The organism is Mycobacterium sp. 852013-50091_SCH5140682 (genome assembly GCF_001665685.1).
Classification (GTDB): Bacteria; Actinomycetota; Actinomycetes; order Mycobacteriales; family Mycobacteriaceae; genus Mycobacterium.
Genome location: NZ_LZTB01000129.1, coordinates 1 through 50,861, shown reverse-complemented (window position 1 = coordinate 50,861; position 50,861 = coordinate 1). Strand labels below are relative to the sequence as shown.

The following is a 50,861-nucleotide window of genomic DNA, read 5'->3' as shown; positions in this document are numbered from 1 at the left end:
TATGCGATCGTCGGCAGCGTCAGATGTGTATAAGAGACAGGGTGGGACGTGACCCGGAACTCAGCAGGCTGCGGGCCGAGGCGAAGGCCGCCGTCACGGGCATGCCCGGCGTCGCCGTCCTCGTCGGCGAACCCGGTGCCGGGAAGACCCGGCTACTGGTCGAGTTCGCGGAAGACGCTGCCGCACTGGGCTTCCGGATCGGCGTGGGGCGCTGCCGGGATGCCGACGAACCGCAACTGTGGCCACTGGCGCAGGCGCTGGCCGGGATCTCCGGTCGCCCGACGACGCTCGTCTACGAAGAGCTGACCTCCGGTTCGGAGGCCGCGCTGCGCGATCTGGCGGCCCGAATCGCGGCGGAGTCCGCGTCGACGGTGCCGACTGCTCTGGTCATCGAGGATCTGCACTGGGCTGGCCCGGTGACGGTCGGTGCGCTCACGGCGTTGGTCGAGCGGCTCACCGAGCAGCGGCTCCTGGTCATCGCCACCACCAGACCCGCCCCGGCGGACGGCTCCGACGTTCAGCGATTCCTGCGCGTCTGCGCCCGAGGGCAGGGCTGTCGGATCGAGTTGGGTCCGCTTCCGGTCGACACGGTGGCATCGCTGGCGAAAGTCGTCGCCGGCACCGGGATCGACGACGACCGGGCACACGCGCTGTGGAACCGGACCGGCGGGAACGCGCTGTACCTGGTGGAGTTGCTGCAGAGTGCAGGCACGCCCAGCGGCACCCTCGCCGAAGTGGTGCTGGATCGGGTCGAGGCCCTTCCCGCCGCGACGGTGGAGGCACTGCGTGCGGCCAGTGTGCTCGGCGCGGCGTTTCGACCCGCTGACCTCGCCGAGGTGACGAACACAGAACCGGGCCGCACAGCCGAACTCCTCGAGCCGGCGCGCCGGGCCGGGATCCTGGCTGACACCGGTACCGGCTTGCGGTTCGGGCACGCGATCGTGCAGGAGGTGATCCACCGATCACTCGCCGGCACTGTGCGCACGGACCTGCATCGACGCGCGGCGCAGGCCGCTGCCCAGGGAGATCTGACCCGGGCCGACGTGCGGGCGTCGGTGCAGCACCACCTGCGCTGCGCGGCGTCGGTGGACTCAGGGAGCGGCTGGCGCACCCTGGTCGAGACCGCGCAATACGCGCGGGCCGGTGCCCACTACGACGAGGAAGCCGCGCATCTGACGCTGGCACTGGACCTGCAACAGACCGATCGCTCGGCATCCGCACGGGAACGGTACGAGCTGCTCATGCTCACCACCGACGCGCACCGGTGGTCCGGTGATTGGCAGGGCGTCTCGGACTGCGTGGACGCCGCGACCCTGCTGGTGGAGCGGCTCGGAGATCCGGCCGACCGGAGTGCCACCGCGGAGCTGGCCGCCCGCACCCTGTCGGCGAACCTCGACGGTGCCCTGTGGCAGGTCAGGCCCTACGGCGAAGTGCACGCCCCCGTGGTGGACGCGCTCACCGAGGTTTTGCCGCACGTGCCGCCCCACCGGGCCGCGGTGCGCAGCCGGGCGCTGCTCACCCTGGCCATGGAGCTGTTCTACTCCGGGGACACCGCCCGGATCGACGCCCTGGTCACTGAGGCCCTCGCCGCAGCGCGCCCGATCGACGACCCGAGGGTCCGGGTGTCGGTGCAGCTCGGCGCGTATGTGGCGCGGTTCCGGCCGGACACCGCGGCAGACCGGGCCGAGTACCTGCGGCTCGCCCGCGCGGACGTCGACATCCTGGGTGATCCGCGGTTGGAGATGATGGTCGCGACGTTGGCCACCGGCCTCGCCAACGAGTCCGGCGACGCAGATGCGGTGCGATCCGGTATCCGGGCGCTGACCAGTCGGCTGCGCTCGGCCGGGCTCGGCACCGCAGAGGTGGTGCTGCACACCGTCGCCGCGCCCTGGCACGCGATGGCCGGCGACGACGCTGCCGCAGCCGCGTCGGTGCAACGGCTGCACGAACTCGCCGTCGAAGTGCGCACCCCCAACGTTCTCGAGGCTGCCCAGGCAGCGGCCGCGGTGGTGGCACTGCACTTCGGCCGGGCACCGGCGTTGCTGCCGGTGCTCGACGTGTTCCTCCGGGACAGCCGCATCCCGAGCGCATCGACGGTGGCACTGGTGCTGCTGCGCGCCGGCGAACGGGACCGGGCAGCGGTCTTCGTCGACTCCCATCCGCTGCCCACCGAGCGCCACACCTACCTCGGATCCGCATTCGCCGCGATGAGCTGCGAGATCGCGCTGGACCTCGACCGGCCGGATCTCGCCGTCGACGCCTATCGCTACCTGCGGGACTACTCGGGACGGATGGCGAGCGCAGGTACCGCATCGGCGATCGGCCCGGTGGACCTGTTCCTGGCCTGCGGCGCCGCCGTCACCGGGGATGCCGCGGCGGCAGCCGCATATGCGGACGCGGCGGCCGACCAAGCCCGCCGCTGGGGACTCGGCCGCGTCGAAGCACACCTCACCGGGCTCCGCACCCGGCATGGCTTTTGAACGGACCCGGATACCACCATCCGCTCAGCGCACCAAGGTCGTGCCCACGGTCGTGCCGGCCGGCACCGCGGCGAACGCGGCTTCGTCGAGTCGATGAAAACGGCGCCTACCCATCCGCAGCATCGCCCGCAGCGGCAACGGTGCCTCAGAGAGCAGTTCGGAGGCCAACGGCTCGGGAAGGTCCTTGAAGGCCCAGGGCAGCATCTGGGTGAGTTCGCGGGCACTCATGCCGCCCCGCAGCTGCGTGCGTTCGAGGTGGTCCCATTCCTCCCGCCTGATCCGCGCCTGCAGCACCGCGTTGGCGTCGCGCTCCTCGTGCGAGAGATGCCGGGTCAGGCAGGTGTATGCCTCGTCGAGGACCACAATCAGCCTCTCTCGGTCGGCTGTGGCGGTGCCGATCGTCATCGCCTCCAGGCCGGCGCGCACCCGGATCAGTAGTGGGTCGATCTGGTCATGTTCGGTGTCCATGGCGTCGAGAACCGCGAGTGCGTCGGCATCGTGATCGGCTTCGGCTCGTTCGCGCAGCAGTGGCCAGATGACCACGTCCTCCTTGCGATGATGATCGTGCAACACGGTGGACAGCAGGTCCCAGCGTGCCAGCAGCGCGCGCCAGGTGCGCCCGTCGGCGATCGGCGTGCGGCGGGCAGCGACACAGAAATGCGTCAGATCGCGCCGGAATCCGTAGTGCATCACGTACATCATCCGCAGGTCAGCGGGGCCCACAGGGGCGGCGGCCTGGCCCGGCAGCAACACGGTCACAACGACTCCTCTTCATCCGGGATGCCCGCTCGGGCGTCCTCGTCCCGAAAAGATGGCACAGCGCACTGGTAGTCCACTGGTGGCCGACTGGCGCAGCGGCAAGCCGCACAGGACCAGGCACAGGCCGCAGCCGACCAGACCAACAAGAAGCATTAGAACAGCGTCTCGGCGCAGCACTGTTTACAGCCACGGCGCCATGATGCGTTGCCAATTACGGCTTACTGCAACGTAATCAGCGCGTCGTCGACGGCTCTGATTGAGCCACATGAGCGGCACCGGCAAAGGGCTTGTCCGGCCCAAGCAGTCTGATAGCCCGACATCATGCTCGCCGTGGGGCGCATCGTAGTGCACGTGACCGGCAGGGCATACGGGATAGTCGACTCGACAAAATGGCGGGTACCGAGTTCTGCGAAATCACCGATCGCGGCTGTGACGGCACTGAGCGCCCACTGGAAGTATTGTGCGAGTAGCTGTTTCGATGTTTATCTCAGCGTCCGTTCAGCTGGCCGGTGCCACACTCTGATCCCCTGTGCGGCGTACTTGTCGCGCAGGCCGTGTTGTCGGGGTGAGAGCCAGGGAGACCATGACAGTCATCGTTCGGACCGTGTTCGCATTCGTCACCGCGATGGCGGCGATGCTCGTCGGGGCGGGTACCGCGCACGCTGGCCTGGACAATGAGCTGAGCCTGGTCGACGGCCAGGACCGCACCCTCACCGTCCAGCAGTGGGACACATTCCTCAACGGCGTGTTCCCCCTGGACCGCAACCGCCTGACCCGCGAGTGGTTCCACTCCGGTCGCGCCAAATACCACGTCGAAGGCCCCGGCGCCGCCGACTTCGCCGGCACCCTGGAACTCGGCTACCAGATCGGCTTCCCCTGGTCACTCGGTGTGGGCATCAACTTCAGCTACACCACCCCCAACATCCTGCTCGACGACACCAACATCAACCCGCTCTCGGCCGGCTTCAACCCGCTGGGCTCGGTCATCACCCCGAACCTGTTCCCCGGGGTGTCGATCTCGGCCGACCTGGGTAACGGCCCGGGCATCCAGGAAGTCGCCACCTTCTCCGTCGACGTCAAGGGCCCGGCCGGCGGCGTGGCCGTCTCCAACGCCCATGGCACCGTGACCGGCGCGGCCGGCGGCGTGCTGCTGCGTCCGTTCGCCCGCCTGATCGCCTCCACCGGTGACAGCGTCACCACCTACGGCGAACCCTGGAACATGAACTAGCAGGGACCGCAGGACGATTCGATGATGCTGCGAACCCGTCGACCACGGACCGACCGTGTCAGTAGCAGCCCGCGGTGACCGAAACTCAGTGTTCTCACGGTGCGCCCCTGTCACCGTGAACAAGTAGGAGCCGTGCACGCCACCGTGACGCGATAACCGGGAGCAGATGCCATGAAAGTCCTGATCGTCGAAGACGAACCGTTACTAGCGGGTTCGCTGGCCAAAGGGCTGGGCGCTGAAGGCTTTGCCGTGGCACTGGCGGCCACCGGCCCCAACGGGCTGCGCCAAGCCACCGCCAACTCGTTCGACGCGGTGATCCTCGACATCATGCTGCCAGGGCTCAGCGGCTACCAGGTGCTCGAACACCTTCGGGCGCATCAGGTGTGGACGCCTGCGGTGACGAGTTGGGACATGGGGGTTCCGAAGTGAAGCAGGACCAAATCGCCCTTGCCGCTGAGCTACTCGACATGGACCCGCAGGCTGCCGCTGACAACGCGTACGACATTCGAGACGACATCATGTGCACGTACAGCAATATCCGTGGCTTGGGGTCAGTGCTAGCCGGTAGCGACCTGTCAGTTCTCTTCTTCGCGTCCTATATATCTCCGGAGCAGGCGCGCGAGGTTTGGGACACTGGCCGCAGAACTCCTAAGGAGTCGTTCGCCGTATTGCACCAAACCAGGACATCGGCGGAATAGTCCTAGCCCAGCGGTGAGGCTCCCGATGTGTGCGACGGTCGGCAAGGCAATGTTCCGACGCCGCGCCGCCTTTCGTCGTAGCAATCTAAACCCGCAACCAACCTGCCAGGCGTCTGCTATGGCATCTCACCTACCACCGAACCCATGGGGCCTTGCAGCCGCAAGCGTCCGCTCTGCGCCCCACAGTTCGAATGTGTCAACGACAGTGAACCCCAACCGTTCAGCCAGGCCATCGACAAGAAGATCGCCAGCATTGGTCGTATACCCGCCCCGAAAACGTTGGACGATATTGAAGCTGGTGCCATCACCGATTTCGAGCTGCTGCTCCGCGAACAAGAAAAGCTCGCAGCCGAACGACGCACACGTCTGATCCAACTGGAACGGCAAAAAACCAAACTCATCGAAGCTTACATGGCCGACGCCTTGCCCGTTGAAGACCTGCAGTCCCACCAGTCAGGTGTTCACCATCAAGGGGCAACCCCACTTCATCCGTTTCCCTCCGTGTGGGCCGTCGCGGCGTAACGCCTCGAACGCGGCCGCCTCTATATCTACGTGTCCGGCACGGGATCTGTGCCGCACCGCGGTGAGTTCAGTCGCTGATCGTCAGCAGGGGTCGCCGGGCGGGGTGTAGTACGGAACCCCTTCGACGGTGTAGCAGGGGACTTCACCCCAGACGTAGGGGTGGTCGGCGGCCGCGATCGCCGCACCCGCTTCGACGCCGCGAGCGATCGGGGCGCCGCATCCCCCGACGCCGACGAAGCGACCATGCACGCCGGCGCAGATGTCCGCCGACGCGGTGGGCGCTGCAACGACCGGAGCGACGGCCAGCGGGGCGGCGACCAGCGCCGCGGCGGCCAGCAGTGTGGTGGTGCGTTTGTTCATGGGTTCTCCTCGATTGTCAGGGGTGGCCGGTGGTGTCGACGATTACCTCGGTCGCCGGGCTCTATCCGTTTCGGGGCAGCGGTTACTGGCGGGCCATCGCCACGCGCAGCGCATCCTCCGGGGAGACGACGTGCCCGGCGGCGTCGGCGGCGTCGGCGATGGCGAGCTGCACGCCTTTCACCCGGCCGTTGAACGCGTTGTTGCCGGGTGAGTAGTCCGGGGATACCGCAGCGCCGCCGTCGAGGCCGATATCGCAGCCGTCATCGGCGGAGAACACGATCGCCAGGGTGGCCTCCACCCGCCCCTGACCGACCCGCTCACCATCGACGTAGAGCGTGACGGTGCCGCCCTTGCCCATCCCGCCGCCGTCGTAGTCGAACTCCATCCGCACCTGATGAACACCCGCGGGCAGCCGGTCGGCGGACTCGACGAAGAAATGCGTGATGCCGCCCAGGTTGTAGCAGTACTTCAACTTGCCTTCGTGGGCGTACAAACTCCACCCGCCGATATTGGCGCCTTGGGCGATGATCACCCCGTCCGCCCCGGCCTCGGGCACCTCGATCTGCGCGGTCACCGCGTGCGACTTGTTCTTCATGTTCAGCACACAGTTCTCCGACAGATGCCCCATCCCTGGGAACAGCAGCTGCGTGTTGCCCTTGACCAGCACCGGACGGCCCGCCAGGTCGGAGTTCATCCGGCTGGCGGTGTCGTCGTCGAGCGGCAGCACGTTGTAGCGGGTGGCCTCGATCAACCACAACCGCTGCAACTCGTGCAGCTTCTCGGGCATCTCCTTGGCCAGGTCTTTGGCCTGAGTCCAATCGGTGCGGGTGTCATAGAGTTCCCACACGTCGTCGTCGAACGCGGGCTTTTCCTGTCCCACCAGCAGCCACGGTGTGCCGTGCTTGGTCACCGCGGTCCAACCCTTGTGATAGATGCCCCGGTTCCCCAGCATCTCGAAGTACTGGGTCTCGTGACGGTCCGGCGCCTGGCCATCGTTGAACGAATACAGCATGCTGACGCCCTCGATGGGGTGCTGCTGCACACCGTTGACGAACAACGGCTCCGGCAGCCCGGCCGCCTCCAAGATCGTCGGGGCCACATCGATGACATGGTGGAACTGCCAGCGCATCTCACCCTTGGCGGTGATCGAGCTGGGCCAGTGCACGATCGTGCCGTTGCGGGTGCCACCCCAGTGCGAGGCGACCTGCTTGGTCCACTGATACGGGGTGTCCATGGCGTGCGCCCACCCCACCGCGTAGTGGTTGTACGACTGCGGCCCGCCGAACTGGTCGAGCCGGTCGATCATGAACTGCGGCGTCTCCAGCGCCGCCATGCCGTTGAACGGCAGCATCTCGTTGAACGTGCCGTGCGGCGTGCCCTCGGCTGAGGCGCCGTTATCGCCGATGATGTAGTACACCAGGGTGTCATCGAGCACCCCGAGCCGTTGCAGGCTGTCCACCAGCCGGCCGACGTGGTGGTCGGTGTACTCCAGGAACCCGGCATAGACCTCCATCTGCCGGCGCAGCACCGGCTTGAGCTCCTCAGGCATCTCATCCCACGCCGGGATCTCGGCGTGCCGTGCGGTCAGCACCGCCTCCGGGGGGATCACCCCGAGGTCCTTCTGCCGGGCGAAGGTCTGCTCCCGCAGCGCATCCCAGCCCGCGTCGAAGGTGCCCTTGTACTTGTCGGCCCACTCCGCCGGCACGTGGTGCGGCGCATGGGTCGCCCCGGGGGCGAAGTACACGAAGAACGGCTTATCCGGAGCCAGCGCCTTCTGCTGGCCGATCCAGCCGATCGCCTTGTCGGTCATGTCCTCCATGAAGTGATAGCCCTGCTCGGGGGTGCGGGTCACCTCGATCGGGGTGGTGCCCTCGAACAGGGTCGGGTACCACTGGTTGGCCTCCCCGCCGAGGAAGCCGTAGAAGTACTCGAATCCCCCACCAGCGCTGGGCCAGGCGTCGAACGGACCCACCGGGCTGGTCTCCCAGACCGGCACCTCGTGACACTTGCCGAACTGGGCGGTGTTGTACCCGTTGAGCTTGAGCGTCCGCGCGATCGGCGACATGGTGTTGGGCAGCACCGAGCTGTAACCGGGTGCGCCGGTGGCGATCTCGGTGATGCCGCCCATCCCCGCCGAGTGGTGATTGCGCCCGGTCAGCAACGCCTGGCGGGTCGGTGAACACAGCGCCGTGGTGTGAAAACGGTTGTACTTCAACCCGTCTGTCGCCAGCCGCTCCGCGGTCGGGGTCGCACACGGTCCGCCGAACGCGCTGGAGGCGCCGAAACCCACATCGTCGAGCAGGATCAGCAGCACGTTCGGGGCGCCCGCGGGTGGCCGGACCTGCTCGATCGGCGGGTAGGACGTGTCGGGATCTTTCGCGTCATAGGTGATCAACCCGGTGCGCGGGGCACTCGGTATGGGCAGATGGGTTCGTGACTGTTGCATGGGGGCACCTTTCCTGGCACGAGCCGCCACCCCGGGCGGTCCTGTCGTAGACCTACTCTTCACCCGCACGAGTCAGCGGGCCAGCCAACATCACCGTCGGTCCCCCGACCCGGGCAACCACTCTGCAGCATCCGGCGTGCGCTCGTCTTGACTTTGCCGGACACGTTTTTGACCATTCTGGACATGCAGCTGATCCGTGGGTCGTGGGGTCGTGCTTGACAGGGTTCGACACGCTCACCACGTCCCACGGCGGTGATCCGCCGGTGCTGCTGGCCATGGCCGGACTCGATCCTGCCGATGTGGGTCGCCGGGACCGCTACATCCCGCTGCGCAGCGCGATCGCCGCCGTCGAAGGCACAGCCACAGTGCCGGGCGTCGACGACTTCGGCCGCCGGCTGGCCGTGCGGCCCACTTGCCTGGGAGTAGCGGGCCCGTCAGCCCACAACCCCTTCATGCACCGGACAGCCCCGGACTGGGTATGCGCCGCACTGCTGAATGTCAGTGCTGACGGGCTCCGGTTGTTTGGTAGATGACGCGGTCGGCGACCTCCACGGCATGATCGGCGAACCGTTCGTAATACCGGCTGAGCAGCGTCACATCGACCGCAGCGGCGGTGTCGTGGATCCACGCCGGGTCCATCACCGTGGTGAACAGCTGCTTGTGCAGCTCGTCCATCGTTTCGTCATCGGCGCGCAGCCTGTTCGGGATCACCGCAGAGCACGACGTGTTTCGTGTCTTCAGTGATGCGCACCGCGATGCGACCCATCTCCGAGAAATGGGCGACGACATCAACAGGCACGGCGACATGAGGGTGGCGCCGCCGCGCGATCCGCGCGATATGAGTCGCGAGCGCGCCCATGCGTTGCATGTCAGCGACATCCTTGAGGGCGCTGACCACCGCCCGCAGATCTCCGGCCACCGGGGCTTGGCGCGCCAGCAGCGTGAATGCCTCGGCTTCCAGCCGAGAGCATTCGTGGTTGATGTCGCCGTAGCGGTCGATGACCTCTTCGGCTAACTGCAGATTCGGTTGCAGCAAGGCAGCTGTGGCATCGGACATCGTCGCCCCGGTGCGCTCACACAGCCCAGCGATCCCGGCCCTCAGGTCGTCGAGTTGCTGATGAAACACCGTGCGCACAAACACTGAGCATAAGCCGCAACCCTGGTCACGCTAGGCGGTCCGTGCCAGGCCTACTCCTCTCCTCCGGGCGCGGCTTCCGTTTCTTCGTTGACGGCTTCGGGCGCAGGAGGGACCAGTCCACCGTCACCCCGCACCTCCTTCGTTGCGGGGTCCGGTTCGGGAGGCGGGACGCGGAAGACCAGCCAACCGTCCGTGCCCTTCGGATTCGGGCGGTATGCCCGAGCCACGCCGCGATGGTCGCCGTCGGTGCCCCGCGCAGGTGAAGAAGAGTTGCAGCCGTGTGCCTCGCCGGTTCCACCACGCGTTGAGCGCCCGCGGGCTGACAGGCCGACCGTGCGGATGCGCGATCACGTAGCCGTCGTCCGGCCCTCCCATAGGTCACCGACGGCCATGCGCATTGCCCGCTGCTCCCGTCGCACCCGCCGCAGGATCGGCAGCAGGTCTACCCAGCCAGTTCACCGCGGCGCAGAGCCAGCAGCGCGAGGTGCACGAAGGCTTCGCGCATCCGTGCGTGCTCGGTCTCGTGCACCGTCTTCCAGTCCGCGTCGGGCGCGGGGGCGGCCACCGCGTGGGCGTCGACCAGCTGCTCCACCTCGGCCTCGGACAGGACATCGTCCAGCTTGAGGTCCGGTGCACCGGACGGCCGTCATAACGGCTCCACCAAGTCGATGACGTTCCGCGGTAGAACCCCTTGAGCCTGAAGGTCTTTCACACGCTGCGCCATCGAGCGAGCATCGGGTTGATGGAGGTGCGCGCCCACACGCCGCGTGGTCTGGTGCCGCCACGCAGCTCCACCACGAGCTTCTCCACGTCGGCCTTGACGATCTTCTGCACCGGTCTGTCGCCATACTTCTCGATCACCGGAGCGAGCGCGGCGGAGTACGCGGCGTGTGTCGTGGGCTTGATCCGCTTGCCGGCGAGCCACTGCTCGCACGCGACCTTCATGGTGAGTTCGGAGGGTGCGGTAAACGTTCCGGCGGCGCGTTCCGCGGTGACGGTGGCGTGCGCGTCGACCGCCTCTTTCAGCGTGCGGAACCTGCGCCGCTGTTGCTGGCGCACCCCGTCGGGGCCGGTCACCTCGAGCCGCACCTCGTAACGCCGGCCCGACTCGAAGTCGCGCACAGTCACGTAACTCGGGATCTTCATGCGTCCTACCTCACCGTAGAAATTCGGTGAGACCAGCCGCGTCGAACGACACGCCGACACAGCTTCGGGACCGATACCCGAACTCATGTGTCACCTTGTGTCACATCGGTCGGGAGGTGATCCGCGGGCGGACCCGTGATCCAAGCGTCGGCGCTGGTAAGAGCGGTGGCGGAGGGATTTGAACCCCCGGTTGGGTTTAACCAACTCTCGCTTTCAAGGCGAGTGCATTAGGCCGCTCTGCCACGCCACCGCCGATAAGCGTAAAGGGTCTACACGCGGCCCAGTTTGGCGGGCGGTGCTCCGGACTGCAGAGCGACGCTGATGCGGCGGCAGTTCTCGCCCATCGCGGCGATCTGGGGCCGCGACAGCCTGCCGAGGAAGTGCGCACGGACGCACTGCCCGTAGGTGACCATCGCGCCCCGCACCGCCATCCGACCGTCGTCGGTGATGGTTGCGACCACGCCGCGGCCGTCGTCGGGGCTGGCACACCTCGTTACGAGGTTCTGCACCTCCAACCGACGGATCTGCCGCGTGACCCGGCTGGGCAGGGACATCAGGCGCTCGGCCAGGTCCCCCATCCGTGCCGATCCGGTGGCGGACTTATCGAGCATGTCGAGAAGCCGGACATCGTTGAGCGTGAGGTGATGCTCATCGACAAGCGACCGGTTCAGAGTCGCGTACAACCGCAAGGCCGAGTCGAGATAGTGCTGCCACGATCTCTGCTCGGCAATATCCAGGCCCGGCATATCGCCCGCCGTGCGCCCGGCAATCATGCCTGACATGGGCGCAATCGTAAGCGACGTCAGTATTGCTGGGTGGGTGAAACCGAAGGGTTGTAGCGTTCAAGAAATGCATGCAATTGTGGCCGCCACGGACGGCTCGCTGACCTGGGAAAACGTCGCTGACATCAGTCCCGGCAAAGGTGAGGTTTTGATCCGCGTTGGTGTCGCCGGCGTCAATCGCGCCGACTTGCTGCAAGCGGCCGGTAAATACCCACCGCCCCCGGGCGCCAGCGACACCATCGGACTGGAGGTCTCCGGCGTCGTCGCGGCCCTCGGCGACGGGGTCACCGACTGGGCTGTTGACCAGCCCGTGTGCGCGCTGTTGGCGGGCGGCGGGTACGCCGAATACGTCGCGGCACCCGCCGCACAGGTGATGCCGGTGCCCGACGGGACGACTCTCGACGAGGCTGCCGCCCTGCCCGAGGTGGCGTGCACGGTGTGGTCGAACCTGGTAAATACCGCGGGCTTGTCCGCGGGACATCTCGTGCTGCTGCACGGGGGTGCCAGCGGTATCGGAACCCACGCCATCCAGGTCGCCCATGCGCTCGGCGCCAGGGTCGCGGTGACCGCAGGCTCAGCCGAGAAGCTCGCCCTGTGCCGCAGCCTCGGAGCCGATATCACCATCAACTACCGCGATGAGGATTTCGTGGCGGTCGTGCAGGCTGAGGGCGGCGCTGACGTGATCCTCGACATCATGGGAGCGGCCTACCTGGACCGCAACGTCGATGCCTTGGCCGTCGGCGGCCGGATGGCCATCATCGGTATGCAGGGCGGCGTGAAAGGCGAGCTGAACATCGGCAAGCTCATCGCCAAGCGGGCCGGCGTGATCGGTACGTCACTGCGGCCACGGCCCGTGGACGGCCCGGGCGGCAAGGCCGAGATCGTCGCAGCCGTCGTCGACAACGTGTGGCCGATGGTCGCCGACGGGCGGGTGCGCCCGATCATCGGTGCTGAGTTGCCGATCCAGCAGGCGCAGCGGGCCCATCGGCTGCTGGCTTCCGGCGAAGTGGCTGGGAAAGTGCTGTTGCGGGTGTAGAAGGGTCAGCCCGCACACGCGAGGAGCCACAAATCAGCCCAGCGAGGCCAGCGCGCGGACCAGCTGGTCGACTTCGGCGATGGTCGAGTAGTGCGCGAGCCCCACCGTCACCGCGCCACCGATGTCGTTGACGCCGATCACGTCGAGCACGCGTGAGTTGACGTTGGAGACCGCCAGGATGCCGTTGTCGGCCAGCCGCTGCACCACCCGCTCGGCGGGCACGTCGCGCACTGCGAAGCTCAACACGGGAATGTGGGCTTCGGGCCTGCCGATCACCATCACCAAAGGCAGTGAGCGCAGCGACGACAGCAGATAGTCGAACAGCCGGCTCAGGTATGACGAGGCGGATTGCATTGACACGGCCAGTCTTTCGCGCCGGGTGCCCATCGCCGCCTCATCGAGGTTGGACAGGTACTCGATGCTGGCGACCACCCCGGCCAGCAGACCGTACTGATGCACGCCCATCTCCAGGCGCTCCGGCCCGGTCGCGTACGGGTTCAGCGACACCGAACCGAACGAATCGATGATGGACGGGTCACGGAAGACCAGTGCGCCGATCGGCGGCCCACCCCATTCGACGGCGTTGAGCGCGACGACGTCGGCGTCGGTCTCGTCGAGATCGAACAGCCGGTACGGCGCGGCGGCCGAATGGTCGACCACGACGAGCCCACCTACCTCGTGGGTCAGTTTGGTCACTTCACCGAGGTCGGTGATGGTTCCCAGGGTCGACGACGCCGATGCGATCGCCACGAGTCGAGTGGGCTTGTCGATCAACCCCTCCCACTGCCAGGACGGCAGCTCGCCGGTCTCGATGTCGACCTCGGCCCACTTCACCTTGGCGCCATAACGATTCGCGGCCCGCAGCCACGGCGCGATGTTCGCCTCGTCGTCGAGGCGCGTCACCACCACCTCGTAACCCAGCCCGACCCGGGCCGATGAGGCCTCGGCCAGCGCGGTCAGCAGGTGTGAGCGGTCGGGGCCGAGCACCACACCGCGGGGATCCCCGTTGACCAGATCTGCAACCGCTTGGCGAGCCGCGATGAGAACGGCCGCACTGCGGCGAGCCGAAGGGTGGGGTCCGACCGGTGTGGGCATGGATCCGCGGAATGCGGTCGAGACCGTCGTCGCCACCGCGTCCGGAACCAACATGCCGTTCTGGGTATCGAAGTGCACCCACCCATCGCCCAACGACGGATGCAGACCACGCACCCGGGCGACGTCGTATGCCATGCCAGCCACCTTAGAGCGTTCGCAAACAACACAAGCTGAGACGATCGGAGTGAGCGCCCGACCGCGAGTTTCTGCCACATAGGCCGCGCCGGACCAGGTCGCCCTGGGCAGCCATACTAGTCCAGTGGGCTTCGGGTTCGGAGTGCTAATCGCACTGTTGTTGCTAGTGATACCCGGGGCGCTGACCGCACGTGCGGGTGGCCTCACCCTGCCGGCGGCCGTGGCGATAGGCCCGGCCTTGACCTACGGCATCGTTGCGCTGTTCATCGTCCCGTTCGGCGCCATTGGCGTGCCCTGGAATGGGTGGACGGCACTGTTTGCTGTGGCCCTCACAACCGCGGTTGTGGCCGGGTTTCGGAGACTGCTGGGCCGGTATCGGGACCGCGATGCCGAACAGCTGACGCCTTCGCGGGGGCCCGTTCTGATCGTGGCTGCGGGGGTTGTGCTCGGTGCGCTGCTGATCATGTGGGCGGCGGTGGCCGGGCTGGTGCACTGGCAGTCCGCCCCCAGCACGTGGGACTCCGTGTGGCACGCCAACACCGTGCGGTTCATCCTCGAGACCGGTCAGGCGTCCCCCACCCACATGGGTGAGCTGCGCAATGTCGAGACCCATGCCATCCTGTACTACCCGTCGGCGTTCCACGCGCTGGCCGCGGTGTACAGCCAGATCACAGGGGCCGCGGCGACCACCGCGTACACGATCGGCACGGTCGCGGCATCGGTGTGGCTGTTCCCGCTCAGCGCCGCGATGCTGGCCTGGAAGATGGTGCGTCCGCTCACGTGCCCGACGCGCACCGCCATCGTCGCCGCGACGGCGGCCGCGCTGACGGCGTCCTTCACGGCAGTGCCCTACGTCGAGTTCGACGTGGCGGCCGTACCGAACCTGGTGGCCTACGGCCTGGCGGTGCCTGCGTTCGTACTCGTTGCCTCCACCCTGCGGCACCGCGACCGCATACCGCTGGCAATCCTGGCCCTGGTCGGGGTGTTCTCGGTGCACATCACCGGCGGTGTCGTGACTGCGCTGCTGGTGGGAGCGTGGTGGCTGCTGGAATGCTTGCGCAATCCGGTGCGCGGCCGGCTGCCCGACTTCGTGACGCTGCTCATAGTGGGGATACCTGCCCTGCTGGTCATGCTGCCCCAGTTCCTCAGTGTGGCCGACCAGGCCGACATCATCGCCGGGCACGCATTCGTCAACCATCTGGGCCGCAAGCGCTCGTTGTTCGCCGCGGTCGTGCAGCACACGCGGCACCTCAACGACTTTCCGATCCAGAACATCCTGATCGCGCTCGCCGCCATCGGCGGGCTGGTCATGTTGATCAAGAAGATCTGGTGGCCGTTGGGGGTCTGGGCCCTGATGATGGTGGCGATCGTGCATTCCGGCGCGCCGTTCGGCGGCCCTGTCGGGGTCATCACCGGCAAGTTCAGCGATCTGTTCTACAGCGACCCGCGTCGGTTGTCGGCCGTGGTCACCATGCTGTATGCGCCGATGGCGGCGATCGGGTTGTGCACCCTGGTACTGGGCCTGACGATGCTGCTGGCCCGCGTGACGCAGCGGCAGACGGTGATCAGGGCCACCGCAGGTGTCGTGCTGGTCGCCGTGACAGTCGGGCTGGCGTGGCACTACTTCCCCCGGCACCGCTTCCTGTTCGGCGACAAGTACGACAAGGTGATGGTCGCCGACCACAAGCTGCGCGCCTTCGCCTACCTGGCCGGCCTGCCCGACGCCCACACCACGGTGATCGGCGACGCCAACACCGACGGCAGTGCCTGGATGTACGCGGTCGCCGGGCTGCACCCGCTGTGGACCCACTACGACTACCCGGTGCAGCAGGGCCCTGGGTATAACCGGTTCATTTTCTGGGCATACGCCGACGATGCCGACACCGATCCGCGGGTTGCCGAGGCCGTCAAGGCCCTCAACATCAAGTACGTACTGACCAGCACACCGGTGGTGCGCGGGTTCACCATGCCCGACGGGCTAGTGTCGCTAGACAAGTCGAAGTCGTGGGAGAAGATCTACGACGACGGTAAAGACCGCATCTACCGCTGGCGCGGAGACCAACAGACGACGGGAAGGTCATGAGCATCAACCCCGATGACGACAACATCGAGATCCTGCCGGGCGACGTCGATCAGGACGCAGACGCCGAAGCCGACGGCAAATCGCTGACCGACCTCGTCGAGCAGCCGGCCAAGGTGATGCGCATCGGCACGATGATCAAGCAGCTGCTCGAGGAGGTACGCGCCGCTCCGCTCGACGACGCCAGCCGCAACCGGCTGCGCGACATCCACCGGACCAGCATCCGCGAGCTCGAGGACGGGCTGGCCCCCGAGTTGCGCGAGGAGCTGGAGCGGCTGACGCTGCCGTTCACCGAGGACTCCATCCCGTCGGATGCCGAGCTGCGGATCGCCCAGGCTCAGCTGGTCGGCTGGTTGGAGGGGCTCTTCCACGGTATTCAGACCGCGCTGTTCGCCCAGCAGATGGCCGCACGCGCCCAGCTCGAGCAGATGCGTCAGGGCGCACTGCCGCCCGGCATGGCCGGGCCCGCCGGACCCCGCGGCGGAGCGGCGCACCCGGGCACCGGACAGTACCTGTAGGTTCCGCTGTTGTCTGATCCACACATTTCCACGCGCGAGGCGTGGGTCGAGTTCCCCATCTTCGACGCGAAGACGCGTTCGCTGAAGAAGGCGTTCCTCGGTAAAGCCGGCGGCGCCATCGGGCGCAACCAGTCCAACGTAGTCGTCATCGAAGCGCTGCGCGACATCACGATGTCGCTGGAGATGGGCGACCGGGTGGGGCTGGTCGGGCACAACGGCGCCGGGAAATCGACCCTGCTGCGCCTGCTCTCGGGCATCTACGAGCCGACCCGCGGTTCGGCCACGGTCCGCGGCCGGGTGGCACCGGTCTTCGACCTCGGCGTCGGCATGGACCCGGAGATCTCCGGATACGAGAACATCATCATCCGCGGACTGTTCCTGGGCCAGACCCGCAAGCAGATGCTGGCCAAGGTCGACGAGATCGCCGAGTTCACCGAGCTGGGCGAATACCTGTCGATGCCGCTGCGCACGTACTCGACCGGTATGCGGGTCCGGCTGGCGATGGGCGTCGTGACGAGCATCGACCCGGAGATCCTGCTGCTCGACGAGGGCATCGGCGCGGTCGACGCGGACTTCTTGAAGAAGGCCCAATCACGGCTGCAGAGCCTGGTCGAGCGCTCCGGAATCCTGGTGTTCGCAAGCCATTCCAACGAGTTCCTGGCCCGGTTGTGCAAGACCGCGATGTGGATCGACCACGGCACCATCAAGATGACCGGCGGTATCGAAGAGGTCGTCCGCGCCTACGAGGGCGAGGACGCCGCGCGCACGGTGCGTGAGGTGCTGGAGGAATCGGCGCGTGGCCACAAGTGAATTCGTGACGGCGGTGATCGTCACCCATCGACGCCGCGAGCTCTTGGCCAAGTCGCTCGAGGCCGTGGTGACCCAGGAGCGTCGTCCGGACCATCTCGTCGTCGTCGACAACGACGACGACCCCGCTGTGCGGGACCTGGTGACCAGCCAGCCGGTGCCGTCGACGTATCTCGGTTCCCGCCGAAACCTCGGTGGCGCAGGGGGTTTCGCGCTCGGCATGCTCCATGCGCTGGCATTGGGGGCCGATTGGATCTGGCTGGCCGACGACGACGGCCGCCCCGCCGACGCCACCGTACTGGCCACGCTGCTGGCCTGCGCCGAGCAGCACTGCCTGGCCGAGGTGTCCCCGATGGTGTGCAACCTCGACGATCCCCGACGGCTGGCCTTCCCGCTGCGCCGCGGCTTGGTGTGGCGCCGGTTGGTCTCGGAGCTGCAGACCGAGGACTCGTCGGTCTCTGGTGATCTGCTGCCGGGCATCGCGTCGTTGTTCAACGGCGCCCTGTTCCGGGCTGCCACCGTGGAGGCCGTCGGCGTGCCGGATCTGCGTTTGTTCGTCCGCGGTGACGAGGTGGAACTGCACCGCAGGCTGGCGCGCTCCGGGCTGCCGTTCGGAACCTGTTTGACGGCAAGCTATCTGCACCCCTGCGGCACCGACGAGTTCAAACCGATCCTCGGCGGCCGGATGCACACCCAGTATCCCGACGACGAGACCAAACGGTTTTTCACCTACCGCAACCGCGGCTATCTGCTGTCCCAGCCGGGGCTGCGCAAACTCCTCCCCCAGGAATGGATGAGGTTCGGCTGGTACTTTCTGGTGTCCCGCCGCGACCCCGCGGGCCTGCGCGAATGGATCCGCCTGCGGCGCTTGGGCAGACGCGAGAGATTCGGAAGGACCGGACAATGACGTTCACTGACGCTGCGGCGCAGTCCAAAACCATGACCCGGGCCTGGCGTGACATGGCCGAAGGGTTCGGCAAACGCGAACTATGGCTGCATCTGGGCTGGCAGGACATCAAGCAGCGCTACCGCCGCAGTGTGCTCGGCCCGTTCTGGATCACGATCGCCACCGGCACCACCGCGGTGGCGATGGGCCTGCTGTATTCGAAGCTGTTCAAGCTGCCGCTCGCGGAACATCTGCCTTACGTCACGCTCGGGCTGATCATCTGGAACCTGATCAACGCGTCCATCCTGGAAGGCTCCGAGGTGTTCATCGCCAACGAGGGCCTCATCAAACAGCTTCCGACTCCGCTGTCGGTGCACGTCTACCGGCTGGTGTGGCGGCAGATGATCCTGTTCGCGCACAACATCGTCATCTTCGTGGTGATCGCGATCATCTATCCCAAGCCGTGGAAGTGGATCGATCTGGCGGTCATCCCGGCACTGGGTCTCATTGTGCTCAACTGTGTTTGGGTGTCACTGTGCTTCGGCATCCTGGCCACGCGGTACCGCGACATCGGCCCGCTGCTGGCCTCGGTGGTGCAGCTGCTGTTCTTCATGACGCCGATCATCTGGAACGAGTCCACGCTGCGGCAGCAGGGCGCCGGATCGTGGGCCAAGATCGTCGAATTGAACCCGCTGCTGCACTATCTCGACATCGTGCGGGCGCCGCTGTTGGGCGCTGACCAAGAGGTCCGGCACTGGGTGGTCGTTCTGGTGCTGACGGCGGTCGGCTGGGGCTTCGCGGCAATTGCCATGCGCCAGTACCGGGCCCGCGTGCCCTACTGGGTGTAGCCGCCATTCAGTCGGGCTGAGTGCCGAATTCGAAGTAGCGCCCGGAGATCTCGCTGGGCGTGATCCGCACATAGCAGCGTTTGACGGTGGCCGTCCAGGGCAGTAGCTGGGCCCGCTCGGCCGCGGCGATGTCCTCGGGCGTCTCCAACATCTCGGCGGTGCCGCGCACAATCACGCTCCAGCCGTTCATCAGGTTGTGATCGTCGGCCTCGAAGACCACGCGGTCGCTGAGTATGGAAGAGATCAGCTTGGTGCCCTCCGCGGTGCGGAACAGGACCGTGCGCCGTTGGACGACGAAGTTGACCGGGAAGATTTCGATTCTGGTGCCGATCGTGGTGACGAGGCGGCCGAGCGCCACGCTGGCGAGCAGCCGCCAGCTTTCGTCTTCTCCGAGGACCGACACCGGATGCTCGGGCGCCATGGCCAAACCCTAGCGACTCTCTGGCTGGGAGCGCTATTTTTCGGGTAGCGCACTACGCATGTGTCTTGAGATGCCGCTGTTTACCTTTTCCTCACAGGGGCCGATAAATTCCAGTTGCCTCTGACATTTGATGAAAGGGGTGTTTGACATGTCGCAGACTCATGTTGCCACGCTCGAGGCGAGCATCGTCGCGATGAACGAGGCCTTGGCCGAATTGTCCCGTCAACTGGTGCAACCAGACTCATCGTCGGACGCCGCGCCCGCAACCGATCTGGTGAGCATCGTCCACCGGCCAGGCTGGACGACCATTGCCGAGGCCATGCTGGTCGAATCGATTGCCGTGACGATCACTCATCACGCCCGCGCGCTCACCCAGGCCCACAAATCCCTGATCGCAGGGGCATTGGCGGTAGGCGATTAACGGGCGTCGTCGATACTCGCCGAACAATTCGGGATAATTCACCGAACAAGCCCATCAACGTTTTCGGCACGATTCTGCACAACGCACCCGTGATCGCCGGCGGTCACGCAGGATCACGGTATGAAACTGGCTGCCATGCTCGCCATCGGCGGGTTCGCGTCCCTCGCCATCGCCGTCCCGACCGCGGCTGCCGCACCGCCGTGCTCGGCAAGTGGGCTGGCGACAACCGCCAGCGGGGTGCTGTCCCAGGCTGGGGCGTACTTGGACGCGCACCCTGACGCCAACGACGTGCTGACCGCGGCGGGCACTCAATCGACCGGTGATGCCGAAGGGGCCATCCGGGCGTACTTCCTGGCCCACCCGGGCGAGTTCCTGGACCTGCAGAACATCGCACGTCCGCTGACCTCGCTTCGTGGACAGTGCGGGGTCTCGGTATCCGCGGGGCAGCTGGCGACGCTGTTCGACGCGCTGGCCTGAGAAGCTATATCCGTTCTGTCCCTTGATGTTTCGCGCTGTCTACTGATGGCGAATCGCGGACCTCGTCCGCGCCCATGTGGCGCTGCCGCCTGCAGCAAATCCAGGTGCCGGAGCGCACGTCTACACCATTTGCACCATCCGCGCCCGCAATAGACGCACTTTTCACCCGATGCCGCGGTGTTCGTGAGGGCCATAACTTTGCCTTCAAGCCGGTCAGAAAGCCGGCAAAACACCTGAAAGGCAAGGGAATTCATGAGCACCATCAGCACCGTCAAGAAGCTCACCGCGTCTGGCGCAATGGCAGGCGTCCTTGGCCTGGCGGCTCTCGGCCTCGGCAGCGGCCTGGCCGCCGCTGCACCCGCAGCACACACGAACTCCGGCCCGGCCTCGTCGAACAGCCGGAACTCCGCACGCAACAGCTGGGACCCGGACAGCCCGGCGACCACGGGCGACGAGGCTCATCCCACGGCGCACCTGGTGTTCCCGAGCCGCCCGGCCAGCCCCCACGCCAGCCACGGGCACAAGGGGATGAACGAGCCGGTCGCCCCGGTGGGCATACACGATCCCTTCACCTCGGGCACAGACATGACGATGCAGACGGAAACCCCGTCGACCACGGGCGACAAGTCCGGTCCCAAGAATCTCGAAGTGTTCCCCGTCCAGCTCGGAGACATGACGTTCAACTAAGCGATGTTCGAGTGCGAGTGGAGCCGTGGCCGGCACGGATCAGGACCGTGCCGGCCACGGCGAGATCGGTGGATCAGCGCCGCGGAGGCGGCATCTTCACCGCGGCATTGATCCGGTTCCACGCGTTGATGGTGACGGCCATCGAAATCACCTGGCCCAGTTCACGTTCGGTGAATGCGGCGGCGGCCCGGGCATAGACCGCATCGGAGACGGGCCCGTGGCTGAGGTCGGTGATGGCCTCGGTCAGCGCGAGGGCCGCCTGCTCCTGCTCGGTGAACAGATCTCCGGCCTCTTCCCAGGCCGCGACCAATGCCAGGCGCTGGTCGGTCTCCCCCTGCTTGCGCGCATCGTGCGCATGCATGTCGAGGCAGAAGGCGCACCGGTTGAGCTGTGAGGCACGGATTTTGATCAGTTCGGCGATGGTCGGGTCGACATCCTTGGCCGACGCATTGGACAGCGTCATCATCGCGTCGTACAGCTCGGGTGAAGCCTTGTAGATCTTGAGGCGTCCGGCGGTCTGGGCGGGTTCGAGTGTCTGTGTCATGCCTAAAACGCTAGCCCCAAAAGACCCATCTAGATGGTTCAATCAAGGTATGACTTCGCGGGCCAATTCGGGCAGTCGGGATCTGCACCTGGAACTGCGGGCCGTCATCGAACCGGGCAGTCGCACGGCCCGTGAGCAGCTGATCAACGCTCTGCGCGACGGCATCCGATCGGGCCGGCTCGCGACCGGCGCGGCACTGCCCCCGTCCCGAGCGCTGGCCGGCGACCTCGGCCTGGCCCGCAACACCGTCGCGGAGGCCTATGCCGAACTGGTCGCCGAGGGCTGGCTGGCGTCAAGACAGGGTGCGGGCACCTGGGTAGCCCGGGCCAGCACGCCCCGGCCCGCGCCGCGGCCGCGCCGCATACCCGTCATGCCACGGCACAACCTGATGCCCGGCTCACCCGACCTGTCGGAGTTCCCGCGCAGCGGGTGGCTGGCATCGGCCCGTCGCGCGCTGACCGACGCGCCGGTGGCCGCGCTGCGGATGGGTGATCCGCGGGGCCCGCTCGCCCTGCGCGAGGCACTGACCGAATATCTGGGCCGGGTCCGGGGAGTGCGGACCACACCGGAGTCGATCGTCATCTGCGCCGGGGTCCGCGACGGCGTCGAACTGCTCGCGCGGGCCTTTCGGTCCGGGCGCCCCATCGCGGTGGAGGCCCACGGCCTCTTCATCTTTCGCGACGCGATCGCCGCGACGGGTGTGCCGACCGTGCCGATCGGACTGGACGACGACGGTGCCGTCATCGACGACCTGGACGCGCTCGACACCCCGGCGGTGTTGCTGACGCCCGCCCACCACAACCCGTTCGGTATGGCCCTGCATCCGAAACGGCGCAGCGCCGCGGTGGCGTGGGCACAGCGCACCGACGGGTACGTGCTCGACGACGACTACGACGGCGAGTTCCGCTACGACCGCCAACCCGTCGGCGCATTGCAGGCGCTTGACCCCGAACGGGTCGCCTACCTGGGCTCGACGAGCAAGAGCATGGCGCAGACGCTGCGCCTGGGCTGGATGGTGCTGCCCGAGGCGCTCATCGATCCGGTGATCGCTGCGGCAGGCGGGCAGCAGTACCACGTCGACGTCATCAATGCCCTGACGCTGGCCGACTTCATCGCCACCGGCGGCTACGACCGGCACATCCGTCGCATGCGCAACCGGTACCGACGTCGCCGCGACGCCTTGGTCGCCGCGCTGGACGGTTTCGACGTCGGCATCCGCGGCCTGGCCGCGGGCGTCAACGTCACGCTCACCCTGCCCGACGGCGCCGAACCCGAGGTGCTGCGGCGGTGCGGGGAGGCCGGGATCCAGCTGCAGGGACTCTCGATCATGCGTCATCCGGAGGCAGGCCCACAGATCCCCGACCCGGACGGCATCATCGTCGGCTTCGGGGCGCCCGCCGAGCATGCGTTCGGCCCGGCCGTCGAAGCGCTGCGCGCGGTGCTCGCCGAGGTGTTGCGTTAAGTGCGCTCGCTAAGCTGCCGGGGTGGACACCGCACCTGCGAACCCGCGCCTGAGTCTGCGAACCCAGGTATTCCGGTTCATCGTCACCGGCGGGATCTCCGCGGTCGTCGACTTCGGCCTCTACGTGCTGCTCTACAAGGCCATCGGCCTGCCGCCGGACATCGCCAAGGCGATCAGCTTCGTCGCAGGCACCACCACCGCTTACCTGCTCAACCGCCGCTGGACCTTCCAGGCACCGCCGAGCACGGCCCGGCTGATCGCGGTGTGGGTGCTCTACCTGGTGACGTTCGTCGTGCAGGTCGGCCTCAACCACCTGTTCCTGCACCTGCTGAACTACACCTCGGTGGCCGTGGTCGTGGCCTTCGTCATCGCCCAGGGCACGGCGACCGTCATCAACTTCGTCGTACAGCGGGCAGTCATCTTCCGCTTGCACTGAGTGCCCACACGCGCGAATCCGACGAAAATGTCGTGTTCGGACTCGCGGCGCGACATTTGTGTCGAACTCGGCGCATGGTTTGATGCTCAGCTGCGACGGAGCGGACGCCTGGGCGCGGTACCCTCCATAGCGATGTCGACCACCGATTTCCCGACCACGGACAAGCGCCTGATGGGCTGGGGCCGCACCGCACCGACCGTCGCGCAGGTGCTCTCCACACCTGATCCCGAGGTCATCGTCAAGGCCGTCACGCGGGCCGCTGAGCAGGGCGGACGCGGCGTGATCGCGCGTGGGCTCGGCCGCTCCTACGGCGACAACGCGCAGAACGGTGGCGGCCTGGTCATCGACATGCCCGCCCTGAACCGGATCCACTCGATCGACGCCGAGAGCCGGATCGTCGACGTGGACGCCGGGGTGAACCTGGACCAGTTGATGAAGGCGGCACTGCCGTTCGGGCTGTGGGTCCCGGTGCTGCCGGGCACCCGTCAGGTCACCATCGGCGGGGCCATCGGCTGTGACATCCACGGCAAGAACCACCACAGCGCCGGCAGCTTCGGCAACCACGTACGCAGCATGGATCTGCTGACCGCGACCGGCGAGGTGCGCACGCTCACGCCGAACGGGCCGGAGGCCGAACTGTTCTGGGCCACCGTTGGCGGCAACGGGCTGACGGGCATCATCCTGCGCGCCACCATCGAGATGACGCCGACGGAGACCGCGTACTTCATCGCCGACGGCGACGTGACGCACACCCTCGACGAGACCATCGCTTTCCACAGCGACGGCAGCGAGGACAACTACACCTACTCTTCGGCCTGGTTCGACGCGATCAGCGCCCCGCCGAAGCTGGGCCGCGCCGCCATCTCCCGCGGATCGCTGGCCAAGCTCGACCAGCTGCCCACCAAGCTGCAGAAGAACCCGCTGAAATTCGATGCGCCGCAGCTACTTACGTTGCCCGACGTGTTCCCCAACGGCCTGGCCAACAAGTACACGTTCGGGCCAATCGGCGAACTCTGGTACCGCAAGTCGGGGACCTACCGCAACAAGGTGCAGAACCTGACGCAGTTCTATCACCCGCTGGACATGTTCGGGGAGTGGAACCGAGCCTACGGGCCCGCCGGGTTCGCGCAGTACCAGTTCGTGGTGCCGACGGAGGCCGTCGAAGAGTTCAAGGGCATCATCTACGACATCCAGCGCTCGGGGCACTACTCGTTCCTCAACGTCTTCAAGCTGTTCGGCCCGGGCAACCAGGCGCCGCTGAGCTTCCCGATCCCGGGGTGGAACGTCTGCGTCGACTTCCCGATCAAGCCGGGCGTCGGCGAGTTCCTCACCGACCTGGACCGGCGCGTGCTGGAGTTCGGTGGGCGCCTCTACACCGCCAAGGATTCGCGCACCACGGCCGAGACCTTCCACGCCATGTACCCGCGCATCGACGAGTGGATCGCGGTGCGCCGCAAGGTCGATCCCGACGGCGTGTTCGCCTCGGACATGGCCCGCCGGCTGGAACTTCTGTAGTCAGAACAGCCCTAAGCAGTCCCCAGAAGTTTTTCTTGACTAATTCCAGATAAGGGACAAGACTGCAGGACGTGGCGACGACTGCGGACTTCCAGCAGATGCTGCGGACCGCCGACATGCGGGTCACTCGCCCCCGGGTGGCGGTGCTCACAGCGGTCCACGCGCATCCTCACGCCGACACGGATTCCATCATTCGTGCGGTGCGTGACGAGCTGCCCGAGGTATCCCACCAAGCCGTCTACGACTCGCTGCACGCATTGACCGCAGCCCGTCTGGTGCGGCGCATCCAACCCTCCGGATCCGTGGCTCGCTACGAGTCCCGGATCGGCGACAACCACCACCACGTCGTATGCCGCTCGTGTGGCGCCATCGCCGACGTCGATTGTGCGGTCGGTACAGCCCCCTGTCTGACCGCGTCAGAAGACCATGGCTTCGAGATCGATGAAGCCGAGGTCATCTACTGGGGCACCTGCCCCGAATGTTCCATTGCTCCAAGTAGATAACCATTTTCAATCCACCAGCCCGGAAAGGATTTGTCATGGCCGAAGCCGATACCCATCCCCCCATTGGTGAAGCTCAGACCGAACCCGCCGAAGGCGGTTGCCCCATGCGGATCAAGCCTCCCGTCGAGGGCGGCAGCAACCGCGACTGGTGGCCCAACGCCGTCAATCTCAAGATCCTGCAGAAGAATCCGCCCGCGATCGACCCGACCGACGAGGGCTACGACTACCGCGAGGAAGTCAAGACTCTCGACTTCGAGGCCTTCGAGCGCGACTTCGATGAGCTGCTGACCAACTCGCAGGACTGGTGGCCCGCCGACTTCGGGCACTACGGACCGCTTTTCATCCGTATGTCGTGGCACGCGGCAGGCACCTACCGCGTCGAGGACGGCCGCGGCGGCGGCGGGCGCGGCATGCAGCGCTTCGCACCGCTCAACAGCTGGCCGGACAACGTCAGCCTGGACAAGGCGCGTCGTCTGCTGTGGCCGCTGAAGAAGAAGTACGGCAAGAAGATCTCGTGGTCCGACCTCATCGTCTACGCGGGCAACCGCGCGATGGAGCACATGGGCTTCAAGACCGCAGGCTTCGCCTTCGGTCGCCCGGACTACTGGGAGCCCGAGGAGGACATCTACTGGGGCGCCGAGCACGAGTGGCTGGGCTCGCAGGAGCGCTACGCAGGCAGCAGTGACCGCACCAAGCTGGAGAACCCGCTTGCGGCCAGCCACATGGGCCTGATCTACGTGAACCCCGAAGGCCCCGAAGGCAATCCGGACTACCTGGCAGCCGCCATCGACATCCGCGAGACCTTCGGCCGGATGGCGATGAACGATGTCGAGACCGCGGCGCTGATCGTCGGTGGCCACACCTTCGGCAAGACCCACGGTGCCACCGACATCGAGAACGGCGTGGAGCCCGAGGCTGCCCCGCTGGAGCAGATGGGCCTCGGCTGGGCCAACCCGGGCGTCGGCAACGACACCGTCAGCAGCGGCCTCGAGGTGACCTGGACGCACACCCCCACCAAGTGGGACAACTCGTTCCTGGAGATCCTCTACAGCAACGAGTGGGAGCTGACCAAGAGCCCCGCGGGCGCCAACCAGTGGAAGCCCAAGGACAACGGCTGGGCCAACTCGGTGCCGATGGCCCAGGGCAACGGCAAGACCCACCCGTCGATGCTGACCACCGACCTGTCGATGCGGTTCGACCCCATCTACGGCGAGATCACCCGCCGCTGGCTGGATCACCCCGAAGAGCTGGCCGAGGAGTACGCCAAGGCCTGGTTCAAGCTGCTGCACCGCGACATGGGACCGGTTGTCCGTTACCTCGGGCCGCTGGTGCCGAAGCAGACCTGGCTGTGGCAGGACATCGTGCCCGCCGGAAAGACGCTGTCCGATGCCGATGTCGCCACCCTGAAGGCGGCCATCGCGGACTCGGGTCTGACCGTGCAGCAGCTGGTTGACACCGCGTGGAAGGCGGCGGCGTCGTACCGCTCCAGCGACATGCGCGGCGGTGCCAACGGCGGCCGCATCCGGCTGCAGCCGCAGCTCGGCTGGGAGGTCAACGAGCCCGACGAGCTGGCTCAGGTGATCCGCAAGCTCGAGGAGATCCAGCAGGCGTCCGACACCGGTGTGTCCTTCGCCGACCTGGTGGTCCTCGGCGGTGTCGTCGGCCTCGAGAAGGCGATCAAGGACGCCGGCTTCGATGTCGCGGTGCCGTTCAGCTCGGGTCGTGGCGACGCCACCCAGGAGCAGACCGACGTCGAGTCGTTCGCCTACCTGGAGCCCAAGGGCGACGGATTCCGTAACTACGCGGGCAAGGGCGACAGCCTGCCGTCCGAGTACCGGCTGATCGACCGGGCCAACCTGCTCGGCCTGACGGCTCCCGAGATGACCGTGCTGATCGGTGGCCTGCGCGTGCTGGGCGCCAACCACGGTGGCTCGGACCTCGGCGTGTTGACGGACAAGAAGGGTCAGCTGACCAACGACTACTTCGTCAACCTCACCGACATGGGCACCAAGTGGGCACCGGCCCCGGCCGATGACGGCACCTACGTCGGCACCGACCGCGCCAGCGGTGCACCGAAGTGGACCGCCAGCCGGGTCGACCTGCTGTTCGGCTCGAACTCGCAGCTGCGGGCCCTGGCCGAGGTGTACGCCGAGGACGACGCCAAGGAGAAGTTCGTCAAGGACTTCGTCGCGGCGTGGACCAAGGTGATGAACAACGATCGGTTCGACCTGACCGCCTGATCACTGGTTCGCCTGGACGCCCAGGCCGGCACTGCGCCGGCCTGGGCGTTCAGCGTTCGGGTCTGTGCGAGAGGCCACACGGTACCCTCGTCACGATGTCCCCCGAGGCTTGGAGCTGCGCTAGATGGTGTTCGACGCCGTAGGTAACCCCCAGACGATCCTGCTGCTCGGCGGCACTTCTGAGATCGGGCTGGCGATCTGTGAGCGCTATCTGCGCGACGCGTCGGCCCGCATCGTGCTGGCCGCGCTGCCCGACGATCCGGGCCGCGAGGCCGCGGTCGCTCAGATGCGCGCCGCAGGCGCCAAGGATGTCGAGGTGATCGACTTCGACGCCGTCGACACTGCCAGCCACCCCGCCGTCATCGACAAGGCGTTCGCCGGTGGTGACGTGGACGTCGCCATCGTGGCGTTCGGGCTTCTCGGCGACGCCGAGGAGCTGTGGCAGAACCAGCGCAAGGCCGTGCAGATCGCCGAAATCAACTACACCGCAGCGGTTTCCGTCGGCGTACTGCTCGGTGAGAAGATGCGCGCCCAGGGCTCTGGCCGCATCATCGCGATGAGCTCGGCCGCTGGCGAGCGGGTGCGTCGCTCCAACTTCGTCTACGGCTCCACCAAGGCCGGTCTGGACGGCTTCTATCTCGGCCTCGGGGAGGCGCTGCGGGAGTTCGGTGTCCGCGTGCTGGTGATCCGGCCCGGGCAGGTGCGCACCCGGATGAGCGCGCACGTCAAGGAAGCCCCGCTGACCGTCGACAAGGAATACGTCGCCGAGCTGGCGGTCACCGCCTCGGCCAAGGGCAAGGAGCTGGTCTGGGCGCCAGGGGCGTTCCGCTACGTGATGATGGTGTTGCGGCACATCCCGCGGCCCATCTTCCGTAGGCTTCCCATCTGATGCGGGCCGGACTCATCGGTCCGGCCAGGGTGGTCGGCCAGATGGTCGTCGCCGTGCTGATCGCCTCGGTGGTGGCCGGAGTGGCGATCACCGCGATCGCCCGGGTCCAATGGCCGGCCTACAACACCTCCAACCAACTGCACGCCCTCACCACCGTGGGCCAGTTCGGTTGTCTGGCAGGACTTTTCGCGTCGGGACTGATTTGGCGACGGGGCCGCAAAACCCTGGCCCGGCTCGCCGCGCTGGTCTTCCTTTCGGCGTTCTCCGTGGTGACGCTCGCGATGCCGCTCGGTGCCACCAAGCTGTACCTCTTCGGGGTCTCGGTCGACCAGCAGTTCCGCACCGAATACCTGACGCGGCTCGCCGACAGCCCCGGCCTGCACGACATGACCTACTTCGGGCTGCCGCCCTATTACCCGGCCGGCTGGTTCTGGATGGGCGGCCGCATCGCCGCAGGCACCGGCACCCCGGCCTGGGAGATGTTCAAGCCGTGGGCCATCAGCTCCATCACCATCGCCGCGGCGCTGGCGCTCGTGCTGTGGGCGGCCATGATCCGCTTCGAGTACGCGCTGATCGTCACGACCGCGAGCACCGCGGCGATGCTGGCCTACACCACCACCGAACCGTATGCCGCGATCATCACGGTGCTGCTGCCGCCGGTGTTGGTGTTGGCCTGGTCGGGGCTGCGCGCGCACGCGAGGAGCACAAAAGAAAACGGCAGCACCCGCAACGGCGGGTGGGCCGCTATCGTCGGCACCGGCATCTTCCTGGGCGTCGCCGCCCTCTTCTACACCCTGCTGTTCATCTACTGCGCCTTCACGCTGACGATCATGGCGGTCGTGCTGGCCGCGACCCGCAGACACTGGGGCCCACTGCTGCGGCTCGCAGTCATCGCGGGGATCTCCGGCGTCATCGCGCTGCTCACGTGGGGCCCGTATCTGGTCGCCGCGGCCAAGGGCCACCCCGCCGACAAGGGCACCGCCCAGCACTATCTGCCTGATGCCGGGGCCCAGCTGACCTTCCCGATGCTGAGCTTCACGCTGCTCGGCGCGCTGTGCATGGTCGGCACGCTGTGGCTGGTGGTGCGGGCGCGCACATCGACGCGAGCGGGTGCACTGGCCTTCGGCGTGGTCGCGATCTACGCCTGGTCACTGCTGTCGATGCTCACCACGCTCGTCGGCACCACCCTGTTGTCGTTCCGGCTGCAATCCATGCTGACCGTGCTGTTGACCACCGCGGGCGCGTTCGGGTTCATCGAGGCGACGCTCGCGATCGCCCGCCGCTATGAGCCGCCGACCCGGCAGCGCGTCATCGCCGTGGCGGCGACGATCGGCACCATCGGCGGGCTGACCTTCAGCCAGGACATCCCCGACGTGCTGCGTCCGGACATCAACGTGGCCTACACCGACACCGACGGCACCGGGGTGCGCGCCGACCGCAGGCCGCCCGGCGCCGAGCAGTACTACCGCGCGGTCGACGCCAAGATCCTCGAGGTCACGGGTGTCCCCCGCAATCAGACCGTGGTGCTCACGGCCGACTACAGCTTCCTGTCGTACTACCCGTACTACGGCTTCCAAGGACTGACGTCGCACTACGCCAACCCGCTGGCCCAGTTCAAGGAACGCGCAGGCACCATCGAGGGCTGGGGCACACTGAGCACCGCCGACCAGTTCATCAAGGCGCTCGACGGACTGCCCTGGAAAGCGCCCACAGTGTTCCTCATGCGCCGCGGCGCTGGTGACACCTACACCCTGCGGTTGGCCTCCGACGTCTACCCGAACCAGCCCAACGTGCGCCGCTACCACGTCGAACTGAACTCGGCGCTGTTCCGCGATCCGCGGTTCGACGTGTCGGAGGTCGGGCCGTTCGTGCTGGCCATCCGCAAGCCTGACCAGAAAGCGACTCCCGATGGCCGTTGACGCGCCGATAGCATCAAACCCCGTGATCGCTACGGGCGCCAACCACCGGACAGCGCGGCTGATCGCCATCGTTGCCGGTCTTCTCGGCGCAATCATGGCCATCGCGACCCCGCTGCTGCCGGTCACGCAGACCACCGCGCAGCTCAACTGGCCGCAGAACGGCACCTGGCAGAGCGTCAACGCCCCGCTGATCGGATATGTCGCGACCGACCTGACCATCAACGTGCCGTGCCAGGCCGCCGCAGGGCTGGCCGGCCCGGACAACCGCGACCGCACCGTGCTGCTCTCGACCGTGCCCAAGCAGGCACCCAAGGCCGTCGACCGCGGACTGCTCATCGAACGCGTCAACAACGACCTGCTGGTCATCGTCCGCAACACCCCGGTGGTCAGCGCCCCGCTGGACCGGGTACTAAGCCCGGCCTGCAAGTACCTGACCTTCACCGCGCATGCCGACAAGGTGACCGGCGAATTCGTCGGCCTCACCCAGGGACCGTCGAGCGATCCGTCCCGGGACCCCAACGCGCCGTTGCGCGGTGAGCGCAGCGGCTACGACTTCCGCCCGCAGATCATCGGCGTGTTCACCGACCTGTCCGGCCCCGCCCCGCAGGGTTTGACCTTCTCGGCCACCATCGACACGCGATACAGCAGCTCACCCACGCTGCTCAAGATGCTGGCGATGATCATCGGCGTCGTCATGACCGTCGTGGCCCTGGGCGCCCTGCATGTGCTCGACGCCGCCGACGGCGTCAAACAGCGACGCTTCCTGCCCCCGCGCTGGTGGTCGATCTCGGTACTCGACGGCCTGGTCAGCGCCGTGCTGGTGTGGTGGCATTTCGTCGGCTCCAACACATCCGACGACGGCTACATCCTCACCATGGCCCGGGTGTCCGAACACGCCGGCTACATGGCCAACTACTACCGCTGGTTCGGCACCCCCGAGGCACCGTTCGGCTGGTACTACGACCTGCTGGCGCTGTGGGCGCATGTCAGCACCGCGAGTGTGTGGCTGCGGTTGCCGACGCTGCTGATGGCGCTGGCCTGTTGGTGGGTGATCAGCCGCGAGGTCATCCCGCGACTCGGCCACGCCGTCAAACAGAGCCGGGCAGCGGCCTGGACCGCGGCCGGATTGTTCCTGGCGTTCTGGCTGCCACTGAACAACGGGCTGCGCCCCGAGCCGATCATCGCCCTCGGCATCCTGCTGACGTGGTGTTCGGTGGAACGCGGCGTGGCCACCAACCGGATGCTGCCGGTGGCCATCGCCATCATCATCGGCGCGTTGACCCTCTTCTCCGGGCCGACCGGCATCGCCGCCGTCGGCGCCCTGCTGGTGGCCGTAGGACCGCTGAAAACCATTGTGGCGCGCCATACTTCCCGGTTCGGGCATCTGGCGCTGCTGGCACCGATCCTGGCCGCATGCACGGTCACCATCATCTTGATCTTCCGGGACCAGACGCTGGTCGGTGAGATCCAGGCCAGCTCCTTCAAGTCGACCGTCGGCCCGAGCCTGGCCTGGTTCGACGAGCACATCCGCTATGAGCGGCTGTTCACCACGAGTCCGGACGGCTCGGTGGCCCGACGCTTCGGCGTGCTGACTCTGCTTCTGGCGCTTGCGGTTTCGGTTGCCATGTCGCTGCGCAAGGGCCGCGTGCCCGGCACCGCGGCCGGTCCGAGCCGACGCATCATCGGCATCACGATCATCTCGTTCTTCGCGATGATGTTCACCCCCACCAAGTGGACGCATCACTTCGGGGTGTTCGCCGGGCTGGCCGGGTCGCTGGGCGCGCTGGCCGCCGTGGCGGTGACGGCAGCGGCGATGAAATCCCGGCGCAACCGGGCGATGTTCGGGGCTGCGGTGCTGTTCGTGACGGCCCTGTCGTTCGCGACGGTCAACGGCTGGTGGTATGTCTCCAACTTCGGTGTGCCCTGGTCGAACTCGTTCCCGCAGTGGCACTTCGGCTTCACCACGATCCTGCTGGGCTTCTCGGTGCTGGCCCTGCTGCTGGCCGCGTGGTTCCACTTCACCGGACGCGACGAGTCCCCCGCCGGTCCACCGGGCAGGTGGCAGCGGCTGGCTCAGGCCCCGCTCGCGATCGCGACATGGGTGCTGGTGATGTTCGAGGTGCTGTCGCTGACGCTGGCGATGACCGACCAGTACCCGGCCTGGTCGGTGGGCCGCTCCAACCTGGAGGCGCTGGCCGGTAAGACCTGCGGGTTGGCCAGCGACGTGATGGTCGAGGAGAACACCAACGAAGGCGCGCTGACGCCCATCGGCCAGCCGACCGGCCAGGCGCTCGGCGCGGTCACCTCACAGGGCTTCACCCCCAACGGCATACCGTCGGACGTATCGGCGGATCCGGTGATGGAACAACCCGGCTCCACCAACTTCGCCGACACCGAATCGGGCACCACCACCGCCAGCGAAGGCGGCACCGAGGGCGGGACCACCGCCGCGGCAGGCGTCAACGGTTCGCGCGCGCGGCTGCCGTTCGGGCTGAACCCCGCGGCCACCCCGGTGCTGGGCAGCTGGCGCGCGGGCACCCAGATCCCGTCGTCGCTGCGCTCGGCGTGGTACCAGCTGCCGAACCGCGACACGGCCGGGCCGCTGTTGGTGGTCTCGGCCGCCGGGCGGTTCAACGCGGGCGAGGTCGTCGTGCAGTGGGCCACCGACGAGCAGGCCGCGGCCGACCGGCCCGGGGGCAGCCTCGGCTTCGCCGACGTCGGCGCCGCCCCGGCGTGGCGCAACCTGCGCGCGCCGATGGCGGCCATTCCGCGCGACGCCACCCAGATCCGGCTGGTCGCCACCGACGACGACTTGGCCCCGCAGCACTGGATCGCGGTGACCCCGCCGCGGATCCCCGCCCTGCGCACCCTGCAGGACGTGGTCGGTTCGACCGACCCGGTGATGCTGGATTGGCTCGTGGGCCTGGCCTTCCCGTGCCAGCGGCCGTTCGGCCATCAGTACGGCGTGATCGAGGTGCCGAAGTGGCGGATCCTGCCGGACCGGTTCGGTGCCGAGGCCAACTCGCCGGTGATGGACTACCTGGGCGGCGGGCCGCTGGGCATCACCGAGTTGATGTTCCGGGCCGCGACGGTGCCGACCTATCTCAAGGGCGACTGGTTCCGGGATTGGGGTTCGTTGCAGCGGCTGACGCCGTGGTACACCGACGCCGTGCCCGCCCGCCTCGACCTGGGCACCACCACCCGCAGCGGCTGGTGGAGTCCTGCTCCACTGCGGCACAGCTGAAAATAGTGTCAGGCGCGGTGCTGGTTCGGCCTTACGGTTGGGTACGTAAGGTCCGAGCCGGCACTGGGTTGGGAATTTGACCGAAACGCATCAGCGATCCGCACTACCTAGGGCTGTTCTTTGGCTGCTGGTTGTATTCACGCTGGTTGTCGGTGCCGTTACATCCGTCCCGATCACTTCGGCAGACCCTTCGGATGAGGTCTGTCCAGGCCTTTCAGCTGCCTGGGCCTCCTGGAGCAAGCGCGCCGATGCCCATAACGCAGCGCCGCATACTTTCAGCCCGTCGCAACAGGCTCAGTTCGATGCATACAATGCCGAAAAGCGACAACTCGAGGCCGAACGCGATGCGCTCAACAGCCGCCAGGCCGCATGCGATTCCGCCGCAAACGCGCTTGTGCCGCAAACGCCGGGCGGCCCCCCGGTAAAAACACAAGCCCCGCCAACAAAACGCGCAGCGTTGGTCAAGGCGATCAACGACATCCCGTCAGGATGGCAACCGCCGGCCCGAATACCTGGACAAAGAGCGACGGTTCCAAACGAATCACCCGTCCGGCCAATCTATGACATCCTTCGATCGGGAAGCCCGAAATCAGCGCGTGAACTCGGGGACGTTCTTCTTCAGGGGCAGCCAAGACCCAAACCGGGCGATCCCGACCCCGCATATGACGGTGGAACGATTCAAGGCAAAGCTGGACAGCCCAAGGTGTCGGCCGATCACATAATTCCGCTCTCAGAATTAGTTCAGATGCCCGGTTTCACACGTCTCACGCCAGACCAGATGTATCTACTCGCGAACACTCCAATGAATCTGCAATGGCTGTCGTGGAGAGCAAATCAGGCGAAGGGCTCCGGCGCCGCAGCTGATCTTCTACCGAAAGTCACCGAAGCCTGGGCTCAAAGTCAACAACAACTCGAGGACAGTACGAGAGCCGCCTTGATAGACGTCATCAACAAACTTAACGCAGCCAATGGCTAGGGAGGGAGGCATGATGGCTGGGCTGGAAAGCGAAATAGTCGACGCTATTGATGACGAATACACCTCGGCGCAAGTACTAACCGGAGATGCTGACGACCGACTGTCGGTGCCAGTTAATTGGCGGCCAATACTCGATTCCGACGATCCAGCTGAGCGGTGCCGTATGGCCCTGTCGCTCTGGACTCCACAATTCCTCGATAAGCTGCCGAAATTTTCGATCCTGCTACCGGAGCGTCTGGCAGATGTGAGGGTACTTCGGATTCGCACGGGTGGCGAAGCGCCTGCTGAGCACATAGTCCTGGCCTACGCGGCCGGCCACAATGCCGATGGCGAGCTCGTTTTGTGGATAGGACATGATCCCGCGAACTTTGCGGACACTGTGCCCAAATACTTTGAAACGGTTCCGCAGGCCGCACGCGATTTCTTACAGCAGACGCATGCGGGGTTCACCAGTGAAGATATGGAATCCTACGGTCTCATGCCTCCGCGGGACATGCAGACCTTGGCGGAAAGTGTCGGCGCCCCGCCCGATGAAGGATGGCAGGTCGGCAACGGCGGTATCCAGATAAACTCGACTCGATTGCTCTGGGTGACACGAGATCGCGGTGAGTTGCTCTACTGCACATCACCAGATCTTCCTGCCGAAACGATGGCGTTGGTCTATGAAGGCGACATCGATGTTCCTCCGCCGCAGTTCTGGACAGCTCTCGATAAAATCCTCGTCGAACGCTGGGACGAATAGTGACCTGGCCACCACCGCCCACCGGGCCTGCCGGTCCCTTCTCCGGGCCTCCGAACGGTTCATGGGATCCGTTCGGAGGTCACTCTGCAGCTGCGCCCCAGCAGCCTGCATGGACCTACCCCGCACCGCCCTATGGCACGCCGCCCCCACCCCGCAAGCGACGGACGGTGCTGTGGATTTTTGGCTGTGTCGCTGTCCTGCTCGTCGTCGCCCTGGCAGGCGTCGGCGGCTGGATCATGTTCGCCAACAAGGATGAGGATCAGATCAAAGATGTCGCGGCGCGGTTCGCAGCGGCAGTCGATGCTCAGGATCAGTCGGCGATGCTGGCCGAGCTGTGTTCCGAAGAGGCCGACGAGCTCACCAGCGACGAAGACTACGTCGCTGACGACGGAGGTCCCGTCGACGAATCGAGCAAGGTTCCGTTCAATGTAGAGACAGTCACCGTCAAAGGTGACGTGGCGGCGCTCAGCTTCACCCGACCGACTTTCGACACCTCGGGGACGCTCTATCTGCGCAAGGAGTCCAACACCTGGAAGGTCTGCAAGCCGGCTGCGCAACAGTTCAACGGATAGCCACCCGTCGCTTGCCACGCGGCAGGGGAAACCGGGGTTCACATGTGGGTCGCATACCATCGAGCCTCGTGCCGGGCGATGAGCGACATGAACCAGAGACAGCTAGTGCAGCCACTGATCGGTCCCGCATCGCACGCCTGATCGCGATCATCGCCGGCGTCGTCGGTGTGGTGCTGTGCGGTTTGGTACCCCTGCTGCCGGTCAGCCAAACCACCGCGACCGTCCTGTGGCCGCAGGGCACCGGCACCGACGGCAACATCACCGACATCACGGCACCGCTGGTGTCCGGGGCCCCGCATTCCCTCGACGTGTCGATGCCGTGCACCGCCGTGAGCACCCTGCCTGCGGCCGGTGGGCTGGTGTTCTCCACCATTCCGCCGGGCGGTATCGACGCCACCCGCAACGGCCTGTTCGTCCGGGCCACCGCCGACACCGTCTTCGTCGCCTTCCGCGACACCGTCACCGCGGTGGCCCCCCGGGCCGCGGTCGCCTCCGGCGCCTGCAGCACCCTGCACGTATGGGCCAACGTCGGCGGCGTCGGCGCGGACTTCATCGGCATCCCCGGCGCCACCGGCACCGCGGCCGTCGAGAAGAAACCCCAGGTCGCCGGTGTCTTCACCGAGCTCAAGGTGGGGCCGCAGCCGGGCCTGTCAGCCCGCGTGGACGTGGACACCCGGTTCATCACCAAGCCGACCGCGCTCAAGATGCTGGTGATGGTGCTCGGCGTGGTCTGCGTGGTGGCCTCGATCGTGGCGCTGGCCGTGCTGGACAGCCTGGGCGGCAGGCGGGCCTCGAACCCGTGGCGCCGGTTCCTGCGGGTTCCGGTCGCGACGTGGATAGCCGACGCAGGCGTGGTCGGCACCCTGTTGCTGTGGCACTTCATCGGCGCCATCTCCTCCGACGACGGCTATAACCTCACCATCGCGCGGGTGTCCGCCGATGCCGGTTACCACGCCAACTACTTCCGCTACTTCGGCACCAGTGAAGCGCCGTTCGACTGGTATCAGTCAGTGCTGGCGCACCTCGCGGCGATCAGCACCGCCGGCGTGTGGATGCGCCTGCCCGCCACCCTCGCCGGTATCGCGACGTGGCTGCTGCTGAGCCGCTGGGTGCTGCCGAGGCTGGGCCGCCGCATGGCCACCAACCGCATCGCGGTGTGGACGGCCGGCGCGGTGTTCGTGGCGGCGTGGCTGCCGTTCAACAACGGCCTGCGGCCCGAGCCGCTGATCGCGTTCGGCGTGCTCGCGGTGTGGGCTCTCATCGAGGCGACCATCGCGACCCATCGGGTGTGGCCTGCGTGCCTGGCCATCATCGTGGCGATGTTCAGCGTGACACTGGCCCCGCAGGGACTCATCGCGCTGGCCCCGCTGCTGGTCGGTGCCCGCGCCGTCGTCGGCATCATCCGCGCGCGGCGCATCGTGCTACCGGCAGTGGCCGGGCTGGCCGGCTCCGCGGCGCTGATCTTCGTCATCGTCTTCCGGGACCAGACCCTGGCCACCGTTGCCGAATCGGCCCGCATCAAGTACACCGTCGGGCCGACCATCTCCTGGTACCAGGAATTCCTGCGCTACTACTTCCTCACCGTGGAAGATTCCGTGGACAGCTCGCTGACCCGGCGGTTCGCGGTGCTGACCATGCTGTTGTGCCTGTTCGGCATGATGGCCGTGCTGCTGCGCAAGGGCCGGGTGCCCGGGTTGGCCAGTGGGCCGGTGTGGCGGCTGCTCGGTGTCACCGCGATCGGCCTGCTACTGCTGCACTTCACTCCGACCAAGTGGGCCGTGCAGTTCGGCGAGTTCGCCGGGCTGGCCGGTGCGCTCGGCGGGGTGACGGCGTTCGCGTTCGCGCTGGTCGGCCTGCACAGCCGACGCAACCTCGCGCTGTATGTGACGGCGCTGCTGTTCGTGCTGGCCTGGGCCACCTCCGGCATCAACGGCTGGTTCTACATCGGCAACTACGGCGTGCCGTGGTTCGACCGTCAGCCTGTGATCGCCGGGCATCCGGTGACGTCGATGTTCCTGGTGCTGGCCATCATCACCGGTGTCCTGGCCGGCTGGCTGCACTTCCGCATCGACTACGCCGGGCACACCGAAGTGGCCGACACCCGCCGCAACCGGGTACTGGCCTCCACACCGCTGCTCGTGGTCGCCGTCATCATGGTCGTGCTCGAAGTCGGCTCGATGGCCAAGGGCTTCGTCCAGCGCTACCCCGTCTACACCACGGCGGCAGCCAACGTACGGGCCCTGGCCTCGGGGCTCTCGAACACCAGCTGCGCGATGGCCGACGACGTGCTGGTCGAAGCCGACACCAACGCTGGCATGCTGCAGCCGGTACCTGGCCAGACCTACGGCGAGTACGGGCCGCTCGGCGGTGAGAACCCGGTCGGCTTCAACCCCAACGGCATCAGCGACACGCTCGAACCGCCGAAACCCGTCGTCGCCAACCCCGGCACCGTGAACTCCGACGGCTCGCCCAACAAGCCCAACGTCGGCATCGCCTACGCCGCGGGCACCGGTGGCGGCTACGGTCCGGTCGGCGTCAACGGATCCCGCGTGTACCTGCCGTTCGGCCTCGACCCTGCCCGCACCCCGGTGATGGGTAGCTATAAGGAGAACACCGTCGCGGCCAAGGCCACCTCAGCCTGGTATCAGCTGCCGCCGCGCAGTCCCGACCGGCCGCTGGTCACCGTGGCGGCCGCCGGAGCCATCTGGTACTACGACGAAGAGCACGAATTCCACTACGGCCAGTCGCTGAAGCTGCAGTGGGGCGTGCACCGTCCCGACGGCAGCTACCAGGCGCTCGACTCGGTGCAGCCGATCGACGTGTTCGCCCAATTCGCTTGGCGCAACCTGCGTTTCCCGCTGGCCTGGGCGCCGCCGGAGGCCAACGTGGCCCGCATCGTCGCCGACGACCCGAACCTCAGCGACGACCAGTGGTTCGGCTTCACCCCGCCGCGGGTGCCGACGCTGCAGACCGCGCAGCAGTTCCTCGGCTCGCAGACGCCCATCATGATGGACATCGCGACCGCCGCGAACTTCCCGTGCCAGCGCCCGTTCTCCGAGCACCTCGGTGTCGCCGAACTGCCGCAGTACCGCATCCTGCCCAACGTCAAGCAAGTGGTGGTGTCGTCGAATATGTGGCAGTCCGCGCAGAAGGGCGGCCCCTTCCTGTTCATCCAGGCGCTGCTGCGCACGTCGACGATCCCGACGTACCTGCGCAATGACTGGTACCGGGACTGGGGCTCGATCGAGAAATACGACCCGGTGGTGCCGCCTGAGCAGGCACCCGTAGCCACCATCGATCAGGGGACCAAGCGAGTGTTCGGCTGGAGCCGACCCGGACCGATCCGGGCTCTGCCATGACCACGACAGAAGTGAAGCCTGCCGAGAGTGCGCCGACGGCGGCGAAAGACGTGAAGACGGCCCGCTGGGTCGCGATGATCGCCGGCCTGATCGGCTTGCTGTGCTCGGTGCTCACGCCGTTGCTGCCGGTGGTGCAGACGACGGCGACGCTGAACTGGCCCCAGGGGGGTCAGCTCAACAGCGTCACCGCACCGCTGATCACCGAGACCCCGGTCAAGATGACGGCGACGATCCCGTGTGACCTGATCCGCTCGCTACCGCCCGAGGGCGGCCTCGTGTTCGGCACCGCACCCAAGGAGGGCAGGCAGGCCCCGCTCAACGCGCTGTTCGTCAACGTCACCAGCAAGCGCGTCGACATCACCGACCGCAACGTCGTGATCTCCAGCGTGCCGCGCGAAAAAGCCGTCGGGCCCCCGGGCTGCTCGCGCATCGAGATCACATCGTCTGAGGCGGGCACGTTTGCAACGTTCGTCGGGCTGACGGGTGCCGACGGTAAAGAGCTGCGCACCGGCTTCGCCGACCCGAACCTGCGGCCGTCGATCGTCGGCGTCTTCACCGAGCTGAGCGGACCTGCGCCGCAGGGGCTTTCGCTCTCGGCAACGATCGACACCCGGTTCACCACAAAACCTACGGCGCTCAAGCTGACGGCCATGCTGCTGGGTATCGCGGCCACCGTGATCGCGGTGCTCGCGCTGTGGCGCCTCGACCGGCTCGACGGCCGCCGGATGCACAGCCTGATCCCGTCGCGGTGGCGCACGTTCAGTGCGGTCGACGTGGTGGTGGTCGGCGGGTTCCTGGTGTGGCACGTGATCGGCGCCAACTCGTCCGACGACGGCTACATCCTGCAGATGGCCCGCGTGGCCGATCACGCCGGATACATGTCGAACTACTTCCGCTGGTTCGGTAGCCCGGAAGACCCGTTCGGCTGGTTCTACAACCTGCTGGCGCTGATGACCCACGTCAGCGACGCCAGCATCTGGATGCGACTGCCCGACCTGATCTGCGCACTGGTGTGCTGGCTGCTGCTCTCGCGTGAGGTGCTGCCCCGGCTCGGGCCTGCCGTCATCGCAAGCAAGCCCGCGCTGTGGTCGGCAGGCCTGGTATTGATGGCCGCGTGGATGCCGTTCAACAACGGTCTGCGTCCCGAGGGCCAGATCGCCACCGGCGCACTCATCACCTACGTGCTGATCGAGCGCGCCATCATCTCCGAACGACTCACCCCCGCGGCGCTGGCGATCATCGCGGCGGCGTTCACCCTCGGCATTCAACCGACCGGCCTGATCGCCGTGGCCGCGCTGCTGGCCGGTGGCCGTCCGCTGCTGCGCATCCTGGTGCACCGCCGTCGCCGGGTCGGTGTGTGGCCGCTGGTGCTGCCGTTGCTGGCCGCGGGCACCGTGATCCTCACCGTGGTGTTCGCCGACCAGACACTGGCAACGGTGTTGGAAGCCACCAGGATTCGCACGGCCATCGGACCGAGCCAGGCCTGGTACACCGAGAATCTGCGGTACTACTACCTGATCCTGCCGACCGTCGACGGCTCGCTGTCCCGCCGGTTCGGGTTCATCATCACCGCGCTGAGCTTGTTCACGTCGATGTTCATCATGTTGCGGCGCAAGCGCGTTCCCGGCGTGGCCCGCGGACCAGTGTGGCGCTTGATGGGCATCATCTTCGCGACCATGTTCTGCCTGATGTTCACCCCGACCAAGTGGGTGCACCACTTCGGCCTGTTCGCCGCCGTGGGCGCGGCGATGGCAGCGGTGGTCACCGTGCTGGCCTCGCCGGTGGTGCTGCGCTCGGCGCGCAACCGCATGGCGTTCACCTCGGCCGTACTGTTCGTGATGGCACTGTGTTTCGCCACCACCAACGGCTGGTGGTACGTCTCCAGCTACGGCGTGCCGTTCAACAACGACAAACCGGCCATCGGTGGCATCACCGTGAGCGCCATCTTCTTCACGCTGTTCATCGTCACTGCGCTGTGGGCATTCTGGCTGCATTTCCGGCCGGGCACCGAGAGCAGGGTGACGCGGTTGCTGACCACGGCGCCGGTGCCCGTGGCGGCCGGATTCATGTGTGTGGTGTTCGTCGGCTCGATGCTCTACGGCGTCGTGCGTCAGGCCGGGACCTACTCCAACGCGTCGTCGAACCTGCAGGCACTCGCCGGTGGCTGCGGGTTGGCCGACGACGTCCTGGTCGAACCCGACCCCAACAACGGTTTCTTGACCCCGCTGCCCGGTGACTACGGTCCGCTCGGGCCGCTCGGCGGGGCGGCACCGACCGGCTTCACCCCCAACGGCGTGCCGGATCACATTGTCGCCGAAGCCATCCGGCTGACGGTGCCGATGCCCGGCATCGACGCGGACTGGGATGCTGCGGCCAAGCTCAAGACCCCGGGCATCAACGGCTCGACCGTGCCGCTGCCCTACGGCCTGGACTCGGCCCGGGTGCCGGTGGCAGGCAGCTACGTGGAAGGGCCCGCGCAGCAGGAGAGCAAGCTCGCGTCGGCCTGGTACCAGCTGCCCGCACCCGACGCCGGGCATCCGCTGGTGGTCGTCACCGCGGCCGGAACCATCACGGGCAACAGCGTTTTCAACGGCCGCACCGAGGGCCAGACCGTCGAGCTGGAATACGGCCGTCCGGGGCCTGGTGGTGCCCCGGTGGCCGCGGGCCGGCTGGTGCCCTACGACCTCGGGCCCATCCCGTCGTGGCGCAACCTGCGGTTCGACCGCAGCCAGATCCCGGCCGACGCGACGTTCGTGCGCATCATCGCCGAGGACAAGTCACTGACACCCGGCGACTGGATCGCCGTCACCCCGCCGCGGGTGCCCGAGGTCAAGACCGTGCAGCAGTACGTCGGCTCCGAGCAGCCAGTGTTGATGGATTGGGCGGTGGGCCTGGCCTTCCCGTGCCAGCACCCGATGCTGCACGCCAACGGCGTCACCGAGATCCCGAAGTTCCGCATCACACCGGACTACAACGCCAAGATGAAGGACACCGACACCTGGGAGGACGGCCTCAACGGCGGCCTGCTGGGCATCACGGATATCCTTCTGCGGCAACGTGTGATGGCGGCGTACCTCAACAAGGACTGGGGCCGTGATTGGGGCTCGCTGCGCAAATTCGACACCATCGTCGACGCGACACCGGCGCAGATCGAGCTCGGCACCGCCACCCACAGCGGGCTCTACAAGCCGGGCAAGATCCGCATCAAGCCGTAGCGTCTTCCTGCCGAGTGGCCAGTTATGCACGCATTTTGGGCGATTTGCGTGCACAACTGGCCACTCGGCGGGCTGGCTCGACTCGGCTGGCTCAACTCAGCTAGCTCAACAGGGCCCGGCCGTACCAGTCGTGATCGTCGGCGAGGCCCGGCAATGCGAAGAAGTAGCCACCGCCGAACGGCTGCACATAGTCGACCAGGGGTTCGTCGTTGAGCCGGTTCTGCACGGTCTCGAACTGCCGGTCGATGTCCTGCTGGAAGCACACGAACACGTGCCCGGACTGCATGTTGCCGTTGCGATCAACGCCCAGGTCGTAGTTGTACGACCGCCGCAGCAGCCGCTGATTGTCGGTGGCGGGTGTGCGCGGGTTCGCGAGCCGGATATGGGCGTCGAGCGGGATGGTCTTGCCCTTGGCGTCGGCGGCATAGTCGGGGTTGTCGAACTCGTTGTTGCCGTCCAGCGGAGCCCCGCTGTCGCGGCGGCGACCGAACATGCGCTCCTGCTCGTTGATCGACACGCGGTCCCAGAACTCCACGAGCATCCGGATGAGCCGGACCACCATATAGCTGCCGCCGTGCGACCAGGCCGGCTCGGCAGGGTCGGTCACCCAGATGAGGTTGGCGGCGTCGGTCGACACGGGGTTTCCTGTGCCGTCCTTGAAACCGAGCAGGTTGCGGCCGGTGCCCGACGGGCGTGACGGTGAGTTGTACCCGTCGATGCGCCACCGCATCTGCATCGAGCCACGCACGCTACGCATGATGTCGCGCAGCGCGTGGTGCACGGTGTCGGGATTGTTCGCGCACAGCTGCAGCAGCACGTCGCCGTGTGACCACTGTGGATCGGGAAAATCGTTGGGGAACACCGTCATCGGCTTGAGCTTGCCGGGTTTGCGATCAGCCAGGCCGTAGCGCCCGTCGAACAGGCTGGCGCCCAGCGCGACGGTGACGGTCAGCCCGTCGGCCGGGATCACCGGTCCCAGCACCGCGCTGTCGGCAGGCGGCTGCGATATCCCGAGTTCGGGCGGCGTGCCACCGGCGGTGAGGAACCGGGCCCGCTCGGTGAGGGCGGCGAAAGTCTGTGCGAGCCCGGCTTTGTCCTTTGCGGTGACGTCGAAGGCGATGTGGCTGGCGAAGTTCTGCTTCTCGGCGGGCGGTGGCGTCAAGATGCCGGACTGGTGTTCGGCGTGGAACGGATAGCGCTCGGGCGGTGCGGCCACGGTCGCGGCGTTGGCGTCCACCGCCTTGCCTTCGAGCAGCACGGCACCCGTGATCGCGGTCCCCGCGGCGCCTGCGGCGGCACCACGCAGGAAATGCCTTCGGCTGACATCCATTTGCGGCTCCTAACGGCTGACCGGTAGTTCGATGACGAGCGGCACCGACGCCAGTGTCTCCAGTGCCTGCCCCAACGCCGCGTTGACGGCGTTACGCTGCGCGGCAGAAGCCTGACTCAACGGCACCCAGCGCGTCGCACGCAACGCGGCATCCAGTGCGTCGAGGTCGGAATTGGCCTGCCCCAACAGCTTCGGTGCACGTGGCCTGATCAGTGGGGCGAACTCCCCGAGCACGGCGCGGGTCGCCTCGACCGACGCGGCGGTCTCCGCGTACTCGGTACCCGCACCCTGGTTGGTGTAGCCGGCCAATTGGAACCGCAGCATGTCCTCGAGAATCTCGTGGGGTCGCTTGGTCTGGTCGGCGGGCTCGGGCATGGCGTCGGTCAGGTTGACCCGCAGCTTGGCCACCTCGGTGGCCAGCGCATCGGCGACCGGCATCAGCTGGGTGGGCGATTGTCCGTGCCACAGGCCGTATTCGAGGCGACGCAGCCCGGCGAAGTCGGGGTCGTTCACGCCGCCGGGCAGGCCGTGCGGCAGACCCGCGATGGCGTCGCCGTAGTCTCCGAAGCTGCCGTATGCGGCGCCGACGCGGTTCCAGGTCAGCATCGCCGGCGTCCAATCCGCTTTCGCCGCAGCGGTGTTCCCGCCGGCAAGGTCGGCCCTTATGCGGTGCACCTGGTCACTCAGCGTCGCGAGCAGACCGTCGACGTAGAACTGGTAAGCCGCCATGGCCGGCTTCAGGTCGTCTTCGGTGACGCGCACGATCGACGCCGGGGCACCCGGAACATCTTGTCCGCTGACCTGTTTGGCCTGCGAGACCACCGCGGGTTGCCCCGCCAGCAGGCAGGTGAACTTGTAGCTGCCGGAGCCCAGATTGGCCGTCATCGGCGCGCTGGTGGCCGGGCCCAGAGTCTCGATCTCGGCGACGACGCCGTTATTGGCGTCCACGAGGTTGATCTCACCGGTCTTGCCGGAGTTGTTGACGACGGTGAACGTCTGGTTGCCCGGGCGCACGGTGGACCAGTCCGCCGCGCACGAGTCGGCGGTGACGGTCACCCGGGTGGCGTCGGCGGTGGCGCCGGGCAGCAGCGCGATGACCGTCGCGGCGATCACGGCGGGCACCACGACGACTGCGACGGCCACCGCCACCGGCCGGTGGGCGATCAGCCGGCTCACCGCGGAGGGTTCCGACGGTTCTGCGGGCTTCGCCGGCGCCGGGGCCTGCTGCGACGACCGCAGGAAGGCCGGTATGACGACGACGAGGTAGCCGGCCCACGCCAGCGCCTGCAGCACGGTCATGCGTGGGGTCAGCTGGGTGATGCCGGTGATGATGGTGACCCACCACGAGTCGGCGGAGATGTGGCCACTGAGGTCGAAGGCGTACCAGGACCGGCCCGGTAGCCAGCCTGCGGTCTGCAGATCGCCGATGCCGTAGGCGAGGATGCCTGCGGCGATGACGATGAGCACCACGGCCGTGCGGGTGAAGAAGGTCTTGAGGTTCATCCGCACCGAGCGCCGGTACAGCAGCCAGCACAGCACGACGGCGATCGCCAGGCCGGCGGCGCCGCCGAGGATGGGGCCGATCGATTCCCCGGCGGCCTTGGCCGCGGTCCAGAAGAACAGCGTGGTCTCCAGGCCTTCGCGGGCGACCGCCAGGAAGGCGGTCAGCGCCAACGCCCCGGAGCCGAGCATCAACGCCTCGGCCACCTTGCCGCTGAGCTCGCCGGACAGGTGGGCCGCCGTGCGCGACATCCAGAAGATCATCGCGGTGACCAGCACCACCGCCAGGATGCTCAGCAAGCCCCCGACGATGTCCTGGCCGACGCCGCCGAGCGAACTCGTCGTCGCACTCAGCACCGCCGCGAAGCTCGCGGACACCGTCAGAGCACCCAGCAAACCCAGCCAGACCGGCGCGGTGGGCCGGCGGGCACCGTCGGCCAGCGGGGATTTGTGCACGGCGGCCAGCAGGATGCTCACCACCAGGCCCGCTTCCAGGCCTTCCCGCAAACCGATCAGCAGGTTCGGCACGGCGTCGGATAGCATCACCTAATTAAGGTAAGGCACACCAACTGAGAGGCCGCTGTGGATGCCTCAGTGCGGCGGCCCGAGATACGGAAACACCTGCAACGTGTCGGTGTGCGGGCTCAGACCTGACGGCGGGCACTCCCCCTTGGTCAGCGAAGCGAGCCGGTAGTCGATCACGTCGTCGGTGAACACGCGGCCGTTCGGGTACTTGGCCGGTTTCGACGGGTCGAACGTCAACATGTCAGGCAGGATGCCTTCGGCGTCGATGGCGGCGATCGCCTCGTCGTCCGTGTAGCCACCGGTGTGCCCCAGCAGGTGGATGAACTGGCCCATCCAGCGCTCCCGGTCGTGGATCGGCACGCTGGCGTTGTACTCCAGCTTGGTGTCGTCGGTGTTGAAGAAGCTGCTCACCGACGGATGCCCGGCCCGGTCCACATGCTGCAGCTCACCGTCGACGCGCACGCTGCACCGCCCCCAGATCCGGATGTCGGGGTCGGCGCCGAGCTGCGCGGTGGGCAACTCCAGGACCATCGAACACACGTTGGCCTCGGTGTTGGAATCCACGCCTGTCCAAGGGTATTGGCCGCTGAGGTGCAGTGCGGTGAAGTTGCGGCCGCCGCGGATGTCGAACAGGTTCTTGATGCCATCGAAGTCGAAGAAGAAGGCGTCGCTGCGGGCACCCGCGAAGAACGTGTAGTCATCCGTGCGGGCGATCACCGGTTCCTTCCCGAACGACACCTCGACGCCACCGAAGATCCGCTCCCCCACGGCCTCGGGTGATTCCGCGTCGTCACCGGAGGCCAGGTACACGTCGACGGTCTGACGGCCGTCGGCGGGCTCGGAGAACACGTAGCTGAACGCGATGTCGTTGCGCAGGTCACCGTCGTTGTCGATGGCCAGGCGGTAGATCGCGTCCGGGTGCAGGAAGTCGGCCTGCGGGTTGGCGTTGAGGATCAGCACCGTACGGGTCGGGTCCGCCGGTGACTGGAAGGCATACAGATCGCACAGATCGAGTCGCTGATCGCCCAGCGGTGGTCCGAGGCTCAACCCGGTGAAGTGGTTCGACATGGTGCTTATCCAACCGCTATACCCGCGCGTAGACCACCCGACTGCCCAAAACGATGTCCTGCAACGACCTTCGCCGCTTGTCGACCGCCACCCACAGCAGACCGAGCGGGAACAACACATAGGCCACCGCCCGTAGGAGCGCCACCACCGGTCCGAGTCGCTCAGACCGCCGACCGACCACGCGCAGCCCCATGACCACGGCCCCGACCGTGCAGCCCGACACCACCCAGCAGCCCGCCAGGTACAGAACCGACACCGCGAACATCACCGCCGAGGAGAAGATCGCCGAAACGGTCGGCAGGCTGAATGTGGTGGGGCCGAACATCAACCGCGTCAGGATCAGGCCGACGTACAACGCCGAAAGCACGATGCCGACGACGGCCAGGTCGATGACCGCAGCCACCCCCCGGCTGACGATTCCGGCCGGGCGCGCCTCCTCACTCACGACTGGTCCCGGTCGCGACCCAGCAACCGGTCGACGAACCCGGACACCATGTCGTCGGCCCGCTCGCCCTGGCTGCGGACGTCGGTCATCACCTCGGCGGTCACGGAATCGGTCGACCTGCGGATGATGGTCGGCAGGTCGATCCCGTCGACCACCTCGTTGGCCAGACCGACCAGGTCCACGCGCTGGCGCACCAACTCGTTGAGGTCGAGTTCGTCCAGAACCATCTCGACCACCTGCACGGCCACGGCGGTCACGACCGCCTTCACCGGTTCGATGCCCGCCGCGATGACGCGCTCGCCGCGTGCCGACAGATCCCCGCGCACCTGCTTGAGCAGACCGCCGAGCACGGGCAGCCGCTCAGCGCCGCGATAGACCGCGACCACGCCGCCGACAGCGGTTGCTGCCGCGCCCGCGGCAACCGTCACCACGGGATGGTCCTCGAGGCCTGACACGGTTCGAATCGTAGCCGCGCAGTGGTTGGCCGAACTTGGGATCGGTAACTGAGCCGGGCCCCTCTACTGATGGCCATGACACCACGATCCATACTCATCGCGACCGCCGCGGCATTCGCCGCCGGGTGCGTCGTCTCTCCCGCCGTCGCCACGGCCGATACGCGTGTGCACCTGGAAACCCCGTCCGGCAACATCCGTTGTGTGCTTGACATCTCGCCCACTACCGACGCTCCGGTGGCCCTTTGCCAGATCAGCGACCACACCTACGTTGCGGGGCCCTCGCGGGATGAGACCACCGGGGCGGCCTGCCCGTCGGGCAATGCGGGCCGCGACTTCCGCCTCGACACGGGCAGGCCCGCGTTCCTGCGGTGCTCCTATGCCGCGCTCGACGGCGGCGCCGGTGTGTGGGAGACGGCCGACGACGGCCAGTCCACCTCGTTGGGGCCCATCACCTGTGTCAGCGAAGTCGCGCGCATGACGTGCACCGACACCGGCAGCGGACACTTCTTCCGCGTGTCACGCGAGAGTTATCAGGTGGGCTGACGGGACTCTCGGCAGGCTGATGGTGAAGGTGGTTTCCCCGGGGACGCTGTGCACCGACACAGTTCCCTTGTGGGACTTGATAAGCGAGGAGACGATCGCCAGACCGAGGCCCGTGCTGCCTGCCCGGCGGGACCGTGACGAGTCGCCCCGGGTGAAGCGTTCGAAGATCTCGGGCAGTTGGTGTTCGGGGATGCCGGGACCGTTGTCGGTGACAGTCAGCACCGCCATCGCACCATCGGGACACGTCAGTGTGGTGTTGACGTGGGTGCCCGGTGGGGTGTGAATCCGCGCGTTGGTCAGGAGATTGGCCAGCACCTGATGCAGCCGCAGGCTCTCGCCGGAGACGATGACCGGTTCGTCGGGCACGTTGACCGACCACTGATGATCCGGCCCGGTCACCCGCGCGTCCATGACGATGTCGGCGGTGAGCAGGCACAGGTCGACATCGCTGCAGTCCAGTGGGCGTCCGGCATCCAGGCGCGCCAACAACAGCATGTCCCCGACGAGCTGAGTCATGCGCTTGGCTTCCACGTCGACGCGCCCGATGGCGTAGGCCAAATCCTCCGGCAGCGTGGAAGGGGCACGCAGAGCGACCAATTCGGTGTAGCCGCTGATGCACGCCAGCGGGGTACGCAGTTCGTGACTGGCGTCGGCGACGAACTGGCGCACCCGCATCTCGCTGGTATGCCGGGCCGACAGCCCATCGGCTATGCGGTCCAGCATCTGGTCGAACGCCATGGCCAGCTGACCGACTTCGGTGTACGGGGACTGCGGGCCGGTGCCGACAAGCACTGTGGGAAAACGTACTTCGCCTCGGCCGAGCTCGAGCTGCGCGACGCGCCGGGCTGCCAGGGCGACGCGGGACAGCGGGGCGAACTGCCTGCGGATGACGACCACACCGGCCACCGTCGCCACGATCAAGGCCACCGCGGCCACCGCCCAGAAGATGCCCATCAGCGACACCAAGGTCCGGTTAACGCCGTCGAGCGACAGACCCGCCACCACGAGGTTGCCGTCGGAGGCGGGGGTGGCGATCAGCTCGTATTCGCCTACGCCGTCGAGGAATCGGCGCACAGGATGACTGGTGGGCACATCGACCAGTTGGCTCGCCGCATCCGGTGACAGTTCGTCGCGCGAACCGTCGGTGGTGATGACGGCGGCTTCGGTGATCCGGCCGCCGACGACGACCGCGCCGACGGTGCCCGTGGATTGCCCTGGCGCATCGAGGAATACGGGACCGGGCCCGTCGAAGTGGACGCCCGGCGGCGGACCGAGATCGTAGAACGTCACCGAGCGTGCTGCCGCGTCGCGCACCTGGTTGTCGAGCTGGCGCAGCAGGAATCGTTGTGTCGCCAGCAGGGTTCCCGCACCGACGACCGCACATACGCATGCCAGTAGGACCACCAGCACCACCACCAGCCGGGTCTGCAGTGACCAGGTGCGCGGGCTGCGGATCCGCGCCGGCATGCAGAGATCAGCGGGGCGGTTTGAGGACATAACCGACTCCGCGAACGGTACGGATCAACGGGGTGCGTCCGGCATCGACCTTGCGCCGTAGGTACGAGATGTAGAGTTCGACGACGTTGGAGCGCCCGTCGTCGTCATGGTTCCAGACCCGTTGCAGGATCTGGGCTTTGGTCAGCACCCGTTGCGGATTGCGCATCATGAACCGGAGCAGTTCGAATTCGGTTGCCGTCAATAGGATCTCGTCGCCGTTTCGGGTCACCTCATGGCTGTCCTCGTCGAGGATCAGGTCGGCGACGATCAGCCGGGCGTCGCCGGTGTCGGCAGCCACGCCACTGCGCCGCATCAGCGCCCGCAGCCGCAGCACCAGTTCCTCGACGCTGAACGGTTTGGTCACATAGTCGTCGCCACCGGCTGCGAGCCCCGCGATGCGGTCCTCGAGAGCCTCCTTGGCCGTCAACAGCAGCAATGGCAGGTCCGGGCGTGCGCCGCGCAGCTTCTGCAGCACGTCGAGGCCGGACATATCGGGCAGCATGATGTCCAGGACCACCACGTCGGGCGGGTCCTGCTGTGCCAACCGGATCGCGGCGGCGCCGTCCGCGGCCGTCGTCACCTGCCAGCCTTCGTAGCGCAGGGCCATCGAGACCAGTTCGGCGAGCCCGGGTTCGTCGTCGACCACCAGGACGCGGATCGAGCTCCCGTCGGCACGGGTCATCACGGATCGGTTGGCGGCTGCCACGGCTGTCTGCACCATCCGATCGTCGTGGCACCTGTTAGCCGTCGCCTGTGGGATTCGTGTGCACAAGCTATGGATAAGCCACGCGGTGTCTCTTATACACATCTCCGAGCCCACGAGACTACGCTGCATCTCGTATGGCGTGGTGTGCTTGAAAAAAAAAACGGGGGGGGGGGGGGGGGGGGGGGGGGGGGGGGGGGGGGGGGGGG

Annotated in this window: 43 protein-coding genes, 1 tRNA gene and 2 pseudogenes; 28 read left to right on the top strand and 18 right to left on the bottom strand. The window is 67.0% G+C overall.

The window, feature by feature from the left end:
* On the top strand, nucleotides 1-2,480 hold a 2,480-nt coding region (locus A5784_RS34600; RefSeq protein ID WP_156750942.1), incomplete at its 5' end, for an ATP-binding protein.
* A gap of 24 nt (nucleotides 2,481-2,504) precedes the next feature.
* Here the strand turns inward: A5784_RS34600 and A5784_RS34595 are convergent.
* On the bottom strand, nucleotides 2,505-3,239 hold the full coding sequence (locus A5784_RS34595) for a hemerythrin domain-containing protein (RefSeq protein ID WP_064949385.1): 735 nt from the start codon (nucleotides 3,237-3,239) through the stop codon (nucleotides 2,505-2,507).
* Between the two features lie 583 nt (nucleotides 3,240-3,822).
* Between A5784_RS34595 and mspA the strand changes: the two genes are divergently transcribed.
* The 3 genes and pseudogenes from mspA to A5784_RS34575 all read left to right on the top strand — a co-directional run bounded on the left by mspA (nucleotide 3,823) and on the right by A5784_RS34575 (nucleotide 5,687).
* Nucleotides 3,823-4,467, top strand: a complete 645-nt coding sequence (gene mspA / locus A5784_RS34590) for a porin MspA (protein WP_064949384.1) — start codon at nucleotides 3,823-3,825, stop codon at nucleotides 4,465-4,467.
* A 171-nt stretch (nucleotides 4,468-4,638) separates the two neighbouring features.
* A pseudogene (locus A5784_RS34585) lies at nucleotides 4,639-4,866 on the top strand (response regulator); the annotation flags it as partial.
* A 443-nt stretch (nucleotides 4,867-5,309) separates the two neighbouring features.
* Nucleotides 5,310-5,687, top strand: coding sequence for a hypothetical protein (locus A5784_RS34575; RefSeq protein WP_064949381.1), 378 nt, complete (start codon nucleotides 5,310-5,312; stop codon nucleotides 5,685-5,687).
* 81 nt (nucleotides 5,688-5,768) lie between these two features.
* Here A5784_RS34575 and A5784_RS34570 read toward each other — a convergent pair whose 3' ends face one another.
* Both A5784_RS34570 and A5784_RS34565 read right to left on the bottom strand, forming a co-directional pair.
* A complete protein-coding gene (locus tag A5784_RS34570; protein WP_064949380.1) occupies nucleotides 5,769-6,047 on the bottom strand; it encodes a hypothetical protein in 279 nt (92 codons plus the stop codon).
* 82 nt (nucleotides 6,048-6,129) lie between these two features.
* Entirely contained in the window at nucleotides 6,130-8,493 is a 2,364-nt protein-coding gene (locus A5784_RS34565) for an arylsulfatase (protein ID WP_064949379.1), read from the bottom strand.
* A 215-nt stretch (nucleotides 8,494-8,708) separates the two neighbouring features.
* On the opposite strand from A5784_RS34565, the gene A5784_RS34560 reads away from it, so the two are divergent.
* Nucleotides 8,709-9,026, top strand: a complete 318-nt coding sequence (locus tag A5784_RS34560; RefSeq protein WP_156750941.1) for an AraC family transcriptional regulator ligand-binding domain-containing protein — start codon at nucleotides 8,709-8,711, stop codon at nucleotides 9,024-9,026.
* On the opposite strand, the pseudogene phoU reads toward A5784_RS34560, so the two are convergent.
* The 5 genes and pseudogenes from phoU to A5784_RS34540 all read right to left on the bottom strand — a co-directional run bounded on the left by phoU (nucleotide 8,992) and on the right by A5784_RS34540 (nucleotide 11,559).
* Nucleotides 8,992-9,628: pseudogene (gene phoU / locus A5784_RS34555) on the bottom strand (phosphate signaling complex protein PhoU). The gene A5784_RS34560 and the pseudogene phoU sit on opposite strands and share 35 nt — an antisense overlap.
* A gap of 445 nt (nucleotides 9,629-10,073) precedes the next feature.
* A complete protein-coding gene (locus tag A5784_RS38655; RefSeq protein ID WP_156750940.1) occupies nucleotides 10,074-10,223 on the bottom strand; it encodes a hypothetical protein in 150 nt (49 codons plus the stop codon).
* A 116-nt stretch (nucleotides 10,224-10,339) separates the two neighbouring features.
* Complete coding sequence (locus A5784_RS34550; RefSeq protein WP_064949377.1) at nucleotides 10,340-10,864, bottom strand: hypothetical protein; 525 nt, start codon at nucleotides 10,862-10,864, stop codon at nucleotides 10,340-10,342.
* Between the two features lie 76 nt (nucleotides 10,865-10,940).
* A tRNA-Ser gene (locus tag A5784_RS34545) sits at nucleotides 10,941-11,027 on the bottom strand.
* Between the two features lie 19 nt (nucleotides 11,028-11,046).
* A complete protein-coding gene (locus tag A5784_RS34540; protein ID WP_029370875.1) occupies nucleotides 11,047-11,559 on the bottom strand; it encodes a MarR family winged helix-turn-helix transcriptional regulator in 513 nt (170 codons plus the stop codon).
* Between the two features lie 67 nt (nucleotides 11,560-11,626).
* On the opposite strand from A5784_RS34540, the gene A5784_RS34535 reads away from it, so the two are divergent.
* The gene (locus A5784_RS34535) at nucleotides 11,627-12,595 is read left to right on the top strand and encodes an NAD(P)H-quinone oxidoreductase (RefSeq protein WP_064949376.1); all 969 of its coding nucleotides are present in this window, start codon (nucleotides 11,627-11,629) and stop codon (nucleotides 12,593-12,595) included.
* A 33-nt stretch (nucleotides 12,596-12,628) separates the two neighbouring features.
* On the opposite strand, the gene A5784_RS34530 is transcribed toward A5784_RS34535, so the two are convergent.
* On the bottom strand, nucleotides 12,629-13,825 hold the full coding sequence (locus tag A5784_RS34530; RefSeq protein WP_064949375.1) for a cysteine desulfurase-like protein: 1,197 nt from the start codon (nucleotides 13,823-13,825) through the stop codon (nucleotides 12,629-12,631).
* Nucleotides 13,826-13,949: 124 nt separating this feature from the next.
* On the opposite strand from A5784_RS34530, the gene A5784_RS34525 reads away from it, so the two are divergent.
* Genes A5784_RS34525 through wzm form a run of 5 tightly spaced genes read left to right on the top strand, consistent with a single transcriptional unit; the run spans nucleotide 13,950 to nucleotide 18,964 of the window.
* On the top strand, nucleotides 13,950-15,908 hold the full coding sequence (locus A5784_RS34525; protein ID WP_064949374.1) for a DUF6541 family protein: 1,959 nt from the start codon (nucleotides 13,950-13,952) through the stop codon (nucleotides 15,906-15,908).
* Entirely contained in the window at nucleotides 15,905-16,423 is a 519-nt protein-coding gene (locus tag A5784_RS34520) for a bacterial proteasome activator family protein (RefSeq protein ID WP_064949373.1), read from the top strand. The genes A5784_RS34525 and A5784_RS34520 overlap by 4 nt, the downstream gene beginning before the upstream one ends.
* A gap of 9 nt (nucleotides 16,424-16,432) precedes the next feature.
* Nucleotides 16,433-17,233, top strand: a complete 801-nt coding sequence (gene wzt / locus A5784_RS34515; protein ID WP_064949372.1) for a galactan export ABC transporter ATP-binding subunit Wzt/RfbE — start codon at nucleotides 16,433-16,435, stop codon at nucleotides 17,231-17,233.
* Nucleotides 17,220-18,137 carry a galactofuranosyltransferase GlfT1 gene (glfT1, locus tag A5784_RS34510; protein ID WP_064949371.1) on the top strand — a complete coding sequence of 306 codons (918 nt, stop codon included), beginning with the start codon at nucleotides 17,220-17,222 and terminating at the stop codon, nucleotides 18,135-18,137. Before wzt ends, glfT1 begins: the two co-directional genes overlap by 14 nt.
* Entirely contained in the window at nucleotides 18,134-18,964 is an 831-nt protein-coding gene (gene wzm, locus A5784_RS34505; protein ID WP_062830884.1) for a galactan export ABC transporter permease subunit Wzm/RfbD, read from the top strand. The genes glfT1 and wzm overlap by 4 nt, the downstream gene beginning before the upstream one ends.
* Nucleotides 18,965-18,971: 7 nt before the next feature.
* On the opposite strand, the gene A5784_RS34500 is transcribed toward wzm, so the two are convergent.
* Nucleotides 18,972-19,385 (bottom strand): pyridoxamine 5'-phosphate oxidase family protein, encoded by a 414-nt coding sequence (locus tag A5784_RS34500; protein WP_064949370.1) that lies wholly within the window; start codon nucleotides 19,383-19,385, stop codon nucleotides 18,972-18,974.
* A gap of 148 nt (nucleotides 19,386-19,533) precedes the next feature.
* Here A5784_RS34500 and A5784_RS34495 point away from each other — a divergent pair, with 148 nt between their 5' ends.
* The 3 genes from A5784_RS34495 (at nucleotide 19,534) to A5784_RS34485 (ending at nucleotide 20,970) form a co-directional block, all read left to right on the top strand.
* Nucleotides 19,534-19,806 carry a hypothetical protein gene (locus tag A5784_RS34495; protein ID WP_064949369.1) on the top strand — a complete coding sequence of 91 codons (273 nt, stop codon included), beginning with the start codon at nucleotides 19,534-19,536 and terminating at the stop codon, nucleotides 19,804-19,806.
* Nucleotides 19,807-19,926: 120 nt separating this feature from the next.
* Entirely contained in the window at nucleotides 19,927-20,283 is a 357-nt protein-coding gene (locus tag A5784_RS34490) for a heme-binding protein (protein WP_064949368.1), read from the top strand.
* Nucleotides 20,284-20,535: 252 nt separating this feature from the next.
* Nucleotides 20,536-20,970: a hypothetical protein gene (locus tag A5784_RS34485; RefSeq protein ID WP_064949367.1), complete on the top strand. Its 435-nt coding sequence runs from the start codon at nucleotides 20,536-20,538 to the stop codon at nucleotides 20,968-20,970.
* 73 nt (nucleotides 20,971-21,043) lie between these two features.
* Here A5784_RS34485 and A5784_RS34480 read toward each other — a convergent pair whose 3' ends face one another.
* Nucleotides 21,044-21,514, bottom strand: coding sequence for a carboxymuconolactone decarboxylase family protein (locus A5784_RS34480; RefSeq protein ID WP_064949366.1), 471 nt, complete (start codon nucleotides 21,512-21,514; stop codon nucleotides 21,044-21,046).
* Between the two features lie 49 nt (nucleotides 21,515-21,563).
* On the opposite strand from A5784_RS34480, the gene pdxR reads away from it, so the two are divergent.
* The 13 genes from pdxR (at nucleotide 21,564) to A5784_RS34420 (ending at nucleotide 42,586) form a co-directional block, all read left to right on the top strand.
* Entirely contained in the window at nucleotides 21,564-22,976 is a 1,413-nt protein-coding gene (gene pdxR, locus A5784_RS34475) for a MocR-like pyridoxine biosynthesis transcription factor PdxR (RefSeq protein ID WP_064949365.1), read from the top strand.
* A gap of 22 nt (nucleotides 22,977-22,998) precedes the next feature.
* Entirely contained in the window at nucleotides 22,999-23,412 is a 414-nt protein-coding gene (locus tag A5784_RS34470; protein ID WP_064949364.1) for a GtrA family protein, read from the top strand.
* A gap of 132 nt (nucleotides 23,413-23,544) precedes the next feature.
* Nucleotides 23,545-24,927, top strand: coding sequence for a decaprenylphosphoryl-beta-D-ribose oxidase (gene dprE1 / locus A5784_RS34465; protein WP_064949363.1), 1,383 nt, complete (start codon nucleotides 23,545-23,547; stop codon nucleotides 24,925-24,927).
* Between the two features lie 98 nt (nucleotides 24,928-25,025).
* The gene (locus A5784_RS34460) at nucleotides 25,026-25,430 is read left to right on the top strand and encodes a Fur family transcriptional regulator (RefSeq protein WP_062831001.1); all 405 of its coding nucleotides are present in this window, start codon (nucleotides 25,026-25,028) and stop codon (nucleotides 25,428-25,430) included.
* A gap of 35 nt (nucleotides 25,431-25,465) precedes the next feature.
* Nucleotides 25,466-27,670, top strand: coding sequence for a catalase/peroxidase HPI (katG, locus tag A5784_RS34455; RefSeq protein WP_064949362.1), 2,205 nt, complete (start codon nucleotides 25,466-25,468; stop codon nucleotides 27,668-27,670).
* A 124-nt stretch (nucleotides 27,671-27,794) separates the two neighbouring features.
* Nucleotides 27,795-28,559, top strand: a complete 765-nt coding sequence (dprE2, locus tag A5784_RS34450; protein ID WP_029370858.1) for a decaprenylphospho-beta-D-erythro-pentofuranosid-2-ulose 2-reductase — start codon at nucleotides 27,795-27,797, stop codon at nucleotides 28,557-28,559.
* Complete coding sequence (locus A5784_RS34445; protein WP_064949361.1) at nucleotides 28,559-30,478, top strand: galactan 5-O-arabinofuranosyltransferase; 1,920 nt, start codon at nucleotides 28,559-28,561, stop codon at nucleotides 30,476-30,478. The genes dprE2 and A5784_RS34445 overlap by 1 nt, the downstream gene beginning before the upstream one ends.
* A complete protein-coding gene (locus tag A5784_RS34440) occupies nucleotides 30,468-33,722 on the top strand; it encodes an arabinosyltransferase domain-containing protein (RefSeq protein WP_064949360.1) in 3,255 nt (1,084 codons plus the stop codon). Before A5784_RS34445 ends, A5784_RS34440 begins: the two co-directional genes overlap by 11 nt.
* A 76-nt stretch (nucleotides 33,723-33,798) precedes the next feature.
* Nucleotides 33,799-34,698, top strand: a complete 900-nt coding sequence (locus A5784_RS38650; protein ID WP_156750939.1) for a hypothetical protein — start codon at nucleotides 33,799-33,801, stop codon at nucleotides 34,696-34,698.
* A gap of 10 nt (nucleotides 34,699-34,708) precedes the next feature.
* Nucleotides 34,709-35,440 carry a hypothetical protein gene (locus tag A5784_RS34435; protein WP_156750938.1) on the top strand — a complete coding sequence of 244 codons (732 nt, stop codon included), beginning with the start codon at nucleotides 34,709-34,711 and terminating at the stop codon, nucleotides 35,438-35,440.
* Nucleotides 35,441-35,607: 167 nt separating this feature from the next.
* Nucleotides 35,608-36,012: an Rv0361 family membrane protein gene (locus A5784_RS34430; RefSeq protein WP_064949358.1), complete on the top strand. Its 405-nt coding sequence runs from the start codon at nucleotides 35,608-35,610 to the stop codon at nucleotides 36,010-36,012.
* A gap of 68 nt (nucleotides 36,013-36,080) precedes the next feature.
* Nucleotides 36,081-39,371: an arabinosyltransferase domain-containing protein gene (locus A5784_RS34425; protein ID WP_064949357.1), complete on the top strand. Its 3,291-nt coding sequence runs from the start codon at nucleotides 36,081-36,083 to the stop codon at nucleotides 39,369-39,371.
* Nucleotides 39,368-42,586: an arabinosyltransferase domain-containing protein gene (locus A5784_RS34420; RefSeq protein WP_064949356.1), complete on the top strand. Its 3,219-nt coding sequence runs from the start codon at nucleotides 39,368-39,370 to the stop codon at nucleotides 42,584-42,586. Before A5784_RS34425 ends, A5784_RS34420 begins: the two co-directional genes overlap by 4 nt.
* Nucleotides 42,587-42,686: 100 nt before the next feature.
* Here the strand turns inward: A5784_RS34420 and efeB are convergent, their stop codons facing one another.
* Genes efeB through A5784_RS34395 form a run of 5 tightly spaced genes read right to left on the bottom strand, consistent with a single transcriptional unit; the run spans nucleotide 42,687 to nucleotide 47,885 of the window.
* The gene (gene efeB, locus A5784_RS34415; RefSeq protein ID WP_064949355.1) at nucleotides 42,687-43,916 is read right to left on the bottom strand and encodes an iron uptake transporter deferrochelatase/peroxidase subunit; all 1,230 of its coding nucleotides are present in this window, start codon (nucleotides 43,914-43,916) and stop codon (nucleotides 42,687-42,689) included.
* Nucleotides 43,917-43,925: 9 nt separating this feature from the next.
* A complete protein-coding gene (efeU, locus tag A5784_RS34410; RefSeq protein ID WP_064949354.1) occupies nucleotides 43,926-45,962 on the bottom strand; it encodes an iron uptake transporter permease EfeU in 2,037 nt (678 codons plus the stop codon).
* Nucleotides 45,963-46,007: 45 nt separating this feature from the next.
* Nucleotides 46,008-47,009, bottom strand: coding sequence for a DUF4331 family protein (locus A5784_RS34405; protein WP_064949353.1), 1,002 nt, complete (start codon nucleotides 47,007-47,009; stop codon nucleotides 46,008-46,010).
* Nucleotides 47,010-47,025: 16 nt separating this feature from the next.
* Nucleotides 47,026-47,454 (bottom strand): RDD family protein, encoded by a 429-nt coding sequence (locus tag A5784_RS34400; protein ID WP_064949352.1) that lies wholly within the window; start codon nucleotides 47,452-47,454, stop codon nucleotides 47,026-47,028.
* Nucleotides 47,451-47,885 carry a hypothetical protein gene (locus tag A5784_RS34395; protein ID WP_082945261.1) on the bottom strand — a complete coding sequence of 145 codons (435 nt, stop codon included), beginning with the start codon at nucleotides 47,883-47,885 and terminating at the stop codon, nucleotides 47,451-47,453. The genes A5784_RS34400 and A5784_RS34395 overlap by 4 nt, the downstream gene beginning before the upstream one ends.
* 99 nt (nucleotides 47,886-47,984) lie before the next feature.
* Between A5784_RS34395 and A5784_RS34390 the strand changes: the two genes are divergently transcribed.
* A complete protein-coding gene (locus A5784_RS34390; RefSeq protein ID WP_156750937.1) occupies nucleotides 47,985-48,452 on the top strand; it encodes a hypothetical protein in 468 nt (155 codons plus the stop codon).
* On the opposite strand, the gene A5784_RS34385 is transcribed toward A5784_RS34390, so the two are convergent.
* Both A5784_RS34385 and A5784_RS34380 read right to left on the bottom strand, forming a co-directional pair.
* Nucleotides 48,426-49,949 (bottom strand): sensor histidine kinase, encoded by a 1,524-nt coding sequence (locus A5784_RS34385; protein WP_064949349.1) that lies wholly within the window; start codon nucleotides 49,947-49,949, stop codon nucleotides 48,426-48,428. The genes A5784_RS34390 and A5784_RS34385 overlap by 27 nt on opposite strands.
* Nucleotides 49,927-50,631 (bottom strand): response regulator transcription factor, encoded by a 705-nt coding sequence (locus tag A5784_RS34380; protein WP_082945260.1) that lies wholly within the window; start codon nucleotides 50,629-50,631, stop codon nucleotides 49,927-49,929. Before A5784_RS34380 ends, A5784_RS34385 begins: the two co-directional genes overlap by 23 nt.
* Between the last annotated feature and the right edge of the window lie 230 nt (nucleotides 50,632-50,861).

Coding starts and splice junctions, on each gene's coding strand:
- mspA (WP_064949384.1), top strand. CDS start 3,823: ATGACAGTCATCGTTCGGACCGTGTTCGCATTCGTCACCGCGATGGCG.
- A5784_RS34575 (WP_064949381.1), top strand. CDS start 5,310: ATGGGGCCTTGCAGCCGCAAGCGTCCGCTCTGCGCCCCACAGTTCGAA.
- A5784_RS34570 (WP_064949380.1), bottom strand. CDS start 6,047: ATGAACAAACGCACCACCACACTGCTGGCCGCCGCGGCGCTGGTCGCC.
- A5784_RS34565 (WP_064949379.1), bottom strand. CDS start 8,493: ATGCAACAGTCACGAACCCATCTGCCCATACCGAGTGCCCCGCGCACC.
- A5784_RS34550 (WP_064949377.1), bottom strand. CDS start 10,864: ATGAGTTCGGGTATCGGTCCCGAAGCTGTGTCGGCGTGTCGTTCGACG.
- A5784_RS34540 (WP_029370875.1), bottom strand. CDS start 11,559: ATGTCAGGCATGATTGCCGGGCGCACGGCGGGCGATATGCCGGGCCTG.
- A5784_RS34535 (WP_064949376.1), top strand. CDS start 11,627: ATGCATGCAATTGTGGCCGCCACGGACGGCTCGCTGACCTGGGAAAAC.
- A5784_RS34530 (WP_064949375.1), bottom strand. CDS start 13,825: ATGGCATACGACGTCGCCCGGGTGCGTGGTCTGCATCCGTCGTTGGGC.
- A5784_RS34520 (WP_064949373.1), top strand. CDS start 15,905: ATGAGCATCAACCCCGATGACGACAACATCGAGATCCTGCCGGGCGAC.
- wzm (WP_062830884.1), top strand. CDS start 18,134: ATGACGTTCACTGACGCTGCGGCGCAGTCCAAAACCATGACCCGGGCC.
- A5784_RS34500 (WP_064949370.1), bottom strand. CDS start 19,385: ATGGCGCCCGAGCATCCGGTGTCGGTCCTCGGAGAAGACGAAAGCTGG.
- A5784_RS34495 (WP_064949369.1), top strand. CDS start 19,534: ATGTCGCAGACTCATGTTGCCACGCTCGAGGCGAGCATCGTCGCGATG.
- A5784_RS34490 (WP_064949368.1), top strand. CDS start 19,927: ATGAAACTGGCTGCCATGCTCGCCATCGGCGGGTTCGCGTCCCTCGCC.
- A5784_RS34485 (WP_064949367.1), top strand. CDS start 20,536: ATGAGCACCATCAGCACCGTCAAGAAGCTCACCGCGTCTGGCGCAATG.
- A5784_RS34480 (WP_064949366.1), bottom strand. CDS start 21,514: ATGACACAGACACTCGAACCCGCCCAGACCGCCGGACGCCTCAAGATC.
- pdxR (WP_064949365.1), top strand. CDS start 21,564: ATGACTTCGCGGGCCAATTCGGGCAGTCGGGATCTGCACCTGGAACTG.
- dprE1 (WP_064949363.1), top strand. CDS start 23,545: ATGTCGACCACCGATTTCCCGACCACGGACAAGCGCCTGATGGGCTGG.
- A5784_RS34460 (WP_062831001.1), top strand. CDS start 25,026: ATGCTGCGGACCGCCGACATGCGGGTCACTCGCCCCCGGGTGGCGGTG.
- katG (WP_064949362.1), top strand. CDS start 25,466: ATGGCCGAAGCCGATACCCATCCCCCCATTGGTGAAGCTCAGACCGAA.
- dprE2 (WP_029370858.1), top strand. CDS start 27,795: ATGGTGTTCGACGCCGTAGGTAACCCCCAGACGATCCTGCTGCTCGGC.
- A5784_RS34445 (WP_064949361.1), top strand. CDS start 28,559: ATGCGGGCCGGACTCATCGGTCCGGCCAGGGTGGTCGGCCAGATGGTC.
- A5784_RS34440 (WP_064949360.1), top strand. CDS start 30,468: ATGGCCGTTGACGCGCCGATAGCATCAAACCCCGTGATCGCTACGGGC.
- A5784_RS34435 (WP_156750938.1), top strand. CDS start 34,709: ATGATGGCTGGGCTGGAAAGCGAAATAGTCGACGCTATTGATGACGAA.
- A5784_RS34420 (WP_064949356.1), top strand. CDS start 39,368: ATGACCACGACAGAAGTGAAGCCTGCCGAGAGTGCGCCGACGGCGGCG.
- efeB (WP_064949355.1), bottom strand. CDS start 43,916: ATGGATGTCAGCCGAAGGCATTTCCTGCGTGGTGCCGCCGCAGGCGCC.
- A5784_RS34405 (WP_064949353.1), bottom strand. CDS start 47,009: ATGTCGAACCACTTCACCGGGTTGAGCCTCGGACCACCGCTGGGCGAT.
- A5784_RS34390 (WP_156750937.1), top strand. CDS start 47,985: ATGACACCACGATCCATACTCATCGCGACCGCCGCGGCATTCGCCGCC.
- A5784_RS34385 (WP_064949349.1), bottom strand. CDS start 49,949: ATGTCCTCAAACCGCCCCGCTGATCTCTGCATGCCGGCGCGGATCCGC.
- A5784_RS34380 (WP_082945260.1), bottom strand. CDS start 50,631: ATGACCCGTGCCGACGGGAGCTCGATCCGCGTCCTGGTGGTCGACGAC.